55 protein-coding genes and 1 tRNA gene (2 of these 56 cut by a window edge) are annotated in these 57,671 nt (G+C 48.5%); 9 read left to right on the top strand and 47 right to left on the bottom strand.

Annotated elements, in window-relative coordinates; all coding sequences use genetic code 11:
* Together AC4PME_RS02360 and AC4PME_RS02355 are read right to left on the bottom strand one after the other, a co-directional pair.
* Positions 1–111, bottom strand: the start of a protein-coding gene (locus tag AC4PME_RS02360) for a sigma-54 dependent transcriptional regulator (protein WP_491045099.1). 1,374 nt of this gene lie to the left of the window's left edge; the window shows 111 of its 1,485 coding nt (coding positions 1–111); it begins with the start codon at positions 109–111; its stop codon lies off the left edge, out of view.
* Positions 112–265: 154 nt separating this feature from the next.
* Entirely contained in the window at positions 266–1,069 is an 804-nt protein-coding gene (locus AC4PME_RS02355) for a flagellin N-terminal helical domain-containing protein (protein ID WP_119500559.1), read from the bottom strand.
* A 260-nt stretch (positions 1,070–1,329) separates the two neighbouring features.
* Between AC4PME_RS02355 and AC4PME_RS02350 the strand changes: the two genes are divergently transcribed.
* On the top strand, positions 1,330–4,842 hold the full coding sequence (locus AC4PME_RS02350; protein ID WP_491045098.1) for a motility associated factor glycosyltransferase family protein: 3,513 nt from the start codon (positions 1,330–1,332) through the stop codon (positions 4,840–4,842).
* A gap of 118 nt (positions 4,843–4,960) precedes the next feature.
* On the opposite strand, the gene AC4PME_RS02345 is transcribed toward AC4PME_RS02350, so the two are convergent.
* The 28 genes from AC4PME_RS02345 to AC4PME_RS02210 all read right to left on the bottom strand — a co-directional run bounded on the left by AC4PME_RS02345 (position 4,961) and on the right by AC4PME_RS02210 (position 32,190).
* The gene (locus AC4PME_RS02345; protein ID WP_491045097.1) at positions 4,961–5,743 is read right to left on the bottom strand and encodes a class I SAM-dependent methyltransferase; all 783 of its coding nucleotides are present in this window, start codon (positions 5,741–5,743) and stop codon (positions 4,961–4,963) included.
* Positions 5,744–5,842: 99 nt separating this feature from the next.
* Positions 5,843–6,805, bottom strand: coding sequence for a radical SAM/SPASM domain-containing protein (locus tag AC4PME_RS02340; protein WP_491045096.1), 963 nt, complete (start codon positions 6,803–6,805; stop codon positions 5,843–5,845).
* Entirely contained in the window at positions 6,790–7,719 is a 930-nt protein-coding gene (locus AC4PME_RS02335; protein ID WP_491045095.1) for a class I SAM-dependent methyltransferase, read from the bottom strand. Before AC4PME_RS02335 ends, AC4PME_RS02340 begins: the two co-directional genes overlap by 16 nt.
* Positions 7,719–8,798, bottom strand: coding sequence for a hypothetical protein (locus AC4PME_RS02330; RefSeq protein WP_491045094.1), 1,080 nt, complete (start codon positions 8,796–8,798; stop codon positions 7,719–7,721). The genes AC4PME_RS02335 and AC4PME_RS02330 overlap by 1 nt, the downstream gene beginning before the upstream one ends.
* A gap of 48 nt (positions 8,799–8,846) precedes the next feature.
* On the bottom strand, positions 8,847–9,638 hold the full coding sequence (locus tag AC4PME_RS02325) for a glycosyltransferase family 2 protein (protein WP_491045093.1): 792 nt from the start codon (positions 9,636–9,638) through the stop codon (positions 8,847–8,849).
* Positions 9,628–9,987, bottom strand: coding sequence for a RapZ C-terminal domain-containing protein (locus tag AC4PME_RS02320; protein WP_474851034.1), 360 nt, complete (start codon positions 9,985–9,987; stop codon positions 9,628–9,630). The genes AC4PME_RS02325 and AC4PME_RS02320 overlap by 11 nt, the downstream gene beginning before the upstream one ends.
* 162 nt (positions 9,988–10,149) lie before the next feature.
* Positions 10,150–11,475 carry a glycosyltransferase family 2 protein gene (locus tag AC4PME_RS02315; RefSeq protein WP_491045092.1) on the bottom strand — a complete coding sequence of 442 codons (1,326 nt, stop codon included), beginning with the start codon at positions 11,473–11,475 and terminating at the stop codon, positions 10,150–10,152.
* A gap of 18 nt (positions 11,476–11,493) precedes the next feature.
* Positions 11,494–12,798, bottom strand: coding sequence for a glycosyltransferase family 2 protein (locus AC4PME_RS02310; protein WP_491045091.1), 1,305 nt, complete (start codon positions 12,796–12,798; stop codon positions 11,494–11,496).
* A gap of 6 nt (positions 12,799–12,804) precedes the next feature.
* Positions 12,805–15,144 carry an HAD-IA family hydrolase gene (locus tag AC4PME_RS02305; RefSeq protein WP_491045090.1) on the bottom strand — a complete coding sequence of 780 codons (2,340 nt, stop codon included), beginning with the start codon at positions 15,142–15,144 and terminating at the stop codon, positions 12,805–12,807.
* Positions 15,141–16,463 carry a glycosyltransferase family 2 protein gene (locus AC4PME_RS02300; protein WP_491045089.1) on the bottom strand — a complete coding sequence of 441 codons (1,323 nt, stop codon included), beginning with the start codon at positions 16,461–16,463 and terminating at the stop codon, positions 15,141–15,143. The genes AC4PME_RS02305 and AC4PME_RS02300 overlap by 4 nt, the downstream gene beginning before the upstream one ends.
* Positions 16,460–17,413 (bottom strand): glycosyltransferase family 2 protein, encoded by a 954-nt coding sequence (locus tag AC4PME_RS02295; protein WP_491045088.1) that lies wholly within the window; start codon positions 17,411–17,413, stop codon positions 16,460–16,462. The genes AC4PME_RS02300 and AC4PME_RS02295 overlap by 4 nt, the downstream gene beginning before the upstream one ends.
* The gene (locus AC4PME_RS02290; RefSeq protein WP_491045087.1) at positions 17,410–18,603 is read right to left on the bottom strand and encodes an acyl-CoA reductase; all 1,194 of its coding nucleotides are present in this window, start codon (positions 18,601–18,603) and stop codon (positions 17,410–17,412) included. The genes AC4PME_RS02295 and AC4PME_RS02290 overlap by 4 nt, the downstream gene beginning before the upstream one ends.
* Positions 18,600–19,709 carry a LuxE/PaaK family acyltransferase gene (locus AC4PME_RS02285; RefSeq protein ID WP_491045086.1) on the bottom strand — a complete coding sequence of 370 codons (1,110 nt, stop codon included), beginning with the start codon at positions 19,707–19,709 and terminating at the stop codon, positions 18,600–18,602. The genes AC4PME_RS02290 and AC4PME_RS02285 overlap by 4 nt, the downstream gene beginning before the upstream one ends.
* Positions 19,696–21,078, bottom strand: a complete 1,383-nt coding sequence (locus AC4PME_RS02280; protein WP_491529482.1) for an AMP-binding protein — start codon at positions 21,076–21,078, stop codon at positions 19,696–19,698. The genes AC4PME_RS02285 and AC4PME_RS02280 overlap by 14 nt, the downstream gene beginning before the upstream one ends.
* Positions 21,075–21,842: an SDR family NAD(P)-dependent oxidoreductase gene (locus tag AC4PME_RS02275; RefSeq protein WP_119500540.1), complete on the bottom strand. Its 768-nt coding sequence runs from the start codon at positions 21,840–21,842 to the stop codon at positions 21,075–21,077. The genes AC4PME_RS02280 and AC4PME_RS02275 overlap by 4 nt, the downstream gene beginning before the upstream one ends.
* Positions 21,826–22,065, bottom strand: coding sequence for an acyl carrier protein (locus AC4PME_RS02270; RefSeq protein ID WP_119500539.1), 240 nt, complete (start codon positions 22,063–22,065; stop codon positions 21,826–21,828). The genes AC4PME_RS02275 and AC4PME_RS02270 overlap by 17 nt, the downstream gene beginning before the upstream one ends.
* An 18-nt stretch (positions 22,066–22,083) precedes the next feature.
* Positions 22,084–22,659, bottom strand: a complete 576-nt coding sequence (locus tag AC4PME_RS02265) for a GNAT family N-acetyltransferase (protein ID WP_119500538.1) — start codon at positions 22,657–22,659, stop codon at positions 22,084–22,086.
* Entirely contained in the window at positions 22,656–23,684 is a 1,029-nt protein-coding gene (pseG, locus tag AC4PME_RS02260; protein WP_150154253.1) for a UDP-2,4-diacetamido-2,4,6-trideoxy-beta-L-altropyranose hydrolase, read from the bottom strand. The genes AC4PME_RS02265 and pseG overlap by 4 nt, the downstream gene beginning before the upstream one ends.
* Positions 23,685–23,708: 24 nt before the next feature.
* Positions 23,709–24,764: a pseudaminic acid synthase gene (gene pseI / locus AC4PME_RS02255; protein ID WP_491045084.1), complete on the bottom strand. Its 1,056-nt coding sequence runs from the start codon at positions 24,762–24,764 to the stop codon at positions 23,709–23,711.
* Positions 24,757–25,728: a glycosyltransferase family 9 protein gene (locus AC4PME_RS02250; RefSeq protein WP_491045083.1), complete on the bottom strand. Its 972-nt coding sequence runs from the start codon at positions 25,726–25,728 to the stop codon at positions 24,757–24,759. The genes pseI and AC4PME_RS02250 overlap by 8 nt, the downstream gene beginning before the upstream one ends.
* A 4-nt stretch (positions 25,729–25,732) precedes the next feature.
* Positions 25,733–26,425, bottom strand: coding sequence for a pseudaminic acid cytidylyltransferase (pseF, locus tag AC4PME_RS02245; protein WP_119500534.1), 693 nt, complete (start codon positions 26,423–26,425; stop codon positions 25,733–25,735).
* Positions 26,422–27,567 carry a UDP-4-amino-4,6-dideoxy-N-acetyl-beta-L-altrosamine transaminase gene (pseC, locus tag AC4PME_RS02240; RefSeq protein ID WP_119500533.1) on the bottom strand — a complete coding sequence of 382 codons (1,146 nt, stop codon included), beginning with the start codon at positions 27,565–27,567 and terminating at the stop codon, positions 26,422–26,424. Before pseC ends, pseF begins: the two co-directional genes overlap by 4 nt.
* Positions 27,564–28,562, bottom strand: a complete 999-nt coding sequence (gene pseB, locus AC4PME_RS02235; protein WP_303574400.1) for a UDP-N-acetylglucosamine 4,6-dehydratase (inverting) — start codon at positions 28,560–28,562, stop codon at positions 27,564–27,566. The genes pseC and pseB overlap by 4 nt, the downstream gene beginning before the upstream one ends.
* Positions 28,563–28,630: 68 nt before the next feature.
* Positions 28,631–28,942: a hypothetical protein gene (locus AC4PME_RS02230; RefSeq protein ID WP_491045082.1), complete on the bottom strand. Its 312-nt coding sequence runs from the start codon at positions 28,940–28,942 to the stop codon at positions 28,631–28,633.
* On the bottom strand, positions 28,939–29,367 hold the full coding sequence (fliS, locus tag AC4PME_RS02225; RefSeq protein WP_119500530.1) for a flagellar export chaperone FliS: 429 nt from the start codon (positions 29,365–29,367) through the stop codon (positions 28,939–28,941). Before fliS ends, AC4PME_RS02230 begins: the two co-directional genes overlap by 4 nt.
* A 16-nt stretch (positions 29,368–29,383) precedes the next feature.
* Entirely contained in the window at positions 29,384–30,826 is a 1,443-nt protein-coding gene (gene fliD / locus AC4PME_RS02220; protein ID WP_491045081.1) for a flagellar filament capping protein FliD, read from the bottom strand.
* Positions 30,827–30,839: 13 nt separating this feature from the next.
* Positions 30,840–31,283, bottom strand: a complete 444-nt coding sequence (locus tag AC4PME_RS02215) for a flagellar protein FlaG (protein ID WP_474844633.1) — start codon at positions 31,281–31,283, stop codon at positions 30,840–30,842.
* 82 nt (positions 31,284–31,365) lie between these two features.
* Entirely contained in the window at positions 31,366–32,190 is an 825-nt protein-coding gene (locus tag AC4PME_RS02210; protein WP_119500527.1) for a flagellin N-terminal helical domain-containing protein, read from the bottom strand.
* 421 nt (positions 32,191–32,611) lie between these two features.
* On the opposite strand from AC4PME_RS02210, the gene AC4PME_RS02205 reads away from it, so the two are divergent.
* Entirely contained in the window at positions 32,612–32,785 is a 174-nt protein-coding gene (locus AC4PME_RS02205; protein ID WP_491045080.1) for a hypothetical protein, read from the top strand.
* A 200-nt stretch (positions 32,786–32,985) separates the two neighbouring features.
* Here AC4PME_RS02205 and AC4PME_RS02200 read toward each other — a convergent pair whose 3' ends face one another.
* Entirely contained in the window at positions 32,986–33,819 is an 834-nt protein-coding gene (locus tag AC4PME_RS02200; RefSeq protein WP_474844632.1) for a flagellin N-terminal helical domain-containing protein, read from the bottom strand.
* Positions 33,820–34,573: 754 nt separating this feature from the next.
* Positions 34,574–35,413, bottom strand: a complete 840-nt coding sequence (locus tag AC4PME_RS02195) for a flagellin N-terminal helical domain-containing protein (RefSeq protein ID WP_303574407.1) — start codon at positions 35,411–35,413, stop codon at positions 34,574–34,576.
* A 226-nt stretch (positions 35,414–35,639) separates the two neighbouring features.
* Here AC4PME_RS02195 and AC4PME_RS02190 point away from each other — a divergent pair, with 226 nt between their 5' ends.
* A complete protein-coding gene (locus AC4PME_RS02190) occupies positions 35,640–36,623 on the top strand; it encodes a hypothetical protein (RefSeq protein WP_119500524.1) in 984 nt (327 codons plus the stop codon).
* On the opposite strand, the gene flgL is transcribed toward AC4PME_RS02190, so the two are convergent.
* From flgL to AC4PME_RS02125, 13 genes are all read right to left on the bottom strand, one after another.
* Positions 36,591–37,817 carry a flagellar hook-associated protein FlgL gene (gene flgL, locus AC4PME_RS02185; RefSeq protein ID WP_119500523.1) on the bottom strand — a complete coding sequence of 409 codons (1,227 nt, stop codon included), beginning with the start codon at positions 37,815–37,817 and terminating at the stop codon, positions 36,591–36,593. The genes AC4PME_RS02190 and flgL overlap by 33 nt on opposite strands.
* An 8-nt stretch (positions 37,818–37,825) precedes the next feature.
* Positions 37,826–39,943, bottom strand: coding sequence for a flagellar hook-associated protein FlgK (gene flgK, locus AC4PME_RS02180; protein ID WP_119500522.1), 2,118 nt, complete (start codon positions 39,941–39,943; stop codon positions 37,826–37,828).
* A 49-nt stretch (positions 39,944–39,992) separates the two neighbouring features.
* A complete protein-coding gene (gene flgJ / locus AC4PME_RS02175) occupies positions 39,993–40,946 on the bottom strand; it encodes a flagellar assembly peptidoglycan hydrolase FlgJ (RefSeq protein WP_491045079.1) in 954 nt (317 codons plus the stop codon).
* Positions 40,946–42,058 carry a flagellar basal body P-ring protein FlgI gene (locus AC4PME_RS02170; RefSeq protein WP_491045078.1) on the bottom strand — a complete coding sequence of 371 codons (1,113 nt, stop codon included), beginning with the start codon at positions 42,056–42,058 and terminating at the stop codon, positions 40,946–40,948. Before AC4PME_RS02170 ends, flgJ begins: the two co-directional genes overlap by 1 nt.
* A 9-nt stretch (positions 42,059–42,067) precedes the next feature.
* Positions 42,068–42,748: a flagellar basal body L-ring protein FlgH gene (gene flgH / locus AC4PME_RS02165; RefSeq protein WP_119500520.1), complete on the bottom strand. Its 681-nt coding sequence runs from the start codon at positions 42,746–42,748 to the stop codon at positions 42,068–42,070.
* 11 nt (positions 42,749–42,759) lie between these two features.
* Positions 42,760–43,548 (bottom strand): flagellar basal-body rod protein FlgG, encoded by a 789-nt coding sequence (gene flgG / locus AC4PME_RS02160; protein WP_119500519.1) that lies wholly within the window; start codon positions 43,546–43,548, stop codon positions 42,760–42,762.
* A 47-nt stretch (positions 43,549–43,595) separates the two neighbouring features.
* Positions 43,596–44,339, bottom strand: a complete 744-nt coding sequence (gene flgF, locus AC4PME_RS02155) for a flagellar basal-body rod protein FlgF (RefSeq protein WP_119500518.1) — start codon at positions 44,337–44,339, stop codon at positions 43,596–43,598.
* Between the two features lie 228 nt (positions 44,340–44,567).
* Entirely contained in the window at positions 44,568–45,953 is a 1,386-nt protein-coding gene (gene flgE, locus AC4PME_RS02150; RefSeq protein ID WP_474844623.1) for a flagellar hook protein FlgE, read from the bottom strand.
* 14 nt (positions 45,954–45,967) lie between these two features.
* Positions 45,968–46,657 (bottom strand): flagellar hook assembly protein FlgD, encoded by a 690-nt coding sequence (locus AC4PME_RS02145; protein WP_119500516.1) that lies wholly within the window; start codon positions 46,655–46,657, stop codon positions 45,968–45,970.
* Positions 46,658–46,681: 24 nt separating this feature from the next.
* Entirely contained in the window at positions 46,682–47,104 is a 423-nt protein-coding gene (gene flgC, locus AC4PME_RS02140) for a flagellar basal body rod protein FlgC (RefSeq protein WP_119500515.1), read from the bottom strand.
* A complete protein-coding gene (gene flgB, locus AC4PME_RS02135) occupies positions 47,104–47,511 on the bottom strand; it encodes a flagellar basal body rod protein FlgB (RefSeq protein ID WP_491045076.1) in 408 nt (135 codons plus the stop codon). The genes flgC and flgB overlap by 1 nt, the downstream gene beginning before the upstream one ends.
* A gap of 142 nt (positions 47,512–47,653) precedes the next feature.
* On the bottom strand, positions 47,654–48,487 hold the full coding sequence (locus AC4PME_RS02130) for a CheR family methyltransferase (protein ID WP_491045075.1): 834 nt from the start codon (positions 48,485–48,487) through the stop codon (positions 47,654–47,656).
* Between the two features lie 19 nt (positions 48,488–48,506).
* Positions 48,507–49,427, bottom strand: a complete 921-nt coding sequence (locus tag AC4PME_RS02125; protein WP_119500512.1) for a chemotaxis protein CheV — start codon at positions 49,425–49,427, stop codon at positions 48,507–48,509.
* Positions 49,428–49,592: 165 nt separating this feature from the next.
* On the opposite strand from AC4PME_RS02125, the gene flgA reads away from it, so the two are divergent.
* From flgA to flgN, 3 genes are all read left to right on the top strand, one after another.
* Positions 49,593–50,327 carry a flagellar basal body P-ring formation chaperone FlgA gene (gene flgA, locus AC4PME_RS02120; protein WP_491045074.1) on the top strand — a complete coding sequence of 245 codons (735 nt, stop codon included), beginning with the start codon at positions 49,593–49,595 and terminating at the stop codon, positions 50,325–50,327.
* 93 nt (positions 50,328–50,420) lie between these two features.
* Positions 50,421–50,756, top strand: a complete 336-nt coding sequence (gene flgM, locus AC4PME_RS02115; RefSeq protein WP_119500510.1) for a flagellar biosynthesis anti-sigma factor FlgM — start codon at positions 50,421–50,423, stop codon at positions 50,754–50,756.
* 10 nt (positions 50,757–50,766) lie between these two features.
* A complete protein-coding gene (gene flgN, locus AC4PME_RS02110) occupies positions 50,767–51,198 on the top strand; it encodes a flagellar export chaperone FlgN (RefSeq protein ID WP_491045073.1) in 432 nt (143 codons plus the stop codon).
* A 78-nt stretch (positions 51,199–51,276) separates the two neighbouring features.
* Here the strand turns inward: flgN and AC4PME_RS02105 are convergent, their stop codons facing one another.
* On the bottom strand, positions 51,277–51,753 hold the full coding sequence (locus AC4PME_RS02105) for an LPP20 family lipoprotein (RefSeq protein WP_474865840.1): 477 nt from the start codon (positions 51,751–51,753) through the stop codon (positions 51,277–51,279).
* Between the two features lie 234 nt (positions 51,754–51,987).
* Here AC4PME_RS02105 and AC4PME_RS02100 point away from each other — a divergent pair, with 234 nt between their 5' ends.
* From AC4PME_RS02100 to smrA, 3 genes are all read left to right on the top strand, one after another.
* Positions 51,988–53,163 carry a flagellar assembly protein T N-terminal domain-containing protein gene (locus AC4PME_RS02100; RefSeq protein ID WP_491045072.1) on the top strand — a complete coding sequence of 392 codons (1,176 nt, stop codon included), beginning with the start codon at positions 51,988–51,990 and terminating at the stop codon, positions 53,161–53,163.
* Positions 53,164–53,248: 85 nt separating this feature from the next.
* Positions 53,249–53,323, top strand: a tRNA-Arg gene (locus AC4PME_RS02095).
* A gap of 39 nt (positions 53,324–53,362) precedes the next feature.
* On the top strand, positions 53,363–53,950 hold the full coding sequence (gene smrA / locus AC4PME_RS02090) for a DNA endonuclease SmrA (protein WP_491045071.1): 588 nt from the start codon (positions 53,363–53,365) through the stop codon (positions 53,948–53,950).
* 1,242 nt (positions 53,951–55,192) lie between these two features.
* Here smrA and purL read toward each other — a convergent pair.
* Positions 55,193–57,671, bottom strand: the 3' portion of a protein-coding gene (gene purL / locus AC4PME_RS02085) for a phosphoribosylformylglycinamidine synthase (RefSeq protein ID WP_491045070.1). The gene runs 1,418 nt beyond the window's last position; only the last 2,479 of its 3,897 coding nucleotides appear in the window; its start codon lies beyond the right edge, outside the window; its stop codon occupies positions 55,193–55,195.

Below are 57,671 nucleotides of genomic sequence, written 5' to 3'. Positions count from 1 at the left end.
GTAGCTATCCGCAAAAGATTGCCCGTAGCAAGCTTCCCCCATGAACGTGATAACGGTTTCTAATTTTTGAATGAGTTCGCCGTCATCACTAACGAGCAGAATTTCCTTCATCTATTCCCCGAGAACGCATTTTTATTATTTACAGTTTAGCGCATCTGCATGATTGTAGCGGTAAAAGATCAGTTCGCAAACACTGATTCTTGTTCCTGAAGCAAAAAAAGCAGGTTTAACCTGCCTTTTTGATTAAAACGTAATCACACCCGTTCTAGTTTAACAATGCCAGAACCTGTCCTTGCTGTTGGTTCGCCTGTGCCTGCACAGATGTAGCAGCCTGACCCAGTACGCTGTTAGAAATATTTTCTGATACCGCCTGCGCATAGTCCAGATCCTGAATACGGCTGCGGGCTGCAGACACATTCACATCAGCTTCACTGAGGTTTCTTGCCGTACTGGCCAGTGCATTCTGTGTCGCACCGAGATCTGCGCGGAATCCGCCCACAGACTCAACGGCTTCATCAGCCGCCTGCAGCGCAGCATCCAAATCACCGGAGGTGATATCAATATTCAAAATACCGGACAGATTGCCTGCAACATCAGAAGTGCGTACACCCACGGACTGATCAGGATTTGCCCCGACCTGAAAATTAATTTCCCCTTCAGCACTCAGCAGAGGCTTGCCGCCAAAGGTCGTCTGATCGATTGTTTGCGAGATATTATCCTGCAACTGGGTAATTTCAGACTGTATCGCCTGACGATCGGCATCATTCAGTACGCCGCTGCCGGCCTGCAAGGTGAGTTCGCGGATACGGTTAACATCGTCATTAATGCCGGACAAGCCACTTTCCGCAACCTGCGCCAGCGAAATACCGTCATAGGCATTATTGATTGCCTGACGGTTGCCTTCTACCTGAGAAGTAAGACGGTCGATGATTTGCTGCGCAGCGGCACCGTCGGCAGCACTGTTAATGCGTTTGCCCGACGCCAGTTTCTCCATCAGGCTGGTTTGTTTTTCCTGCACCTGCTGAAGTAATGATGTTGTCGATGACGAATTGCTGTTGAAATTGATCATACACGCCTCCTCTCTGACGAAGTATAGCAGATCTGTGATAACACAATGGTTAACTTTAAGGTTATGAGGATGAATTACAAGGTATGGATTTCTATAACCAAGTTCACAGGTGTTGCCGGCTGTTTACTTAACCGGATATTGATAACCGGCAGCCCTCATCCGGCAATGAAGATTCTTATAAATCAATTAACTTCACCGGCTTGCCCTGCCGGGGAGTTCGGCATAACATTTATGTTTTCCGATGATTAAAGTTCCCGTCAATGATCATAAACGATATAAGAATTCACCTGCATGCTGATGAAGAGATCCAGAAATCTATCGAGGCCGAAAATGCAGAAACATTGATCAAGACATACAAAAAAGGCCTGCAAACGCTGAAGATCAACATGCCTCAGCTCGCCTCTCTTGTAGAAAATGAACGTAGCAGCAACATATCCGTTTTTTGTAATAAATTTGGCGAATTTAATATCATTGATTACGGCGCAGGGCAGGCATTCTATGGTTTGCATCCTGAACAGGAAGTGTGCTCCCATGTAGACAGCTGGGCCAGCCATGCAGCCAAAAAGTATTCTCTTACATCACCACCGTCTCCGGATAAATCTTCACGACTGGAAAACGCCCCCCTGGTAAAAGGTGACACCATCGACACACTGGTTAGTCTCGGGCTGGGCGGCGGAATACATATTGAATACTTATTAACTGAATATTCAATTCGCCACCTCATTATATATGAGCCGGAGATTCAGTATTTTAAAGCATCACTGATGATGTGCGACTGGAGCAGAATATTTTCTGTCGCCCGGGACAATAATACCCTGCTCTTTTTCATGCCACAAAATAACGGCAACACCATTGTTGATGACCTGCTTGAACTTAAACAACACGAAAACATTAACGACTTCTACCTCTATAAGCATTACAGCACGCCGGTTTCCGACGCTATTTTCCGTGCTTTCAGCGAAGATGACTGGGCGGTACTTTCTGCACAAAACCTTAATGTAGAAAAGTACATTCGCCGGGATGTACTCAAGCCCGCATGGTCAACCGTTTATCTGGACCCTGACACACACGAAGCGTTAAATGATACCGCCCCCCGGTTTGTTGAAAACCTGAAGGCGTTTAAGAAGTACTTTCCGGATATTTTTGACGAATTTAAGGAATTTACCCCGGCATACTGGTTTCCGGTAAAATGCGAAAACGGTGACATTAACTTACTCGATAAAACAGATAACACGCTGCTTTTATCGAATCCGCGCACAGAAGGTGAGCTTAATCAGCAAAACTTTGCCAGATATCCCCACAAGGATGGTTTAATCATGGGATACACAGGAGGTAAGTTAAACGACTACCTCCATTATCAGTATGTTGAAGAAACAGAAGGCTTGCTGGACAAACTGCATGAGACAAAGAGTCATTTACCTGAAGAGATAAAATCTCTGATTCTTTTTGGCCTTGGCTTTGGTTATCAGCTTGAAGCATTGCTCGCGTCCCACTCTGTGAATAAGCTATTTATTTGTGAACCTGACCGCGACTTCTTCTACGCCTCACTATTTGCCATCGACTGGCAGGCAATTTTCGATCAGACAGAAGCCATTGAAGGCAGGCTGTATGTCAATATAGGTGACGATGGCAGCAATCTGTCCAACGATTTAACTCATCAGTTCTATGCCGTCGGCCCTTATAATCTGGTCGACACATATTTCTATCAAAGTTACTTCAATCCCACCCTGTCTCACGCGATAGCGAACATGCGTGAGCATCTCCAGTTGCTCATCAGCATGGGCGAATATTTTGACCATGCCAGATTCGGAATTTCGCATACCAAAGAAATGATTTTGCGCGGTTCGCCCATCCTCACTAAGAAAGCACTGCGGCCTGTTCCGGTTGACATTGCCGATGTCCCGGTATTCATTGTGGGTAACGGCCCTTCTCTTGATGCCAGTATTGAGGCAATAAAAGAGTGGCGGGATTCTTCCATTGTTATCTCTTGCGGCACTGCGCTCATGCCACTGGAAAAAGCCGGCATCACGCCTGATTATCACGCGGAAATAGAACAAAACCGCTCCACATTCGACTGGTGCTCAAGAGTGGGAGCCTTCGATTACCTAAAGAAAATCACTCTGATCTCCTGTAACGGCATCCATCCTGATACTTCAGATCTTTTTGGTAAAACACTGATTGCGTTTAAAGACGGTGAGTCTTCAACAGTATCCAGCCTTGAAGTACTCGGACGGGAAAATTATACCGAACTTAAATTTGCCTACCCTACCGTAGCCAACTTAGTGAATAACCTGTTCTGTGAACTTGGCTTTACTCAATTATATTTGTTCGGTATTGACCTGGGGTTCGCCGACGACACCTATCATCACAGTAAGGACTCGGGTTACTACGACGAAGACGGTAATGAAATTTACGATTATCGTGAAGCCAACAACACAGCAATTAAAACCAGAGGAAACTTCCGTCCGTTCGTTTTTACCAAATACGAATTCAAGATGTCCAGAACAATACTGGAACAGGTTTACTCAAAATATCCGGGGGCAACCTGTTACAACACCAGCGATGGCGCGTTCATCAATGGTACGTCTCCACTGGCTCCGGATTTAATATTAACTACATCAACTCCTCAAGCCAGGGAAGCTTCCCTGACCTTCATCGATACGGTGGCCTTCCGGCCCGTTAGCAATACTGCACAATTTACAGAAACATATAATGAGCGCTATCAGACTGACAGTTTCAGAAACGAAGCAGAAAAATTACGGTCATTAATAGACAGTACAGAGGCTACCGCCACAGCAGTGGAAAGATTGGTTGATGCGCAAAGAAAGCTGATTTTTGATTCCTATTCGAATGGCAAGTCACTGCTGTTCTATCTGCTTCACGGCACTGTGAACTACACCAATGCCTTTTTGATAAAAGTTATCGCCTCAGACGAAGCTGAAACCCTGCTGCCTGCAGCATTGGAAAGCTGGAAGAAGTGGTCGGAGATTCTGATTGATGACTACCTTGAAGCACCTGATGCTTATGATTTGATATCTTCTTTCCGCCACTTACGGATAGTGAGTTATTGCAATAAATATACGCTTAACCGGTTGTGCGAGTTTTATATCCCGACGTCGGATGGCATGTTTGAAAAGATTTACAACGGTACTTTCGAAAATAAAAATTGCGTTGAAGAAACCGCGCAGAAAGAACTCGTTATGTTCAATAAATCCTGGGACGATGTAAGTTTCGCCAGAGCTATTGCGATTTGTACAGATTCAAACAGTGACTTACTTTTCACAGGTACATGCAACTGGTCTGATATAGACCGCTGGCGATCTGCTTTAAAAGACAAATTCCCGGACGCGAGTTTTTATTATTACCCCTCAGAACATGACGACTCAATAGATGATGAAAACCGGCTATTCAAGGGAGAAATTCCTTTTTTCGCTCCGCTGTTTCACGCCAGACAAATGCCGTTAATGCGCAAAGGAATTGCTCACGCATGTTTGTTTGTAGAAAAGCTCAGATTTGTTGCAGAGCCTGACGAAATAGCAATTAAAAGCATGGAAAAGCAAATTGCTCAACTTTCAGGTTCAGATTTGTTTTTGGATTTCGGCAACTATCTCGCCATACCTTTAAATCCCGGTGACTATCATAAGATTGCTGTCGATATAAAAGGAGACCGTGGAGTAATCAGGAACAGAACAATTCAGTTAGAAGACATTTTTTATATGATTGATGAAACTGTTTATCTGAGACAAAAGAAGTGGCTGGCTGACAACACTTAAAACGTAAATGCAAAACTTCTCTCTATAAAACAAAACCCCGCAACAGCGGGGTTTATATTTTCCTGAGATGCCTACCTTACCATTTCAGCGGACTCGCGGTAATTCTCTGCAGCACTGGCTACCGGTACTCCATACATGGGAGGCCATCGCGCACCTTTTTTGAAATCGTGACAATGTTATCGAAGAAACTTATCGAGTGAATATTCTTGTATGCTATTGAAACATCCAAAGATTGATATTTATCTTCATTATCAACGCGGAATCTTGCAGGAACAAATTCTCCTTTATAAGGTGACTGTAACTCTCTTGCCAGATCGTAGGCCATTTCCATAAAGTTGGGATTAGTATCATTGAACGCTTTCATGTAGTTCACAAACACATCCTCAACGAGATAAACCCCGTTGTCAGAAAGGCCATTCAAAAACAGATACAGGAAGGAAATTTTTTGATGTGAGGCTATATGGCTACCGTCATCAATAACAATATCAAACTGGCCATGTTTGGATACAACATCTTCAAGAAAGCTGACAGCCCCCTGATCACCTATTTCTACATAAATATCATCTTCAGGGACTTCACATGCTTTACACTCAGGTTTGATATCGACACCAACAATATAAGCATCCGGGAAGCTCTGTTTAAGCATGTGAAGCGAGCCACCATGATGCACACCGATTTCGAGGATCCTGACCTTCTCTTTATTTCGGAATTTTGCGAACACTTCTTCGTAAATTTCCAAATAGTGAGGCCACTTGTCTAATTTAACTTTCTCCGCGTCTTCACGATAATAGTACGCTTCAAATGGATTATTCTCATCAGAAGCACCTTTCCTTTGCGGAAAGGTCAGTGTCGTAGTTTGTTTAAATGCTGAAAATAGTTTTTCTATATGGGAATCTGTCATACCCTGACCTTAATTCAGTCTCTGTTAATCGTTTGAAGCCAATGCCGGGGGGTTACCTCACAAACATGCAGCTTTGCATTTTCACTGCTAATACAGCAATCAGTGCTTACTTTTCACTCTGATGATACCGTCCCAGAAATTACTGTCCGTACAGGTTTTGCAGGGCGTAATGTCTTTTCCGCAGCCGGTTTTCTTTTGTAGTTTGCCGGCAAAATCCGAATAGTAGATATCATACAAAGAATTTTCCATGATATTGCCAAGATGCAAATCCATATTTACATCCAGATTGCAAGGTGACACATTACCTTGCCAGTCTAACTGACAAAACTTTATATCCCATACATTACACGTTCCGCTGGTAATGGACGGATCGGCAATTTTACCGCCGTAAGACAAAACGGGCTTCACAATAATTTCGTCCCGTACCCCAAGGTAAGGTTGCCAGTAATCCATAAACCGGGCGGACTGCCCCTTGTTGTACTGACTCTCCACGAAGACTAATCTGGTAGGTGAATGATCAGGCATCGAGAACCACAATTTCATCTTCTCGTGAATTGCTTCCAACCTGTTCTTTTTTATACTATTTCCCTGTAAGTCTTTGACTCTGCCAGGGCGTGCAATGTCAAATACGTCGTCATCAATAGCATCGATACTCAGCCTGACCTGATTCATTCCGGCCTTAATCCATGTACGCATGGTTTTTTCATCCATCAGCGACATATTAGTATTCGTTACCAGTTGATAACTTTTACGTCTGGCCAAAATTTCCAGAAAATCGTGGTACTTTGGATGTAACGTCTGCTCACCAAAGAAGTTGAGTTCAACCACTTTGGCAACCCGCTCACATTCGTCCGCAATTCTGGAAAAGACCGCAGAAGATATGTTGCCAATTGCTCTGTCATACGTGGCTCCTGCTGGCTGAGGTTGCTTTGAGTAACGGTATGATTGCGGGCATATAGGACATCTGAAATTACACGCATTTGTAAACTCCAGTCCAACGATAAGGCGCTGATCCGGCGCCACCACAGGCGACTGTTTCAGAAGCGTTATTTCTTGTGACATAAAAATGATCTGCCGGTCGCGGAATAACTTCTGAACTCTGAAACCTCCCACTCAGGGTGCTTGCACATCCATTCATTCAGGGCGCGCTTTTCTCCTTTAGAGCTGTCACCCCACATAGAGTCATAGTCATCCAGAAGTAAAATGAAATTATCTGCCAGATGGGGGGTCGCAAATTCAAGCGCATGCAGAGCAGCAGGATAAACATCGCAGTCAATGTGAATAACGCCGAATTGATGTTTCACTGCTTCATGTTTGTCCGGCGTTTCAAGAGAGTTATCAAAGTCACATTCAACAAGTGAAAGACGACTCTCCTGTCCGCCTGCCACAGTAAAATTCAGCAAAAAGGTCTCTTTATTAGCGTAGTAATCACCGGTTTGATAAAAATAGTCTTCGCCCGGGGCTTTCCCCAGGATACCTTTGAATGAATCAAATGCGTAAAAATGTTGCAAAGTCTGACTAAAAACTTGCCAGGCTAATGTACAGGTTCTGCCATCAAACACCCCAAACTCACCGTATGCCAGATTGCTCTTGTCCAGTTGCTTAATACCGTTTATATAGTCATCGCACAACTGAAACATGCCGGCATATGAAATGCCCCTGCGGCGTACGTCGGGTTTGGTAAAGAATACATCTCTGGCGTTTCCAAAGACCACAGGAATTCCTTTATCTTTATAGTCTTTGAGTTTTTTACTGGTAGCCAGTGCTGCCTGCAGGTCTGACTCAAAAACAATTATCAGTGCAGGGCAAAACCGCCTTTCCATAAGTTTATCGAAATGTACAAGCTCAACTTCCGGGCGATTTTCTAAGCCATTTTCGACGAGAATTTGCTTTGCCAATCGCAAAGCGTCATCGCAGGAAGCAACGATAACCTTGTCTGAAAAGTCTGTGTTGACATAACGCGTTAAAGCTCCCATTACCCCTCTCCGAAAATGTATACATTGTCTTCGCAGGTCCCTTCGCGGATTAGTGTGTTTTTAATGTCAAGACAGTGGTTCAAGCTGGCCACTATAATAAAGTAGTCGCCGGAATCTCTGGCGGCTACTTTATAATTTCCGATAAGTGTTCCGGGCTCCGCAAAGGAATCGAAAAATTTATCGACACGTACATGATTTTCAGCCAGAAGAGCTGCCAGATATTCACCAAACTCGCATGCCCCGTAGATAACAATTTGCTTACCCTCACCGGCGTGCTTTTTCGCCAGCGCCAGCATTTGCGGATATTTCGGCGATGTTTTACGGGTTAATGCTATTGAACCGAAACCAAGAAAACGCCGGTTGTCGAAAGGAAATGGTCTCAGCTCGTTAATTTCTTCACCGATGACTTTGTGATTATTCTCATAACCGTAGCAAGCGTTATATTCACTGAAATGCTGTGTTATCCATTCAGCTTCACGTCCCGTGATCAACGCCTGTTTAAAAGCCACCTTATCCGATGCCCCCGAATTCAGAGACTCAATGAAGGAGGCGTTCGATTCTGCCACATAAGATATGGAACTTAAGTCCGTATTCGGGTTCAACATAGCTTTATCAAATGTTACAGGCAAGGCCTCCATCACTGCACGAAGTTGCGCTTCAGGCGACTCAATAAATGCCTCAAACTGAATCACCGGATAGCCAGAGTCCATAAACAGCTTCCAGTCTTCAAGAAAGCGCTGCATCCGTAAAAAAAGAGGAGGATCTTCAGCGGTCAGTCCGTTCAGGCCGTACCATTTTTTCTTTAACGACACCCATACATCAAACGGGTTCCTGACGACCATCAGCGGATAAGGCTTATAACCATGCATTTCATATACACTGGCCACCTCCTGCCAGCGAAAGGCAATAGTCGTCATTTTCACCCAGGTTACCGGCGTGGTCACCGCTGACAGGTTAACTTCGATTCGGTCTGACGCCATATCGAGTATGCCATCCAGCTCAGGATGTTTTAAGAAAGCTGCCGAGACCAGCGTTGTACCACCGCTTTGTGTTCCTGTTGCCAGGATCATTGGTTTCATGTTCAGAACTGCCTTTATCTGTTATTTGCCGGCATGCGACTCACGGCTTCAGCCACGCTCCCAGTATTTTCTGTGCGCAGCGTAAGTATTGTGTTCAATGTCATGCTCACGGGATGCGGTTTCCCAGAACTTTTCATCCCAGTCTTCGCCGTAATGCTCAACAAAATACTCCGCAGCGAAACGCTTTGCATTAGCGATATATTCTTCACGTGGGATAGTCTTGGTGGACTTGTTACCGTAGGTCGTCCCCCCAAGATGATGATAGGTTAAGAAATCATAATATGCGGCGAACCAGCCGTCGGAATAAAGCCGGTAAGTGTATTCATGGATAGCTCCCCAGCAATATTTAAAGGTATGATTTAAAAAGCCGTATTTACTCACGACTTCGCCGCGAATGAACAGCATCAGGTAATCCGATGTGGTAACCGGCCGGAGCCCTTTATCCTGAGGGATCGCCCCCGGATACTGCGCACCGTGTTCGGCAGGTGACATCATGGCGAGGCGTGGATTTTCCTGCATAACATCAATCATTTCCTGAATAAAATCCGTCTTGTCTTCGACGAACACGTCATTCATGCAGAAAAGATAGTAATCATAGGTTTTTTGCATGTTCAGGTAGTTCAGCCCCACATTATGGCCGAAACACTTACCTTTGAAGTCGTCATCGGTGTAGCAAATGGTATTAAACTCACTGAGGTTTGATACTTCCGTACCACACTCAACTACCAGAATATCTTTATTGGCAAAACTGTCGTTTCTGAAGTGCTCTACACTGCGGGTAACAAGATCCTTCCTGTTCCGTGAAACAATGATAATCGCAACGCTTGGACTACTGCTCATTTTTCCACTCCCGGTGAATCACTTCCACGTCTTTCCCTGCGGCCCGCAGGCGTGCAGCTACGTGCTCTACAATGATAGCGGAACGGTGACGTCCGGCATTACAGCCAAGCGCTACACGGGCATCATCATCGAGGGTTACGATAACGTTTAACATAGGAAGAAGTGCCGAGATAAAGTCATTTACTGCCGGCTGACTCAGTACATAGTCCACCATTTCATCATCTGGCTTATCGAATAAATTCCAGCGACTTTCACGGGCAGGATTTTTGGCGAAACTGACGTCAAAATAATAATTCGAGTTTGGGATACCATATTTAAACCCAAAACTAATAAGTGTAATTTTTTGCATATGGCCCCTCGAACCTATGTTCACTCAGCGATTTAATCTTCAGGCAATTATACCTGTCTGTCATTTCAGATCAGGCTGTGTATTAATGTTATCGGCCGGAACCTGCTATATCTTTACTTTTGATACTTCACATCGCCTGATCAATGACTTACCGGGCGATTTTTAAACAATTTCAATGTCCGGGCAGATCTCCGAAAGAACCGGCAGTATGGAAGCTCTGTCTGAATCCGGTGAAATTACCACCAACTCCACGGTGCTTGCTGCGAGACTTGCAGGTGCTTCAACTTTCAGGTCTTCCACAGAGGTAAAACACTGCCATCCGAAATCTGTTACAAGTGCAGGAAATATCCCGGCAGCCTTTAGTATTTCAAGTAAGCTGCGGCCTGAATCTGTGATACCGAAAAGCGCAAAACGATGATTATATTTCTTTGCCTGCACCAACACCCGGATGAGATAGTTATCCGGAAACGTAATTTCCCTGTCTTTAAGGTAAAAACGGGGGTCCGTCAGATGCATTTTTGAAGCTTCTGTCTCCTCTCCCGCATCAGAAATTGTTTTAATTTGAGAGCTAAAAACGCGGGTTTCAGGCTCACTGTCAAGAAGATGCTTTAAAGCATTCATTTCTTTATTGCTGATTTTAAATCTTGTTTTTGCGAGCTTTTCATTAAAATAGTGCAGTACCGGCGCAAAATCTTTTCTGATATCACCTTCGGTGTTTTGCAGAACGAGCACCATACCTACAAGAAAACTGAGCAATTGCTCTTCAGTTAAAATCCGGTTCGCGCGAATAGCCGTTGAAGCGTTATAAAGCCAGACAAGTGCCCGCGTGCGATTCATATTATGTTGTTTTGATGACATACTTCCGGGACGTTTATAGTACACAGCACCAGTATCATGCACTGTGCAGATGTCTTTTCCCCCAACGATAAGTCTGAAAACTAAATCGTAATCTTCGTGTCCTCCCCGTACACGTTCGGAAACAGCGAAGCCGCCGGTTTCCCTGACATGTTCTGTCTTGTAAAGATAGATATGAGGCGGGCCAAAATTAATCAAAGAGATGGCTGACAGCGGATCGCGAAAGGCAGGGTAAATTTGATTAGACATCCCTGACACTTCATTTACCTCCTCAAATGCAATACAGCTGATCGTATCCGCTTTGTTTCGCAATGAGGCTACCTGTAATTCAATACATCTGGGCGTTAAAGCATCATCGGCATCAAGAAACTTAATGAAATCGCCGCTGGCTACCTCAAGGCCAGTATTTCTGGCAGCAGATAATCCTGCATTTTCCTGTCTGATCAATGTCACATTATTGAAATCAGTAGGGATGTGAATGGCAGGCTCACTCCCATCATCGATTACAATCACTTCGAGATGACTGAATGTTTGTTCTTTTAAAGATTGCAACGCCCTTCTCAGGAAAGCTTGTTGCTGGTAACAGGGAATGACTACTGTAACCAAAGGTGAATAATTGTAGTTATCCGGCATTATGCAGTCCGTTGATGTTCAGAAAGAAATAACAAATGGAAAATGCACACGCAGGAAATCACTGATTTCCCGGCGATAGGCGACAGAAGCGATGATCACGATCTGGACATCACACATTGAGATATCTTCAGGGTTCTGCACAGGGATTTCCCCTATCAGCTTAATTTTATCCCAATTTCTGTCAAAGATGGTCGCGACATTGAATCCGGCACTTTCTATGATTGAAATGAGTCGTTGCCCAAGTTCTCCTGCTCCGTAAACAGCTATTTTCTTACCCTGGTTTTCATTCAGTAATACGAACAGAGCTGTCAGATAATCGTCCCTGAAATCTGCGCTGGCGCTCAGAAGGCTGGACCGGTAATCAATAATCTCCTGGGGTTCCCAGAAACCGGAATAAGCAAGCAATTCCCTGTTACATTCTGACAGGGCATTGATCAATGTATCATTTCCTTCAGAACCTGCGAGTTCACGAATCACGGGGGTAAATCGAAAACCGGCAAAATGGTGAGGATTCGAGTTTACATAATCAGCCAACATTAACCCGCATTCAGAAAACTGATCCGCGGTTGTATCTTGTGAAATCCTTTTCAACTGGCAAAACCCGCTGAATATCGCGTGCAGCGTTTCCTGACTCATTTCAGCACGATCAAGCAGCATTTGTACGTTTTGCGTCCAGACGGACAACCTGACCGCCTCCGTTTGTGCGTCAGCAAGCTTTCCGGGACGCAGAATAACACCAGCTTTATGACACGCAGCTAAACAAGTTCCTTTTATTAACAGCCGCAATAATAAGTCATAGGTACTCATAGCGAAGTCATCACTAAAAGATTCATCAAAGCCGTCTACAGAAAGCAAATCTCTGGCGGAAAAAAGAAAGCACTGAAGCGGGCCGGGGGACACCATCAACGCATCATGCAAAGGATTCCCGAAAGCGCTGATAATGTCTGCCGTTCTCTTATTATTTTCATCTGCCTCACGATACCCGATATAGCTGAACACACCGGAATCCATATCGTATATTTGATCAATCAAACAATCGGGAAGTAACTCATCTTCCGCGTTAATAAACTTAATCAGGGAGCCCCCCGCAGCTTTCAGACCGGCATTCAGGGCTTCACCCGCATTCTGATATGTTTGATGAATAAATGTAACCGGCAAAGCAGAACTGTCCATATCAACTGATTGCGGCTGGTGAAAATTACCGGCCACTATGACTTCAACGTGACGATAAGTTTGCTCCATTACGGATTTAAGTGCCCGGTTCAGGCAAGCATCATTTTGATTACAATAAATTATGACAGAAACTAAATGTTCAATTTTCACTGTGACTTACCTGTCGGGATTAATTTTCAACTGTTCATCATCCGGCGCGATAATATCTATACCGCAGCATTCTTGCTTTTGTGCTTCCAGCATAATGGTGTCTTTTATTTCCTGCTGAAATGCCTGAGAGGCAATTACGATTCGCCGGCAACCCTGCTCAAGGGCGGCTCCCACGCTGACAACTGTATAACCCGCCACCTGATAGTGTTTTCCCAGCCCGGCTTTGCGATCAATCAGATGGCTTACAGCGATACCGGCAGCTCTTAACGAGGGAGCCAGAGCAACAAAGAATTCACCGGCACCGTACACGCCAATATTCCGCCATCCCAGAGACGCCATTCTGTTGATCAGAAAATTAATTGCCTGCTGCTTATCATTTTTTAACAGCCCCATAAACCGGGGAACAATATTCTTATCCTCTGTTGCCAGTACACCGGCTGGCCAGTGAAGTTCACCCTTCTGCCATGCCCCGCCGCTGGTTACCTGAGCGACAGCCTGTTGTCTGGCAGAGTCAGCTTTCAGCTTTGTTTTCTGCTCTTCATCAATCACATAGAATTCGTTTTCACTGCCAAAGTTATCCTGATGCTTCAGTTGTGCAAACAACGTTGCTTCGTCTTCACAGGGCATCATGAGATAACGCTTCACTAGCAGTGCAGCCTGCGAGGCCGGGAGCCCAGGAAGCTCCATCTTATGAGCCATATCCATATAAGTCAGGCAACCTTCAAGAAATGCATCGCAAAAAGCACTGTTCTCTGGCAACGCCCTGCCCGTGACCGGTCTGACTTCTCCGTCATCATCGACATAACTCAGTGTCGAGCCTTCACTCCCGAGTAACAAAGCTTCAATACATTCCGGCGACCGTGCCAGACGTTCAGCAATACGATCATATAGTCCGCCGGGAGGCAGAAAAACACTGTATGTGGTTTGGTTGAGGAAACGGTAAATTCTGTTCGTGGCAAAAAACAAAAAATTGGCTTTGGCAGGGCTGCCAAAAATGGATTCAAGAGAATGCTGAATAGTCCCGCCATCTCCAAAATCCACTACGGCACAGTCGCCGAAATCCGCCCTTAACACATCACGCGTATAACGCAAAAACAGAGATTTTTGGGTAGCCACTTTTTGCTGTATTCTTGCACTGTTTTTGTGTGCTTTTTCCAGCAAGACCTGTCGTAATGCCCGCCCGTCTACCATCATGTTTCCGGCGCTGCGCAAGCAGACAGTAGGACTGAGACTGCCAAAACCCTCAGAACTGAGATAAAAATCATCAACAAAGTTCTGCAGCGTGTATCCATTGTAATGAATAAGCGTGTCTACGGCCTGTTCCAGCCAGTCTGCTTTTTCAGTATTAATTCCAGCCCAGAATGCTGACAGGCGGGACACATACAGTGATTCCACCGTAATCCAGTCTTCACCCTGAAGTGCAAAATACTTTCGCAGCAGTGGGGTAAAAAACGCTCCCTCCCGCATGACACAGAGAATATGCCTGATGTTTGCAGCTTCACATTGTGCTCGTAGCCAGCCGGCAAAAGCCTGCATTACCGGGCCCCACACGAAGCTGCCTAAGTCACGTGCAATATACTCTGCTCCCCCTTTTTCGCTGTGTGCCGGTTGTTCAAGACAACTCAACGTACGTGCAGCGCCGGAGACGCCGGGCTCCGGAGACAGGGCCATTTCCATCCGGGTAATAAAATGCACATCGATAGCCGGTGAAAAATGCAGAGCGTCGAGTCCGGCCGCCAGGGCTGCTTCCACATCTGAGGCTTTATTATCACCTGCATGCAACCAGCTTTCCGGGCTGGCTTTCAGTACTTCTTTTACGTGTAAAAACAATTTACCGCTTTGCTTGGTAACGCCGGTTTCAGAGGATACGAAAAGCGGTAACTGACAAAGATCTTCATTCCCCCTGAAAAAAATCTCACGGATTTGTGCGGCAGAAAAGTACATATCGGAAATGAGTGCAACCTGAACCCCCTGCTCTTTAAGTTGCCGGATCACATCAACAAGCGCTGTGTTAACCACACTTATCTGCGTTTCCGCCTCACACTCAGCCAACGCCAGTGCACTGCGTAATGCAGGAGAAAAGGGCATAGCTGAAAAAATTTGCTCAAACTGTATGTCTTCACGTCCATTGTGTCGCTGTCTGGCCAGTGCTTCAGCGTGGACACGTAACGAGGGATAATCCGGAGCAGGCACCCCGTGTCCGGCAAAAATGCTGCTATCTATGAGACTGAAAACCTGAAGGGGATCTGAGACGTGCCTGAAAATCAGGGTATCGAATATATCGAATGTAACGGTTTTTATTTGCCTGCCGGTGACACGCTGAAGAATGTGCCGGTAAATATTCATATCGACGTATCCGCGACTGAAGTGCCGGCACGATGGAACGCCACATAGCCATCTTCTAATTGCCTGCGGATGACAGGCCCGTGTACCTGTGCAAACAGCTGCTGGTAAGTATGATAAGCATGCTGAATTGCAGTTACTTCCTGCACCTGACAAACATTAAAAAAACGATCAACGACATATCCGCCTGCAGGCACTTCTGTCACGTCCAGAATATGACTGACGACATGGATCGCATCCTGTCCGGCTTCTGAACCGGCATATTGGGCACAGCTGATAATTCTGGCCTGAGGCCAGACCTGAAGGATTTGTCCTGTCACTGCAGTATAATTGTCAGGTTCATCACACACCACCAGTCTGATCCAGTCCTCACCAATGGCATCCCGCCAGCAATACTCAGACTTAGCCAGAATATTCTGTGGCTGAGCGTACCACTGCCCCATGGCAAAATCATAGACAGACAGATTACTGCTGAGCGATTGTGAAGACTGTCCCTTGCGACTGGCCCAGAATGCTTGTCTGGGGAGCTCACTTAGCCTTACAGCGATAAATGAATCAAAAGACTCTTTGGTCAGATACTTCGCAAAATACCTCAGCCGGTTACGCTCAAAGTAATAATTACTGAATGTATTGGTGGCGTGAACTGCTCCCATCTTATGCTGAACACGGGCACTGGCAATAGCGTGGATTTCATAACCGGCCAGCTTCACCCGGGTACACCAGTCCATATCGTCCCAGTAGATAAAATGAGCCTCATCGAACACGCCCGCTTCGCGGATTATCTCTGTACGTGTGACCAGGCAGCATGCGGGCACATAATCGCAGACCACAACGTCCGGTAGCGAAGTATCATCTTTGTGACCTTTCAATGGCGTTTTCACACCATAGTTTTCCCGCTCAATAAATGCACCGAGTTCCTGCAGAATAGCCGGATTATCCATGGTGCAGATTTTGGCACCGGCAACGCCTACCTCAGAATGTGTCTGTAAGTACGCAACCAGTTTGGGTAAGGTGTCGGTGTCGAGAAGAATATCATTGTCCAGCAAGGCCACATAATCGCACCCGGTTTCCACTGCTGCACGCATGCCGGTGGCAAAGCCCCCTGCTCCGCCGGTATTTTCTGCTTTTGCAATCAGCGTCACCTGTTTGCCGTACTCGTTTTCAATCATCTGCTGACTGCCGTCGGTGGAGGCATTGTCCACCACGATCACATTGATACTCAGTGAATCAGATTGTGTGGCCAACAGAGAATCGAGGCAGCCTTTCAGGAAGTCTTTTTTATTGAAGTTGCATATCACTGCGGTCAGGGAAACAGTCATCATGCACTACCCTGACGAATAAAAGCTTTCACTTTTGACGGGTTTGCCCGGTTGCCAAACGCAAACCGGTGACGTTCATCAAAGAAATGCCCGGAGGCAGCAGATTTTTCTATCCACTCAACAAATTTCTCGTCGTTATCACGGAACAGAAAGTACAGTGCAGCGGCAAACTGATGATGGGCAATACCCTGCTGAATAATGTCCGGCTCTACACCAAATTGTGCAGCCTGTTCACAGGCAAGACAGATATCCCGCAGGCTTTGCTCACGGCGCTCTGCGCTACGCTGCGTTTGCGCGCCGAAGCTGTCAGGATGAATACGGTAACGCCCCAGTACGTCCGGCATGTAGTCGATGCGGGCATTCAGGAAACCGGCGTTTAAGATATAAAACGGATAATCCAGAATAATGCGGCAGTCTGTCGCAATGGTGCAGGCAAGATGGTTATGCCGGCGGAACATCACGCTGCTGGCCTGCATGTAGGTGCCGTAGCGGATAAGGTGAGTGATGTCTGACTGTGGTGGTATGTGCTGCCAGTTGTAGAAAGTCTGGCTGTACAGGCGAATGGTTTCATTAGTTTGCGAATCGAACATATCAGACTCATGAAACACCATCTGGCATTCAGGGTGATTGTCGAGATAGTCCACCTGCTTTTGCAATTTACCCGGTAGGGCAACATCATCGCCGTCCAGATAAGCAATGTACTTACCTCCTGCTTCACCAAGCAGGGTTTTCATATTTTCAGCCAGTCCCGCATTCTGCGTTTTAAAGATGGCTTTTAAGTGACTGAACTCCTGACACAGCGCTTCAATTTCTTCGCGGGTGTTATCAGAGGATGCATCGTCACACACCAGCACTTCATAATCAAAATCGACATGCTGATCCAGCACTGAACGCAGACACTCCCCGATATAACGCTCAAGATTATAGGCCGGTACAATGACTGACAGTTTCATTCAAACACCACTTTTCTGCCTAACTGGCTAAATAAATCATATCCGTCCCAGTCCGGAGAAAAAGCAAGTGCATTCCCCAGAGGTACTACCCTGTCTATTCCCTGTATCGGCAACGCGCGGATAATCTTAAAAAGTGCTTCTTTTTCAAAGCCGGCATATGACAAAGTCTGCCAACCTGCGTGGTCGTAACCGGCAATGGCCTGTACATCATCAATATGAATACAGAACAGCGTACTATGCCCCTGATGACGTTCCAGCAAGGCATGGTGCCAGTGATTAATATGTACAAGAGACAGTTCACCGCATTGCTCTGCTGTACTTGCCGCACCATCAGCAATACACCACTGGGCAAGCACCAGTTGCTCGTTGCGCTGCACCATTGAAGGGGCATGCTGAACCGCGATGCCCGACAGGGCGCGGGTCAATGTGTTCCAGTTTTGCTTTTCTCCCGTCCAGAACAGAATACGGGGAGAAGAACAGGCCTGTTGCTGAAACATATCGCATTCACGCCACAATGCTGATGCCATGGCTTCTGCCTTTTCATCAGCACTTTGCGCACCGTCACTGTTTAATGCATCCACGTTTATCAGTGCTGCTGAAAATCGATCGGCAAAACTGATATCCCGGCATCTTGGCTTACAGGATAACCCGCGTATTTGCCTCACGCTGTCGTCTCCGCCCCATAACACTCTGGCATCCGCCAGCATGCTCACTGACGGACCGGCAGGGTCATCCCGCTCAAAATGGATAAACTGATTGCCGGCATGGATGGCAGCATGCTCCGGTAGCAACAGCAAGTATCGTAACTTTTCCAGCAGAACCGTTTGCACATCGCTGTCTCTGCCTGATACCCGTACCAGATTTCTGTTGCCCATCAGCAAGGCGCAAATCCAGCTGTAGATGAACATGGTGTCCACATTCGCCGGTGTGTAATGCACTACCAGTCCCAGCGGACGGTAACTTTGCTTTGCTATATTGGCTGTCAGCGCATTCAGATTACCTTGTCTGAGCCAGTGACCCAGCGCTATGAGTTCAGGATACTGGCGGCAATCTGATGATGTCATGAGCTGGCGCGACAACGCAGTAGTAAATACCAGCACGTCAGCGGCACTGACAGCAAAATTTTGCGCACTGATTGCAGGTAAAGCATCAGCGGATACCGGTTCCTGCCGGATTAAATCTTTAATCACACAGCACCTCCGGCTGTATCACTGCAACCCCGCAATTCTGCTTTCGGCAACCGTCCGGTGACTTCGAAATATCGTCCTTTACGTCCGCAGGCACAATCATCTTCACCCAGAATTTTGCCACGATCTTCAGTCAGTAAACTGTAACCGGGATAACTGTGAGGCAACGCCGATATAACCTGAATAATACCGGGTTCGTCAGGGCCGCAGGTTGCCAGCGTACGGGGATCGCGGATCACCACATCCGCCAGCGAAGGTGCATGTAAGTGACCTTCTTCACATTCCACAAATACACTACCCACCTGCTCTGCCATGCCGTAAAAGTTATGCACTTTTGTGATGGCGGTAACGGTACGCACGGTGTCTTTAAACTGACGGTTACTGACCTGTTTGTCCTGCAACTTCTTCCATCCGCCACTGTGAATAAGGATCCCTTTAGATAAATTAAGCGCAATACCGTCTGCTTTAAGCGCTTCCACGAAGTGTAACCACACCATAAAGGTAAAGCCGAACACCAGCACCGGTTGTCCGGCATACTTATCTGCAAATTCCTTGACCGCCTTATGATTCAGCGTCATATCAGTGTTCAGTGCATAGGTATGTCCGCGGCCAAAAAAAGCCATGCCGCCGACGCCGGCTCCCCGGGCTGAGAGATGAGGACTTTTGAGTACATCCGGCGAATCAATGATCAGCATAGGTAAACGCTGTTTACCAATAAATTGCTGCATGATGGTAACCAGCGCTTTCGATTGTCTGCCGCTGGTTTCTTTATCCAGAGTCACCTTCGCCGTCACCTGACCGGTCGTTCCGGATGACTGCAAGGTTTTAAACACATTTTGGGGTGCCACACTGCTAAGATGCATCAGTTTGAAAAGCCGCACAGCCAGATTAGGTAAGTCGCTGTAATCATGGAAGGTCTCCGTGGACGAAGCGAAAAGCTGATGATATGCATCACAATGTGTAAGATGATGCTGATGCAGCAATGACGTGACATGACACAGTAAGCGACTTTTCTCTGCCTGAGGCAGGCCATACACGGGTTCGCTGAGCAGCAGGTTATAAGCGTCTTCATAAGACTTTGGAAAAGGCGCAGTATCAGCCGTTATCATGCTTATCCCTTCCTGCTTTCAAAATAGCCTGATAATCTGTTTTTCCGTTACCCAGCAATGGCCAGTCTGAAAATGCCCGTACCGTTAAGTAGGCAGGCGGCGCGGATACCAGAGATTTAAGACGACTTTCAGCTTCTGACATCTCACTTTCACGACATACTGTGACAAGAAAGTTGTCCTCACCGGCCACTTTAACTTCCAGACCCTGCTCTGCAAATAACGCTTCCAGTCCGTCCAGATTCACCCGTTCACCGGCCAGTTTAATAATGCGTTTCAGGCGGCCTGTTATGGTGTAGTCGCCGTCTTCATCGAAAAAGGCTAAATCACCGGTATGTAACACAGCGGAAGGAGAAAACACTGCCAGATCGGTATGATCAGACACATACCCCAGCATGACATTTTTTCCTTCATACAGCAGTTCACCCGTTACGCCGGGCTCACTGATAAGCAGGCCATATTCATCACAAAGTGACAATTTGCCGCCCGGTATCGCTTTACCTGCTGCTGAAGGTTTGCGTAACACGGTATGTGGGTCGAGATATGCCATTCTCGCGGTCGCCTCTGTTTGTCCATACATGATGAAACATTGCTTGTTGTGTTTATCGGCATATTCAGCGAGGGTTTTAACCCCGGCTTCTTTGAGCTTGCCACCCGCCTGTGTGAAATAGGCAAGTTCCGGCAACAATTGGCGGTTAAACCGCAAGCGCAGCAGCATTTCATAAAAAGACGGTACGCCGGACAGTGACGTCACCCCTTCATCTTTGAGCAACGTCCAGAATGCACGGTCCATAGGCGTGAGTGAAGTCAATCTGACTGTCGCCCCTTTTGCCAGATGGGTGTTTAACACTGACAACCCGTAAGAATAAGAGAGGGGCATGGTAAGCAGGGTTTTATCTTCTGACGTAACTGGCAGATAACCACAGATAGAGGCCGTATTCGCAGCAAGGTTTTCACGGGATAAAGCAACAAATTTTCCACCACCGGTTGAACCCGATGTGGTAAGCAAAAGTGCCAGTTCCCCGGCCACAGGTATGCACCGCTGGTTTTTTACGGTCAGGCTGTTATCTGCCACCAGCAAATTGGGGGTGAGCCTGGTGATTAATGCCTGTTGTCCCGCTGCGGACAAACCGGGGTGAAACAGCACCACAGGAAAGCCCGATTTCAGACAGGCCAGGTAGCAACTTACAGAATCAACATTACCGCACATGGCCAGTGCCACTAACGGTCGCTCCACGGTGCTACTGAGTTTTTCCTGCCACTCTGCAATATGCCTTTGCAGCTCAGCGTAAGAGCAGCTCCCTTCGTCTGTGATCAGTGCCGCCTTTTCACTGTTGCAGGCAAACACATCCTCAGGGAACACAACGCTCACGGATAAAATAACCCGTCCACGGGCAAGGTATGACCCGTCGTATAAGCCGACTGACGGGACAGTAAAAATACAACAGCCCGCGCCACATCACCGGCACGGCCAGCCCTTTTCATGGTAATTCTGGCTTCAACTTCAGCCCTGGCATCCTCTTCATAATGCGCGGTAAGTCCTGTATCGATGAAGCCCGGAGATACCGCATTCACACGGATCCCCACTGCCGCCAGTTCTTTCGCCAGCGATTTGGTTGCTCCGCTCAGCGCAGCTTTACTGGCACCGTAGGCACTCATGCCTGTAGCGCCCATTTCGCCAATCTGAGACACAATGTTCACAATACTGCCATGTCGGTGGCGCGCCATTAAGCGGCTGGCCAGTTGCATATGCTGATAAGGGGCAAGGAAGTTCACATTCAGCTGTGACTTTAACGCGTCCATACCGCTTACGGTAAAAGCGGCTTCTTCCATAATGCCGGCATTATTAACCAGGCCGGTTAACGGACCGATATCACTTTGATTCTGTTGTTTCTGAATTTGACGAAAGGCGTCTTTAACCGCTTTTTCGTCAGTCACGTCATAGTTCAGCGGGATCACCCGTGATTCATACTGATTTACCAGCGCAGCCAGTTTGGCTTCATTGCGCCCGGCAGCAAATACTGCGGCACCGGCCTGCACACACTCGTTTACAATGGCACGGCCGATATCACCGGTAGCCCCTGTTACCAGTACCGAGCCACCTTTAAGCAGGATAGATTCAGAATTGGACGTCATACTTTGTCAGGATCTCTTTCGCTTTGCCCACGGAACTCATATCAATAATGTCGTCGGTATCGAGCATGACATCAAAGGTGTTTTCCAGCTCGGAGATCAGGATCATGTGTGCAGTAGAATCCCACTCTTTAATAGTATTGTAGGTCAGTTCATCCGTGACCCGCTCTGCACCGATCCCCAGAGCCTGAACAAATGACTGTACGAGCTTTTGCTGATTATCCACAAAAAACCTCTTTATTGACTAAGACTTGCGCGGACGCGACAAGAAAGATTTCAGTGTAACAGTTTGCCGCTCATAGACCTCTTTTTGCAAGCGCAAGCGAACAAAATCGTCCTGACCGCTGATTTCATAGCCCAACTGACGGTTATATTTCAGTGCGGCGTCGTTATCCGGTTTTACCGCCGCCGAAAATTCGGTCACGCTGAAGTGGGAAAAACAATAATCATACATCGCCAGAGTGGGAGCGAAAGCCAGAATGTTACCCTGATAATCGGGTTCACCAATATATAAACCGGGCTCTAATACCCGGGCGGAGACTACCGTTTCTCCGATGACCGGCACTTTCACATTGGTTGAGCCAACAGGCCGCCCTTTGTATTCAATAATCCAGTGCATCTGAGACGGGTCGTGGCTGATTTTTTGAAACCATGCAGCTTGTTGTTCCGCAGTGATGAGTGATGTAGACACCATCTTCTCACGCACGTAGTCGCTATTCCGCCACTGCCTTAATTTATCCAGATCTCCCTCTTCCAGCGGCCTTAAGGTAACCTGCCAGGCTTCAATACGTGGTGCTGTAACCAGAGATTCCTGCCTCATGGCTGAATAACCTCTGCGATAGCATTAAGGACATTAAACGCCCCCTCAGCGTGATACTTACCTTTTACTGCCTGCTGCATGGCTTCCAGCTTACCGGGTTGCTGCCAGAGTGCATGCACTGTGCCGGCAATTTCATCAAAAGGCACATCACCGGTACAGTCAAAGGTGGTACACCAGCCTTCCTGCTGAGCCTGCTCAGTCGCCGTTCTCTGGTTTTCTGCCACCATCAGCAGTACTGAAGGTGTTTCGCATACGCCCAGTTCAAACTGACTGCCTCCGGCGGCACTGACAGCAAGCTTACTGTGCCGCCACACATCGGCCATATCCTGACAATTGTGTATATGCTGAATCGCCAGCGGACTCGCTTTTATTGCCTCATTCAGCGCACTGATATCATTAAACGCCGCACCGGTAATTACCCGCACCGGCACATCATTAAGTACATCAGACAACGCATTAATTAACGGGACGGTCAGCCCTTTCGGATCGCTGCCGCCGATACAAACGGCGATGCCAAAGCGCTTGTCCTGAGGCGGGTTATCGCCCCGTTGAAATTCAAGTCTCATCAAACGGTAATCGGGTCCGGAACAAATTTTTACTGCCGGGTTAATTTCCTGATAGTGTGCATCCAGTGACGAAGTGGTGCTGTTTACCACCAGCGAGGCCTGCGCGACCTGGCTAAGCTGTCCGTCATCCATGACCATCACAGGGATCCCTGCCCCGCGCAGTCCGCTCAATGAGGCAGCCGGAATATCGTAGCCGTCAACCACAACAACTGAGGCATTCATGCGCTTTGCCTGTTCTGTCAGCCAGCGACTTTCGTCATCATCACTACCACAGGGCACTTCCGTCACCGGATAAATCCAGTCGTTTCTTGCTACAGCCAGCGCCCTGCCGCCCTTATCTGTAAAAAAATGGCAGGGAATATCGTAGCTTCCGGCCGCCTGAGCCAGTGCCAGCGAACGCATCAGATGTCCCATTCCAATCGCGGGCGACACACTGACTCTGAATACTATAGGTCTCACTTAAAGATTCTCACTTCAGGGCGCTCATTTCTCCAGATGTTCCCACTTGAGCGCGGTGCCTTTTTTCAACGCGGTACGGGCTTTACTGCCAAGGACTTCCTGCCAGTGCTTTGGCGCAAGGCCAAAAGCCGGCCGGACAATTTTCAGGTTAGACTCATCCAGCGTGTCACCAATATTCACATCTGCGCTTATATAAATTGAGCGGCGGTATTGTTTTGCCGCTTCCTCAGCCTGACTGCCTCCGTAACGAACCTGCCCCATGCCTTGCCAGGCACGTTCAGATTCAGTGACCAGCAGTTTTAGTTCTGCAGGCTCCAGTGAAAAAGCCGCATCCACACCACCGGCGCTGCGATCCAGCACGAAATGTTTTTCAATAACAGTGGTGCCCAGCGCGACGGAAGCCACTGCCACCCCGATACCGCCGGTGTGATCACTCAATCCCACCTGACAGTGAAAAGCGCTGAGCATATTGGGAATAGTGTTCAGATTAGTATTGCCGGGGTCTGCCGGATAGGTACTGGTACACTTCAGCAGTACGATATTGTCACACCCGTTGCGGCGGGCACAGTGAACGGCCTGCTCAATTTCAGCAAGGCTTGCCATGCCCGTAGACATGATCAGGGGCTTCCCTTTACTCGCGGCCCTGGCGATAAGGGGTAAATCAGTCAGCTCGAACGACGCAATTTTAAAACACGGCACGTCCAGACTGTCGAGGAAATCCACAGCTTCACCATCGAAGGGAGAGCTGAAAGCGAGCATACCCAGCGCCTTTGCCCGGTCAAACAGTGGTTTGTGCCACTCATAAGGCGTTGCCGCTTTTTGATATAACGCGTGCAAAGATTCGCCATGCCACAGACTGTCTTTTTCTGAAATCACAAAATCGTCGGTAGCAACGTCCAGCGTCATGGAGTCGGCGGTGTAGGTTTGCAATTTAATAGCATGAGCACCGGCTTCAGCTGCAGCATCCACCATCGCACAGGCAAGGTCAAAGTCCTGACTGTGGTTGCCGCTCAGTTCTGCGATAATGAACGGAGGTTCATCCGGGCCGATTAAACGGTCACCAATTTTTACATCATGCACCGGCATTCCCCTCTAAGATATTCATCACGCCCAGTGCGATCTGCTCAGGTTCAACAGCCACATCTGACATGTCAGTGGCATACTCGGGCATCAGCGTTCTTGGATCGACATTGCCGCTGATAACCAGAGACGGCGTGCCGGTGGCCGTTGCCAGCCACTGCGGCGCAGAAGGCACGGTTATCAGTAATTGACTTGCTTTGAGTTGTGATAACGTCTGACGCATAGAGCAACGCCCGTCAAAACCGGTCCAGACATGAACGCCCTGTGCTTCAAGAAGCGCTTTGAGCGCCTCTCCGTGAGGGTAATTCCGCTCCGCAGTTCTTGCGCCGGTCGCCATGGCAACCACAGGCTGGTTGAGACCGGCAAGATGACTGTCGGCTTCCACATCAATGGTCATGTCCATGTCGATAGTACTGAATCCGCAACAACGTCTGAGATAAAATTCAGGATACCCCCGCTCAGGTACCTGCCCGTACTCCCACCAGGTTGTATGCCATTGTGCCATGCTCATCCAGCTGCTTTGCATATACTGAGCAGGTAAATTAACGTAATCCGGTGACAGAGTTTGCTTCTGAAATTTATCAACGAGTTCAGCCACACTGATACTCATGGTATTACCAATTACTGGTTCACCGGCGTCTTTTAAGAAACGGGCGAGGAAACACGGCATAAACCAGGTGTCGAGATTGATGATCTGAGTATATTCTTCAGCCAGAATCTGTTCAGCCAGCCCGAGAAACGTTTGCATGGCATCTACGATGTTTTCCGGCCACTCTCCCTGTTTCAGCGCGTGAACGGTAATGTCCGGTTCTGCCAGCTTCAGTAACTCCTCACCGGCGGCATAAGTCAGTGCGTGAATACTGGCTCCGGGGAATTTTGTTTTTACGTAGCGGATAGCCGGGATCCCCACACAAGTGACATCGCCAAGTCCCAGCATTCTGATTATGAGTATTTTTTCCTGCATAAATTTATTCTGTCTTAATATACGCGCGGTACATGAGTTCAGCCCTTTCCCAGTCTTCCGGGGTATCAATATCCTGTACCAGATGGCGGGGCAGGATCACGGGAATACTGGTAGGCGCAAACATAGGCTTATCTGTCAGCCAGGCAGAAGCTTTCCCCCAGTAAAACTGGCCGGCATCGTGAAAACTCTCGGTCAAATCCTGAGAACGGGTAGCCATTTTGCTGGCATCGAAAGGAAGCACCCCTTTGCCATGTAACCGGATTGCCCGTTGGATCGGGAAGGGAAACGTTGTGACTGAAAAAGCAAAGTGCATGTCAGAATTGTCGTTCAGCCGTGACAACCCTTCTTTCAGGTATGTGGCACTTAAAAAAGGCGCTGTGGCATAGATACAACATACGTTGTCGACCTGCCCCTTATCGTCCTGATAAGTATCAATAGCATGACACACTACCGGCGCAGTGCCGGTGAAATCATCAGCCAGCGACGCCGGGCGACGGATAACATAACTGGCACCGTACTTTTCTGCGATAGCGGCAATTTCTTCGCTGTCGGTAGATACGACAATATCATCGAAAACAGTGGCTTTCAGCGCCGCTTCTATAGAATAAGCAATGAGCGGTTTGCCAGCAAAATTCCGGATATTTTTACCTTTTATCCGTTTGCTGCCGCCCCGTGCCGGAATAATGGCAATGTTCACAGTAATACCTCTTTCAGACAGTCAATCACCTTTTGCTGCTCGCTGTCTGTGAGTAAAGGATATAAGGGCAACGTCAGTGCCCCGCGGTAATATTGTTCACTGACAGGAAAGTCACCTGCGCCAAACCCCAAAGCCTGATAATAAGGATGAAGATGTATAGGGATGTAATGAACATTTACGCCGATACCAGCGGCTCTCAGGGTATTAAAAATGGCTGTGCGCTGCGCCGGGTCCACTTCAATCATATAGAGATGCCACGCACTGTTGTTATCGAACAACGGACGTTTTACCGGCAATGACGCCAGTGCCTCATGATATCTGGCTGCTCTGGCGCGTCTTTCTGCGACAAAACTGTCCAGTCTGCCCATTTGTGCCACACCTAACGCCGCGTGCAGGTCACTCAGCCGGTAGTTAAAGCCTAAATGTATTTGCGCGTAGAACCAGGGTTCATCGTCATGCCCGGCCGGTATGGTTGCCGGCTCTTTAGTAATACCGTGACTGGCATACAAACGAAGTTTATCCGCCAGTAGCTGGGAACCCGTCAACACCGCCCCGCCTTCTGCTGTGGTCACTGATTTCACCGGATGAAAACTGGTCACGACCATGTCGGAGTAAACACAAGAGCCGACACGGTTTCCCCCGGCATCTTTACCTCCCAGCGCGTGGGCAGCGTCTTCAATGATCGTAATATTCAGCGGGCGACATAAATCAGCAATCGCTTTCATGTCACAGCTACTACCAGAAAAATGCACAGCAATAAGCACGTCAGGCACGTTACCGGCAGCAGACGCTTTTTCCAGTTTAGCGGTAAGGGCATCCACACTTAAATTACGGGTGACAGGGTCAATGTCGACAAAATCCACAGTAGCCCCGCAATACAACGCTGCATTGGCAGAAGCCGCAAAGGAGTTCGGGACTGTCCATACTAAATTTCCGGCCCCCACGCCGGCGGCCAGACAAGCAATATGAAGTCCTGACGTGCCGCTGTTACAGGCGACCACGTATTTTGCCCCGGTATAGTCACACAAGGCCTGCTCAAAGGCCGGTACCTGCTTGCCCTGGGTCAGGAACTCATTTTCCAGCACCTGTACCACGGCATCCACATCTTCTTTAGCAATAGTGTGTTTACCGTAAGGGATCATGAGGTGAGCTTATCCAGTTCACGAAGCTCTTTCACTGACAAAAAATGTGGATTTTTACCGGAATGATATTCAAACTTTTCTTCTGCGGCTTTACCACGCTCACCGGTGCGATTTTTGAAGTAATCCACATTCTTATCAAAAAAAGTAATTGCCGGTGCGATAACAAAGTGGTCATCGAACTCAATAGAATGATGTGCCATTTCTTCAGGCACCATGACCTCGTGAAGTTTTTCACCCGGGCGTATTCCGATGGTTTCGTATTCCCGTTTACCGCTCATGGCTTCCACCAGATCGACGATACGGATTGAGGGTATTTTAGGAACGAAGATTTCTCCTCCCTGCATGCGGGAGAAGTTTTTAATCACGAATTCCACCCCTTCATCCAGAGTGATCCAGAAACGGGTCATTTCCGGATGAGTCACCGGCAACTTGTCCCGCCCTTCACTGAGCAACTGACGATAAAAAGGAACTACCGAACCGCGGGAGCCGACTACATTGCCGTAGCGTACTACCGAGAATCTTGCACCGTTGGCTCCGGAAATATTGTTGGCTGCCACAAAGAGTTTATCCGAAGCCAGCTTCGTTGCGCCGTACAGATTAACCGGATTGGCAGCTTTATCGGTGGATAACGCAATGACCCAGGATACTTTATTTGCGATGCAGGCATCGATGACATTTTGCGCGCCGTTGATATTGGTCTTTATACACTCATTAGGATTGTATTCTGCCGCCGGTACCTGCTTCAGTGCTGCCGCATGGACCACGTAATCCACATCTTTCATGGCAGTGATCAGACGTTCTTTATCTCTGACATCACCAATGAAGTAACGCATGCAGCTGTCATTAAAGCGCTGCTGCATTTCAAACTGTTTCAATTCATCGCGGGAATAAATGATGATTTTTCGGGGTGAGTAATTTTTGAGTAAGTGACTGACAAACTTTTTCCCAAAAGAGCCTGTACCACCGGTAATCAAAATATTTTTATCATTGAACATATTCGTGTTCCCACAAAGCGTGAGCCCTAAGGCTGCAAGTCAAGATTCAGCGCATCGTACAGCCAGACTTAACGGTATTTTTTTACCGCCTTCTGGCTTCTCAGAAATTGGCTGACATCGTCTTTGGCTGATTTTAGCAAAGTCTGCGCCATTTCTTTTAACATATTATTGACGGTAACTTCCTGTTCTGCAAAAGATCTTGCCGTTTCTGGGTCTGAATTTCTAAGGTGGGATTGAATAACCGTATCACGCCGGGTCATCAAAGACAGCAAAGTACTGTAGCGGGCTTCTTCGTCATCATCCGTCAGGCACTGCAGGATTTCAGCATTAATGTCTGCCAGCGCCTGAGGAGTAAACTCATGATTTAATTGTATATTCACACGGCCTGTCGTTTTTGACGCTGTGCTTCGTACGCTTCCTCTTTAGCGGCTTGAGGAATCTGTACCCAGGCATCACGAATGGGAGTTAACAGGCTAATCACTTCATCTAGGATCTGCAAGTCATTCCGTACGTGAGCTTCCCCTGTTCTCTCAATCATATACTCATAAAGTGAGTACATGTTTTCTGCGACTTCCCCGCCCACATCCAAATCCAGTGTGTCACGAAGATTCATCAGAATTGCCGTCACGCGGGAAAGAAACTCAGATTTAGCGGCAAATTCTTTACGCTCCATTGCGCCTTTTGCAAACGCTAAACGGTCCAGTGCGCCTTGCATCAACATAAGCGTCAACTTATGGGGGTCAGCATTTGCGATATCTTGTTTCAGGTTACCCTTGCGGTATGCGTTTATGCCTGTCAGTGCCATTATAATTCCTCACTTATCACAGAGATGCCAGCAGTGCAGAGCCTGTCGAATTCAATTGCGAAACGGTCTGGTCGAGGGCCAGATATTTATCCCGCAAAATTTGTTCGTAGTTTGCCATTCTTAATTCCAGACGCTCACGGTCATCATAAAGCTGATCCCGGTCATCCTTCGCTGCACGCTCTCTTAAACTGATTAATCCACTGTATGACGTGTACTGATCAGTGAACTCATAGAGTTTAACGGCAATACCTTCGTTTTCATCAGTAAATAATTTGGCTATTTCGTCAAAATTATCTTCAAGTGCATCTTCAAGGCGCTCATTACCGGAGCCCAGACCGAAATCTGTGTCACCGATTTCCAGCTCACCATCGGAATTAAGCTCTACACCCAACTGGAATAAACCGCCAAGCGCAGAGGATGAAACACTGCCGCCGACAATCGAACCCAGTCCGGTCATGATGCCCCGCATCAGCGAGTCGCCGGCGAGATCACCGTCATCTTCCAGTTCAGATTCACCGTAACGGGTAAGGTTCTGCAACTCTTTGATAACGCTGTTATAGGTGTCGACAAAATCACGGATCTTTTTATCCAGGCCGTCACGGTCGTAACCAATTTCTAATGTTGATGTCTGAAAGCTCAGGCCATCAGCCGATTTTGGTGACACGCGCTCCGCTTCAAAAGAAACGTTCTGGATAGTGTTTTCAAATTCGTTGGTACTGCTCTCTACCACGATACCGTCGATGGTAGCCCGGGCATTGGTCGCAGACGTGATATTAGACGAAGAGATTAAACCGGCAGAGGTTGAGCTGCTTGTTGCTACACGGTTGAGTTCTGCCGCACCGGTGTCATTGACAATTTCCAGATCATTACCGTCTCCGGTTATGTCAGATGTGAAAACCAGCTTGGGGCCGGCCGATGTACCCGTGTCGATAATATTGGCATTCACACCAAAGTTATCTTCACTGTTGTTAATGGCTTCCCGCAACTGCGCCAGGGTCATACCGGCAGACACATTAATGGTAAAGGAATCGCCGGATGCCCCCACATTAAACGTCAGGGAACCTGATCCGGAACTTAATATTGTATCCGAAGAGGAAGTAAAGTTACCGTCATCAGTGACAATACGGCTTCCCGTTGCCAGTTGCTCCACGGCCACTTCATAACTGCCCCGTAAGGCAGAGTTTGATGCTTCTGCAGAAAAGATATCTACGTCTTCATCAGGATTGGTAATAGTAGGCTCACGACCATTGATGTCGTTATCGCTGCGCAGTTTATCGACTGCGTCTTTAAAATCGGACAATAAGGATTTAACCTGCCCGAGACCAGAAATTTCAGCTTCAATACGATCTTCACGCTCATTCAGGCGCTCTTCTTTCGGCGTCCTTTCGGCCTCAAGCAGTTGCGTGACCAGATCGTCAAGCGCAAGTCCGGAACCAACACCTAACGATTGAATAGTCATTTGCTTACCTCATTTAAACTTTGTTGTTTACCAGCACTCCTACACTGCTGCCAACATCTTCCTGCAAGGTTTTAATCCGTTCCGCGAGCTTTAACACTTCATCGGAAGGGATTTGCCGGATGACATCACCAGACTCAGAATCTTTAACAGTAACCACTGAACGATTAGTATTTTCGTCAACGGAAAATGCCAGGTTTCGATTCTGAACCTGTAGGAATGCTTCTACCTCACGCGCAGCAACTTCGATGTCTTGCTGAGCCTGACCCTCTCTGCTTACTATATCGGCAGCATCGGTCACACCTTGAGCATTTCGGGAAGAATTACGCTCTTCCTGTTGCTTCTCAGTTGCTGATGCATCCTGGTTTGCAGGGGCAGGTGTTTGCACACGTTGAGACTGCACTTCTGTAAGGTTTGAAGCAGCAAAATTTTGGCCAACTTGTAAATTTGCAATTTCCACGTTTACCTCCATTCTCAAACGGCTCAGACGGGAAACAGAACTCCCTGTTTCCCCTTAGCCTTTCAAGTACGGCTCTCTACTATTATCCTAGCAGAGACAGAGCTGTTTGTGGACGCTGATTAGCCTGACTCAGCACAGAAACAGACGCCTGCTGGATGATCTGATTACGGGTCAGTTCTGCAGTTTCAGACGCAAAGTCAGTATCACGGATACGTGAACGTGCAGTTGACAGGTTTTCAGAAATACTGCTCAGGTTACGAATAGTAGACTGGAAGCGGTTTTGCAATGCACCCAGGTCTGCCCGTGCAGCACCGATAGTAGAAATAGCGTTATCAATGGCCGTTAAAGCGGACGTTGCACCGTCTACAGTAGCAATTGACAATGTACCAACGCCCAGACCTGAAGCACCGTAACCACCGGTGCGTGACAGGTTCACACTGATAGTCTGACCGGCATTTGCACCTACCAGGAACGCGGCAGAATAACCGCCTTTCAGCAGGTCAACACCACCAAACTGAGTGTCGGTAGAAATACGGGAAATTTCAGTTTGCAGTGCTGCTACTTCTTTTTGCAGCGCCGCGCGGTCAGCTGAGCTGTTAATACCGTTTTGTGACTGAACAGCAAGCTGACGGATACGCTGTAAACTGGTTGTTACCTCAGCTAACGCACCTTCAGTAGTCTGCGTTAATGAAATAGCATCGTTTGCGTTACGCACAGCCTGGTTTAAGCCCTGAACCTGCGTAGTCAGACGATCGGAAATTTGCAGACCGGCTGCGTCATCAGCAGCACTGTTAATGCGGAAACCTGACGACAGTCTTTCAAAAGATGTGCTTAGCTTATTGCCTACATCGAACAACTGACGCTGTGCGTTGAGAGCAGAAGCATTTGTATTTACGTATAAAGACATTTGAATACCTCCTGGGGATCCGTTGCATACAATGCTACAATCAAATCCTTCCTGTTCAGATTCTCCGGGTCACTACTCCCATTGAATCCCCTCTTAGCGAACACATTCGGTGAATCGCATTAAAGTAATTAAATTACCCCTCAGCTATAGGTATCGGCGACTTCTTGAGGATCTTTAGCTTTTTTTCGAAAAAAATTTAAAATAATTTCAAGCCATTGATTTATAAAGTTTTTATATGATTAAAAACAGCTAAAAAGTAGTTTTAGAGGAGTATTGATAAAGATATTTAGTTTGCGAACGGGCAAAAATGTGCAAAATAGAAAAGTATAACTGGCACAACTTGTGTATCTGAGAAAATACATAACTGATGCAAACGCCAACAATTTGACAATTAGTTGGCACAGGAAATGCTAAGATTAAAATGAAGACTTCAGGTATGAAAATAATGCCGCGGGATTCATCATCGCCGTTTGATGAAAAAGTTTCGCTCTTAAAAAGAGAAGCAAATTACGGTGTTCCGGTACATCCTATAAAAAAGGCCGGAACAGATGTTCCGGCCAATTTGCTCACGTTAGGAGATAGAGCAAACTTTTAAAATGTTTCCAGTCGGCTGGCAGGAAAATTAGTAGAATTAACTGGCCTCTCAACCAACACTTCTACCTCTCAGTCCTGTTAGCCGGCGTTTTCTTGCTACGGCCCCCACCCGGGGGCCGTTTTTCATGGGCTGGCCTCTCATTTCCTACCCCCCATTTTTTACCCTTTATAATTACGCAGGGTATAGCGCTCTATTCCTTATTAACCTCCGAGCAGAGACAAAGCTGCCTGCGGACGCTGGTTTGCCTGTGACAGTATAGTTGTACTTGCCTGTTGCAGGATCTGATTGCGGGTAAGCTCTGCCGTTTCGGTGGCAAAATCTGTATCACGTATGCGGGATCTTGCCGCTGATACGTTTTCCGAGATGTTGCTCAGGTTGCGGATAGTTGACTGAAAACGGTTCTGTATCGCACCGAGATCTGCCCGTTTAGCATCAATATTGGAGATAGCCGCATCCACCGCTGTCAACGTCACCGAAGCGTTAGACTCCGTAAGCACGTTAAGCTGGCTATTACCATTGGTCAGTCCCGAGAAGCCATAACCACCGGCACGTGAAATATTCACACCAATTGTTTGCCCGGCGTTCGCCCCGACCAGGAAAGCTGAAGAAAAGCCGCCCGTCAAAATATCCACACCGGCAAACTGGGTAGTTTGTGCGATACGGGAAATTTCAAACTTAAGCGCAGATACTTCTTTTTGCAGTGCCAGCCGGTCCGCAGAACTGTTGATACCGTTCTGGGATTGAATAGCCAGTACACGAATACGCTGTAATGCGTTGGTAATTTCCTGCATCGCACCTTCAGCGGTTTGAGCAAGTGAAATACCGTCATTTGCGTTACGAACTGCCTGATCAAGACCCATGATTTGTGACGTCATACGGTCAGAGATTTGCAGACCTGCAGCATCGTCGCGGGCACTGTTGATACGGAAACCGGAAGACAAGCGTTCGAACGCAGTTGTCAGTGAATTTCCAGTGTTAAACAATTGTCGTTGTGCATTCAAAGATGACACGTTGGTGTTTACATACAGACTCATGGGTCTCTCCTAACAATTTAAGTAAGTGTTGTATTTATCTTTTTTATCAACACCGGTTTTTTAAAATCTGGCACAGCGTATGCTAGATAAGCTATGTCAGTGATAATTCTCTGACACTTCCGGGTCACTCCCGGGAGTTGAGCGTCACGCTCTGCTGACAGGCAGGTATGTTGTTCCAGACCTCATACCTCTCACTACCTCCTGGCTTCATTCCTGCCGGTCGGCCCCATCAACTAGTAAGCACTTACTATCATTTTCAATCCAAATCTTCCCTAACCTTTATTCTTCTAATTTTATAAGGAAAATTGTTTGCTCTGATGATAGCCGGCAATGTTCGGTTGTTTTGCCGGAGTAAGCGGGCTTGTCAAAATATTGCCACTTACCTGTCATCTCCTAACGATTTTTGTTGCCGGATATGTTGCTCTTATTCTTTTCCGGCGGTGACAAATATTGTTTTTATTCTTGTCACTTTATTGTTCTTCTGAAGGTAGCCGGATGATTATTATTTTTGTACCGTGCCCCTTTGCTTTATGTATCGTACGGGGACGAAATTTCCTTTAGCCTTTTTTTAAAAAAAGCAGAGAAAAGAGATGGGATTTTTGGAGGATGATTGATTTTAAAGGAAAAAATGGCCGGACAAATTGTCCGGCCAACCGCTCTTCGTTAGGAGAGAATGAGCGTATTCTCACGCAAAGGGCCTTACGAGTCACTACCTCCCGGCTTCATTCCCATGCGTTTTCAGCTATACGGGTGATTAACCCAGTAACTGTAAGGCTGCCTGAGGACGCTGATTAGCCTGTGACAATACTGTAGTACTTGCCTGCTGGATAATCTGGTTACGGGTCAGGTCAGCGGTTTCTGAAGCGAAGTCAGTATCACGGATACGTGAACGTGCTGCAGATACGTTTTCTGAAATGCTGCTCAGGTTACGGATAGTAGACTGGAAACGGTTTTGCAGCGCACCTAAGTCAGCACGTACACCACCAATCGCAGAGATTGCGCTGTCAACGGCGTCCAGCACGCTTGACGCGCCGGCAACGGTAGCAACAGTCGCATCGCTCATGCCCAGGCCGCCGGCACTGAAGCCATTTATGCCCGCCAGATTGGCAGCAGAAAGGTTTACAGAGATAGTCTGACCGGCATTCGCACCAACCAGGAACTGCGCTGAGAAACCACCGGTTAAGATATCGACACCGTTGAACTGAGAGTCCGTAGAAATACGGGTGATCTCTGTTTTCAGTGCAGACACTTCTTTTTGCAGCGCCAGACGGTCAGCAGAACTGTTGATACCGTTCTGAGACTGAACCGCAAGCTGGCGGATACGCTGAAGCGCAGTTGTAGTCTCATCTAACGCACCTTCTGCTGTCTGTGACAGAGAAATCGCGTCATTGGCATTACGGACGGCCTGATTCAGGCCCTGAATTTGGGTAGTCATACGGTCTGTGATTTGCAGACCAGCGGCATCGTCTTTTGCACTGTTAATCCGGAAACCAGATGACAGACGCTCAAAAGAGGTGCTCAGGGAATTACCAACATCAAATAATTGACGCTGTGCGTTTAATGCAGACGCATTTGTATTAACGTACAAAGACATAAGTCTCTCCTACACTCTCAGTCCAGCAGGGCTGGCTGCCGGAACTACCGGCGATTACAAATTAGTAGTCACCAAAACCTGAGGGGTAATTGATGAACTGGCTCTCTCAGTAGTGTTATCGACATGGGGGGATTTCCCTTTAATAAAAAAATACAAAAATTGCCGTAGAGCGGCAGACATTTGCCGCCTATACTTAGTTAACACGTTGGTTTTATAACTATTTTCTATGTCCGAAAAAATTTTAAAAATTGATCGTCTTTGCCGCATATCCAGCCCGTATGCCCACTCTGCCTTTACCGGACTGATAGAAAATGGTGAAACATTTCTTTGCTGTTACCGCCAGGCACTGACCCATGTCAGTGATGATGGCAGGATTGAGGTGACGTCGGTGACCGGTGACGGACGGGTGACAGACAGACAGCGATTGTCGTTACCGGGTTACGATTTGCGGGATCCTAAACTTTCCCGCGATGATAACGGGCGATTATGGTTAATTGCATTTGCCCGTCCGGTGACTCAGGCGACACGGGGAAACCGTTTTCAGATGGTGAGCTGGTTTTCCGGCTCCGGAAAAAGCTGGTCCTCTCCCCGTTTCTTCGGAGAGCAACACTGGTGGATATGGCGGATTATATGGCAAAACAACAAAGCGCTGGGCCTTGCTTACCATGGCGGTCCTCAGCAACTGACGTTATTTACCGGTCATCCCGGCAAAAATATGCAGCGTCACCCCATACCGGCGATGTCTCTGGCAAGAGATAAGTTGGGGTACCCTAATGAAAGTGACATGCACATTAGCAGTGACGGTGTGATTACCGCACTGGTCAGACGCGATGCAGACAGTTTTACCGCGCAGTTAGGCACAAGCAAGCCACCGTATAACCGCTGGTACTGGCGGGATTTAAAAACCTATATTGGCGGACCTGCCATGGTAATGTTGACGGAGGGATATGCACTGGTAGCCGGAAGACAATGGACGGGCAAAAAACTGGTGACACAAATCTGGTTGCTGGATTTGGCGAAGGCTTCACTGGTGCCCTGCCTCACTTTACCGTCCGGTGGAGATAACAGCTATCCCGGCCTTGTGATTCAGGACGACACACTGTTTATCAGCTATTATTCAGGCCACGCCGACGATGAAACCCGCGTGTATTTCGCACGGGTTTCAGGCGTTAATAAGTTAAGAGATATAATTAAACAGGGAAAGGTTTGAGACTTTCGGGAATGTTGCCAGGGCTGCGCTCAGCGCAGCTTCCTGTTTAGCAAACTCTGCTGACGCTTCTGCATAATCAGTTTCTTCAATCTGTGCACGGGCATCTTTTGCGGTGATTTCTAAGTCCAGATTAGTTTCATATATCGACTCCGCCACGTTCATCCGGCCCCCCAGCGATGAACGCTCAAGATTAATACGTTCCATGCCATTGTCCAGCCCCACCAGCGCATCGCCGAGGGCATCCGTTAACGCATCGCCGCTTAACGAATCATTAATCAGCTGATTAGCGATATCATTCAGCGTTTCGGCCACGTTTTTCTTCACCGGCGTATCCAGAGAGAAATTCACCGTGTCTCCGGTGGTTCCGTCAAGGGTAAATGCCATCCCTTTAATGGTGAACGGCTCTCCGGACGTGAAATCTACTGTACCTTCCACGGCACCGGTACCGGTATTCGTTAACTGTACCTGTCCGGTACCCAGTACTGTCAGTTGGTAATTATTATTTGCCGCTGTCACCGGGTCATAGTTATTTTCGTAAAACTGATCAAACGTGCCCTGCTCTCCCACCTTCGCCGTTTGCACGGTGGCGCCGGCAGAACCGGTTACAGTGAAATCAAAACGACTGAGCACATTTTCAAACACTTCCTGTCCGGACGTGCTGCGCTGCACCGTCACACTGTCTGAAAGCTTCACTGATGTCGCCCCTGAATCGCCGGTATAGAAAATAGCATTACCGGTGGCTGCGGGATTGAAGGTGAAAGCCTGCTGCTGCGACTGATAGCCGGCGAAAATATAGTTGCCGGCAGCATCCTGCGTGTTCATCAAATCGAACACCTCATTACGGATTTGTTCCAGTTCCACGCCGATTGCCCGTTTATCTTCGTCGGTCATGATGCCGGAGCCCGCCTGCACGACCAGAGTCCGTGCACGGTTCAGCGAATCATTAATATTGGTCAGCACTGCTTCCTGTTGTTCCAGGGCATTGGTCAGCAAGTCATTGTTGCGCTGATACTGAGTAAGCTTATCCAGTTGTTCGGTGATACGGATAACCTTTGCAGCTCCCACAGGGTCGTCACTGGGACGATTCAGTTTTTTCCCGGTCGCCAGTGCTTCCTGAGTATCTGCCAGGCCTTTTTGGTTATCCATGATGGCGCGGATATTTTGATCGTAAATCTGATTAGTTGAAATACGCATAAGTTACATTACCTCGCTGCCGATAAAATCGTATCGAACAACTCCTGAGCCGTGGTGAGAATGCGGGCTGCTGCAGCGTAGGATTGCTGATAGCGAACCAGGTTCGCCGCTTCTTCGTCCAGACTTACGCCGGATGTGGAATCAAACCAGTTTTCCGACTGAACTTTCATCGCCTCAGCGGCATCCAGAGAAATTTGTGCCGTAGCAGATTTCTCACCGACCCGTCCAACCAGCGACGAATAAGCATCATGAAAAGTACGCTGTTTATTCGAACTGTCACTGCTTAATTGTACAAGGCTTTCGCGCTGTAACGCCGCCATTTCTTCGGCGTTAGTATTGTCAGCAATCCCGTCAGTATTATAGGTCAGATTAAAAGAATCTCCCGCAACAGGAATACCGCTCAGGCTGACATCGTAACCGGGATAATCATCCAGCGCACTGAACGCGGCCGGCCAGGCGGGCCCTGTGCCATTCGCTTCCGCCTGTGCCAGCAAATTGTCGAAACTGGTCACACCGGATACGTTGGTTATGACGTTACCTGCATCGTCCAGCACCTGAAAATCACTGGCAGAGGTAAATACGATTTGCGCCGGTGCACCGACAGTACCACCCGGTGCAGCTGCCGCACTGTGTATACCGCCGGCGCCGTCAAAGGCAGACGCCTCAGCGCCTAAGGCAGCATCAACGGTAGTATTACTTATGGACACTTTACTGACCGTGGCATCACCAAGGTTAGATAAGCTGGCTTCTGCCCGCAGTGGAGCAGCAAAGGCGAGATCTTCCGGCCGGTCCGTTGCCAGCGTCAGATCGGATGCCGCATATTTAGACGGCTGGATCAAAAATTCATTGTCGACGCTGTAGCCCGTAGCAGCCTGAAACTCGACCTCAATGCCACCCGGCAATTCGTTGAAACCGGCTCCGACTGAGATCCCGGTAAATACCACATCAGCGCCGGAAGCGTCTTTCTTCGGCGTACCATCACCATTTAACAGCTCAACCGTCACTGAAGTGGGAAAGCCTGCGCCGTTTACCGCATCCACGGTAATTTTATAATCTGCGTCGGTAAGCTGATTACCCTGCCCTGCCGTTACCTGTGCCCGTACGGGTAAGTTATCCGGTGTTCCGCTGAACGGTAAACCGGTAAACTCCGGCATGGAAAAAATATCACCGCCAAGCTGCAGGTCTAAATCCATACCAAGACGGTTTTGCTGGTTCACTGCATCAGCCATCGCCAGCGCCATCTGACCAATATCCCGTTGTGCCGGTCCGAGAATTTCGTCGCGAAAACGGAATAAGCCCCCTAGCGAACCGCCAAGATCTTTTTCATTCACGTTGATAGCAGTATTCTGCTTATTAGCGAAATTGGTAGTGAGTTGCAGCTCTTTGAAAGTCAGATCAGCATCATTGCCCAGCTCGAACAGATTAAAACTGCCATCTTCCAGTACCAGTGACTCCCCGGATGATAAATTCACCACCACTGAGCCATACTGGTTTTCACGCACTTCCACTGACATCAGTTCAGCCAGTTCGTTGATCGCCTTGTCACGTTCGTTGAGCAATGCTCCGGGTTCTTCGCCGCTACCGCCTCTGGCTGTCAGTACGGCGGTATTTAATTCACCGATACTGGCAATCAAACTGTTCGCCCGTTCAATCTGGCTGGTGAATTCCAGGTTCAGCTCTTCTTCTTTCGCTTCCATGAAGTCAGATAACGTGCTCATGCGGGACAACAATCCGGAAGCCTTACCCAGCACCGCTTCCCGTGAAGCAAGGTTAGTCGGGTCATCAGACGCTGTTTGTATGGCAGCAAAAAACTGACTCAGACCGTCAGCAATGGAGTTGGCTTCACTGGCCAGCAGGTTATCCAGCGAGTTGGTTTTCTCCACGAAGGTTTCCAGCTCACCAACAGAGGTAATATCACGGCGTAACTGGTTTTGCGCAAAAATGCTGATAACCCGTTCCGTTGTGCCTTTTCCCACACCACCTAAAATTGTACTTTCAAATACCGTGCGCTCGCGGACGTAGCCTTCCGTGTTCACGTTGGCTATGTTATTCGACGTTGTATTCAGCAGTTTGCTGCTGGCGGTAACCCCACTGTTAGCAATATTAAAAAGGTCAGTGCGGATCATGGTGTGACACTCCGTAACAGAACATCAAAAGGTTGAGCAGGTCCGGTATTCATGGCTGATATCCCTGTACTGCGTCACTGCGGTAAACAGCCATCACTTTACTGGCGTATTGCGGATCGGTGGCGTAACCGGCCTGTTGTAATTCATTAAAGTATTGCGATGCATCTGCACCGTTTGCCACAGCCTGCTGATAACGGGGTTGAGTACGGATAAAATCAACATAATCAGCCAGTCCGGACTCCAGAGAGTCATACTGACGAAAAGCTGCTTTGCGCCGCTCGGGTACACCATTACTGAATTCCAGCGTATCAACTACGGCCTGGTCACCCTGCCACTGGTTGTTGGCTTTGATACCAAACAAATTGTGCGTGCTGTTGCCGTGCTTGTCGTGAATAACATACTGGCCCCAGCCGGTTTCAACGGCAGCCTGTGCAATAATAGCTCTGGCATCCGTACCCAGCGCTTCTGCGGCTTTTTCTGCGTACGGATAGAGGGTTTTCACAAAATCCTGCTGGTCACTGAACATTGCGGCCTTGTAGGCGGATTGTGAACCGGCAGACGCGGAGTCCAGCATTGTTGCCTGAGCACGGCTTACTGCTTCTGCCCTTTCACGATTGATTGACGACAGGTTGCCGTCGGAGCGCAGGGTACTTGCCGGACGGTAGTCCGGGTCCTGCTGACCAAGTTGCTTCACAATTAAATCAGCCAGACCAAGCCCGCCATTACTGGATAAGTCCACGGCAAGCTGTTGATCGTGCATATCGCGGTAGAACTTAACCTGCTCAGAGTTAAACGGACTGTCCTCATCAGCAAGAGCATCCTGGGCTTTGCGCATAGACTTCAGCATCATTTGCACAAAAATCGCTTCAAACTGCTGTGCCGCTTCCTGCAACACTTCACCGTTACCACTTGCCATGGCTTCACGCAGGTTATTAAGCCCGCTGATATCACTGGCATTACGGGCCATTTCTAACTGGCTTTGGGAAGTGTTTTGCAGATTCATCAGATAATCACCAGTTCACCACGAAGCGCACCGGCCTGACGCAAAGCTTCAAGGATTGCCATCAAATCGCCCGGAGCGGCACCCACTTCGTTCACGGCACGTACGAGCTGGTCAAGTGTTACGCCGGGCTCAAACTTGAACATACGGCTGTCTGCCAGATCCACATCCACAATAGACTGGGTCGTCACTACGGTGTTTCCGTCTGCAAGGGCATTCGGCTGAGACACCTGCTGGTTTTCAGCAATCGTCACCGTTAATCCGCCGTGCGTAATTGCTGCAGGCAGCAGTACCACATCCTGACCGATAACAATGGTGCCGGTACGGCTGTTAATAACCACCCGCGCCGGAGCATCAGCAGGTTCGAAATCAAAATTCTCCACCGTCGCCAGAAAACCGACCCGCTGACCAACATCACGGGGGGCGGTAACACGGACAGATGCAGCATCAATAGGTGTGGCAATGGTATAGCCCTGATCCGGTTGCGCACCAAGACGTTCATTAATAGTATCGGCAAGCCGCTTTGCAGTAGAAAAATCCGGATAGTGCAGATTCAGTGTTAAGGTGTCGCCGTTAGCAAAACCGGAAGGAACAGTTTGCTCAACAAACGCGCCGTTCGGGATGCGGCCAACAGTAGGTGTATTCACCACAATGCGTGATCCATCTCCGCCCTGGGCACCGAAACCACTCACTACCAGACTGCCCTGAGCAACGGCATAGACTTTTCCGTCAACCCCTTTTAAGAAGGTTTGTAACAACGTGCCGCCTTGCAGGCTGCTGGCTTCACCCACAGATGATACAGTCACATCGATAGACTGACCGGGCTTGATGAACGGCGGCAGTTCAGCATGTACGGCAACTGCTGCCACGTTTTTAATTTTTGGCTTGGTATTCGGATTCAGGCTGATACCGAAGTTGCTGAGCATGGTGCGGAAGCTCTGTTCGGTAAACGGACTTTGTTCACCGGTGCCCGGCAGACCCACAACGAGTCCGTACCCCACCAGCTGGTTGCTCCGCACGCCCTGGATACTGGCCACATCTTTAATGCGTTGTGCGTCAGCAAGAGGTGCTGTAAATATCACAGCAGCGACAAGGAGAAATCTTAAAATTGGCATAAGTCGCTCCTAGAAAGGCCACACGTCGGAAGAGAAAAAGCGGGTAAGCCAGCCCTTTTCCTGTGCCCGTGCAAAGCTGCCTGTACCGCTGTACTGAATGCGGGCATTGGCTATCTTTGTGGACACAATCTCGTTCTCAGGGCTGATGTCCGCTGGACGGATAATGCCGGTCAGACGGATATATTCATCGCCCTGATTCAGCGTCAGCCATTTTTCTCCCCGGATCACCAGATTCTGGTTTGGCATCACATCAACCACGGTAACCGAGATAGCCCCGGAAAGGCTGTTGCTCTGGTTCGCCTGGGCGTTGCCGGTAAAATCATTCGACGAATTCAGGCCGAACTGAATAGACTGGCTTCCAAGATTAATGGTATCGCCACCCAGGCCGGTTATTGGTTGCACATCCACGCCGGTACTTTTCGCTGTTGTGGTATCAGCCGTTTTCGACGCCGCGGTATTTTCACTCAGCGTAACGGTAATGATGTCGCCTACCCGACGCGCGGTCACATCAGAATACAAACTGTTTGCCATGTACGGGCGGAACAGTGCCCCGTCCTCTGTGATCTGCTCCCGGGGAATATCGGGGATCACCGGAGCAAACGCAGGATCATTCGCCTGGGCCGGTGGCTGCGGGGTGCTGTTACATCCCGCCAGCATTACACTGATTGCGATAAAGCCAAAAATTCGCATGACATCACCTGTTAAAGCTGCTGAATCACCTGACCAAGCATCTGGTCAACGGAAGAAATTACTTTTGAGTTCATCTCATATAAACGCTGACTTTCAATCAGGTTTACCAGTTCTTCCGTGACGTTCACATTGGAGGTTTCCAGCGTGCCCTGAGAAATCGTACCCAGGCCCTGTAAACCCGGCACGCCCTGAATCGGCGCCCCGCTGGATGCGGTTTCCACAAACAGGTTTTGTCCGGTAGGTTGTAAGCCGGTGGGGTTAACAAAATCAGACACGTTCAACTGGCCCAGCACCTGAGGTTCAGCCTGACCACGTACTGAGGCAGAAATCTCGCCATCCTGAGAAATAGTAATTTGCTGGGCATCTTCAGGAACAGCAATTTCCGGCTGTAACAGGAAACCGGCACCAGAGGTAACAATCTGGCCCTGATCGTTTAACGTAAACTGACCATTACGGGTATAAGCAATGGTGCCGTCAGGCTGCAGAATTTCAAAATATCCGCGGCCCTGAATAGACATATCCAGTGCATTTTCGGTAGTCAGCATATTGCCCTGTGTATGAGCTTTTTGCGTGGCGACCACTTTTGAACCGGAACCCAGCATCAGGCCTGAAGGCAACTCAGTGTCGGCCGACGAACGTCCGCCAGGCTGATTGATATTCTGGTACAGCAGATCTTCAAAGATCGCACGATCTTTCTTGAAGCCTACTGTTGAGGCGTTTGCCAGGTTATTGGATACCACGGCAACGTCGGTTTGTGCGGCGTCTAGCCCAGTTTTACTAATCCATAACGCAGGATGCATATCGACCTCCTGACCACCGGCAACAGCATGTGGTCGTTAGTTAAAAATTAAATTATGCGAAGTAGCTGATTGCCCTGAGTCGACAGCTGGTCAGCTTCTTTCATCAGCTTGACCTGCATCTCATAATGGCGTTGCAGACTGATCATATTGACCATCTCATCAACTGCGTTCACATTGGAACTTTCCAGCATGCCGGTTCTGACCATGACATTTGCGTCGGCATCGACTGCCGCGCCGTCTTTGGTTCTGAACAGACCGTCATAGCCTTTTTCAAGGTTATTCAAATCGGGGTTAACCAGCTTTAACCGGCCCACCTCTTCCGACACATTCTCCGGTGCGCCAACAGGGCGGGTGGAAATGGTGCCGTCCATTGCAATATTCAGATTATCCAGTGGCACAGGCAGATAAATTGGCCCGTTGTCACCCATCACAATATTGCCGTGCATGTCTGTGAGCATGCCGTCAGCACCAAGCTGAAAGCTGCCGTCACGGCTGTAAGCTTCCTGCCCGTCGGCGCCCTGAACGGAAAACCAGCCGTCTCCCTGGATAGCAACATCCAGATCGCGGTTGGTCTGCACCATCGCACCGGACTCATAGTTATTAGACGGACTTTCTGTCATGGAAAATACGCGGGTCGGCAAACCTTCGCCGTATGCCGGCATAGCTCTGGCCTGTTCAAGCTGTGCACGGAAGCCTGTGGTTTGCGCATTAGCCAGATTATTGGCGCGCACTCCGGTGGCCAGCAGGTCTTGCTTGGCGCCGCTTGCAGCAATATAGAGTAATTTATCCATGACTGACTTTTGACGTTTTTATGAACCTTACAGTGACAACTGCAATTCAAATGCCAAAAGTAAATTGACGTAAAGAAGGGAAAGTTTGACGGTTTGCTGACAAAGTTTCCTCGCCTGACAACACGGGCGGAGGATAAATTTCAGCGTGCAGAATGTGAGTGAACGCCCCGCTGCGGAAATAAAACAGGCCGGAAAACCGGCCTGCCTGAATGTTATACCACTGACGTATTAACGGATATTCAGAATTGTCTGGTTCAGCTGGTTGTTGACCTCCAGCGCCCGTGAGTTCGCCTGGAAATTACGCTGAGCGATAATCAGGTCAATCAGTTCGGTAGTCAGGTTAACGTTCGCCTGCTCCAGAGCTGATGAATTGATTTCACCGTAAGTACCGGTTGTGGCTTCGCCAGCCAGTGCCTCACCGGAAGCAATTGATTCTTTCCACTGGGTGCTGCTTTGCTGGGTCAGGCCCTGCTCGTTTGAAAAGCGTACCAGCGCAACCCTTACAATAGGCTCAGAAGTACCGTTCGAGAAGGTCGCCCGTACCAGACCGTCAGCACCGATATCGATACCCGTCAAACGGCCCACCGGTAAACCATCCTGCTCCAGTGAAGTAACCTCAAACGCTGACGCAAACTGCGTCGGTTCGTTGGTGGTTGCTCCCGTCGGATCAAGGTTAAAGTCTATTGCAATTTGTTGTGACGGATCAGAACCGTTTGACAAAATAGTTCCACCTAAGGCTTCTGTTTGAATCTTCAGGTTAGTCTGAGCCACACCATCCGGCGATTCAATGCCCACAAAATCACCGCCCTGACTGAAAGACATTTTCGCCACGGTGACTGCTGAACCACTTGCAGTACCAACCACGTTCGTCGCCGTTGCCGGGTCTGAGTTAGTCCCGTCAGAGTTCACCAGATCGACGAGATTGTCATCGATGGCAGTAGCAACATACCAGTCATTAGTGGTTGTAGCGGCCGGGTCTTTGATGAAATAGTAAGTCATTACATGGCTGTCACCCAGTGAATCGTAAACGGTGACTGATGTGGCCGCGTTATAAGTCAGCGGATCGTCCGGATTAAATAATGTGGGGTCTAGTGCCTGATCCCCTGCCGGCAGGTTCATCCGGATATCCACTTCGCTTGTTTGTTGCGGCGAACCGGATGAATCAGGAATGCGTACGGGGATAGTAGTACTTAATGCTACAGATGAACTTGTGCCATCTGTATTTACCGGAAACCCTAATAAGTTGTCACCGTTACTGTTCACAACGAAGTTATCTTCATCCAGCTTGAACTGTCCGGCACGGGTAAATGAGAAGTCCCGTGATGTGATTTCAGGCACAGTAGCAAAGAAGCCGTTACCTGTGATCGCAAGATCCAGAGAAGTATTAGTAAACTGTAAACTACCCTGAGAAAACTGCTGTGCCACATCTTGTGTCAAAACACCGTCACCGACTTTTGTTTTCCCGCCTGCCAGCAATGACGATGCATAGACATCACCAAATTCTGCGCGGGACTCTTTAAAGCCCACCGTGTTGACGTTCGCGATGTTATTGGCGGTTACGTCGAGATCTTTCTGCGCGGCTGCAACGCCACTAAGTGCAATATTAAAAGACATAACTCTTTCTCCTGTTAACTGCCTATCTGGATGACGTCGCTGAGGTTGATACTCACATCACCCGCCAAATTCAAAATAATGCCCTGACTGCTGCCAGTCATGCTGACACTGCCTACCTGCCGGTTAATAGCAGTAGGAACGGTTGTCCCTTCATTGTCGACGGTGCCGTTAGCATTAACCACATATTCTCCGGCCGGCATAGGATTGCCGTTTGTGTCTGTTCCGTCCCAGTTAAACTGGATATTTCCTGCCGCCTGCGTACCTGCATCAATGGTCTTAACAATTTCACCATATTGATTTTCGATGGTGATCTTCAGATCCTGCACGGTCTGATCGTTAACCAGTACGCCACTGAAGCCGGCACCTTCTTCTGCCATGTAGCCCACATTACCTTCCACCAGCACCTGCTGACCAATCAGACTGGAAGCCTGCAATGCCTGGTTGGAGGTCATAGACGCGGCAAAGGATTCGAACTTTTCATTCAACTGGGAGATCCCGTCTGCCATCGTGAAAGATGTCATCTGGGCAACCATCTGATCATTGTCCACCGGTTTAGTTGGATCCTGATTCGCCAACTGCTCTGTAAGCAATGAGAAAAAGTCTTCCTGAGTCAGGCGCTGTTCGCTGCCATCGGCAACGGCTACACCTTCTTCCTGCCAGTAGAGCTCTGAATTTAAGCCGGTCGTATTTGAAATAGTACTCACGAAAATACCCTCTGCTCAGCGCGGTTACTGACCGCGACCAAGCTGCAGTACCTGACGGAAAATACGTTTGGTTGTATCAGCAACCTGAACGTTTGTTTCGTAGCCTTTCGAAGCGGACATCATATTTGCCATCTCTTCGACAATGTTGACGTTGGGCTTATAGATATAACCGTTTTCATCAGCCATGGGATTGTTCGGTGCATACTCAATTTGCAGAGGTGCATCGCTTTCCACTACGCCTTTAACCTCAACACCCACGCCTTTACTCTGTTCATCTGATGCTCTGGCAAGTTCTGCGGCGAAAACCGGATAGCGTGCCTTATAGGTTTCTTCGTAACTGCTGCTGACGCTGTTAGCGTTAGCTATGTTACTGGCGGTGGTGTTCAGACGGACACTTTCTGCTTCCATACCGGTACCGGAAATGGACATGACATTAAACAGGCTCATTAACTTTGCCCTCCACTTAAGGCTTTCTTCATACCTTTCAGTTTTCCTTCGAGAAATTGCAGGGTTGCCTGGTATCTCATTCCGTTATCCAGAAAGGCATTTCTTTCAGCCTGCACTTCAACGGTGTTGCCGTCCCCGGTGTCGGGCTGATTTGGGATTCGATAATCGATGTCGAAGCTGTTGATATTAAGACCGCCACCAATGTGATTTTCATGAGTGCGCAGCAAAGAGCCCTGGCGCTGTTCACTGCGGGCGCTTTCCATGGCTTGCTTAAAGTCTATATCGCGGGCTTTGTAGCCGGGTGTGTTTGCGTTTGCCAGATTACCGGCAATCACTTCCATCTTCTGCTCTCTGATATCCAGCGCTTTTTTATGGAAACCGGTCAGATTGTCTAAGTTGATGGCCATGTAAAACACTCCACAGGCAAAGATTTCAACAACATCGAATTAAAATGAGACTCAGAGTTTGAATCGTCGTTTTCTTATTGTTGAAAACTTTGCAAATGAAGTGCCAAGTATTTTTTGACGCCCCGGGCGGGGCGTCAGGGGATTATTTATTTCTTTGATAGTAAAGGCCGGGATGGCACTTCACCATGGTAAAGTGAGATCCGGCTTCACCGATAGATTCCGAAGCGCCGAGGAACAAAATCCCCCCGGGCTGCATCTGGGCGGCAATTTGTTGCAGTATCTTTTGTTTCACCTCTGCCGGAAAATAAATCAGTACATTACGGCAAAATACGATGTCGAAGCGACCCAGGGCTGTATAACTGTGCAGCAGATTCAGGCTTTTGAAAGTAACCATTCTGCGTACTTCCTCATTAACCTGGACCATACCCTCACTGTTGGGAGAGAAATAGCGTTGTCGGCGTTCTGCCGATAACCCCCGGGCCAGAGAAAGTTCGTCATACACACCTTTGTTGCACTTCTCCAGCATGGCCGACGACAAATCTGTGCCGGTAATTTCCACACCTGCTCTTAAAGCGCCGGGTTTTTGCCGCTGAAATTCCAGTACTGACATAGCGATGGAGTACGGTTCCTGTCCTGAGGAACAGGCAGCACTCCAGATCCGCAACCGGCGATTTTCACTGGCGTACTGCGGCAAGATATTATTGATAAGTAATTCGTAGGGATAATTATCACGAAACCAGAGGGTTTCATTGGTGGTCATGGCATCCAGAACGGATTGCAACAGATTACGGTTCCCACCGCGTACCACTGCTGCAATCAATCCGTCCAGGCTGTCGTAGTCGTATTCGTACATCAAAGACGACAAGCGGCTACGGACAAGATATTGCTTGTTGTCGCCTAACGAAATGCCACACTGTTGCTGCAGAAAAGTTCCGAACTGACGGTAACTGTCGGCAGACACTTCTTTATTTTTCAAGCTTCCCTGGCCCCGTCAATCAGTTAGACAACCATTTACCTACAGCAGTAGCAAGTTCATCAGGATGGAATTTTGCAATGAAATCATCGGCACCGACTTTTTGCACCATCGCCTGATTGAATACCCCGCTTAACGACGTGTGCAGAACCACTTTTAATTTCTGCAATTCAGGGGTATTTTTAATTTCAGCCGTCAGAGTGTATCCGTCCATTTCCGGCATTTCTATATCGGAAACCAGTACGCCCACTTTATCTGTAACGTCGCCGGTTTCAGCAGCAATCTCTTTGAGACGGTTCAATGCTTCCAGGCCATTCTTAGCCAGCTCCATTTTCAGTCCCAGTGCCGTCAGCGCTTTTTTCACCTGACTGCGGGCAACAGAAGAGTCATCGGCAATGAATATAATCTTATCTTCCTGAGCAGTGGTATCCAGCCCGGCGATAACATCTTCACTAACCTCGGCTTTGAGCGGAGAAATTTCGTTAAGAATTTTTTCTACGTCCAGAATTTCCACAAGCTCTTTATCCACTTCCGTAACGGCAGTGAGATAACTGGCGCGGCCCGTACCCTGCGGCGGGGGCATAATGGCATCCCAGTTCGTATTGATAATGCGTTCAACCGCGCCAACCAGAAAGCCCTGTACTGAGCGGTTGTACTCGGCAATAACGATAAATGCTGTTTCGAGGTTTTCAATCCGTCTGCCGCCTGTTGCCATGCTAAGGTCGATAACAGAAATGGTTTGCCCGCGGATATGCGCGATTCCCCGTACCAGTGAATTCAATTTAGGCATTGCTGTCAATGGCGGGCACTGCAGTACCTCCCGCACTTTGAACACGTTAATACCAAAGCGCTGACGGCCGTTAAGTCTGAACAACAGTAGCTCCAGCCTATTCTGCCCCACTAACTGCGTGCGCTGGTTAACGGAATCAAGAATGCCTGACATACATCACCTCTAATTTAAATTGGGCACGAACATTGCGTTTCACCATATCACTTAATGTTTAAAAACAGAATCGCCAAAAAAGTGACACTTTAACCGTTACGAATCTAAGGGTTCTGCTTTTAATCATAGTCAAAATACAATGAACTGAACACGAAAAAAGTCATCATGCAGAAAAAGTTATCGAAATTATTGCAGAAATCTTTAAGCAGGCCGCTGATGGTTATGTTGCTGATGATGCTAAACATAGCCAGTATTCCGGCATTTGCCCAATCTTCAGCGCAGATGCGGGAAAAAATTCAGCAGGAAGCTCAGGCTTATCTGTTAAGCGAAATTGGTGACGCTCACGGCGACGATAATATTCAGGTAAGTATTGTACCTGTTGATGATCGCATTCAGATCCCCGTCTGCCATACTCCTTTTCAGTATCACGCAGACAGCAGCGCCCTCACCCAGTCCTATATTTCAGTGAGAGTGAGTTGCGGCAACAACGACTGGTACCTGTTTACCAACGCACGGGTTGCGCGGACCCGCACGGTGGTGGTGACCTCCGGACTTATCAGCCCGGGCACAGTGCTGACATCAGCAAACCTGAAGCTGGCTGAAGTAGACATTAACCAGCTGCGGCACACCAGTTACATGTCGCAAAAAGAACTTATCGGTGCGAGGATGAAAAGACGGGTCCGTGACGGTCAGCCTGTACAGGCAAATATGCTATGCTTTGTGTGTAAAGGTGATCGCATCACTATCCGTGCTCAGGCCGCGGGAATGCAGGTGAAAACGGCCGGCATCGCTAGACAGGACGGGGTAATAGGCGATAGTATTCAGGTAGTTAACGCATCGTCGAAAAAGACGCTTATCGCTGAAGTTGCCAGCACGCAAACAGTGGTTGTGAATTTGTAGCCTGAAACAGTAAAAAATACTGAAAAAAGGTTAAAGATGCGCCAGTTCAGGCCGATAACGTGTATGAGGTGTTATTGGTAGTGGAAAAAATTTATGGCAATCAACAATGTTAACAATGGAACCCCTAAGGCGCCCATTGACAATGCAAAGCTGAATAATCAGCAGGCACAGACACAAACGGCGCAGCAACAGGAAGCTGCGGCGAAAAATACACAGACGACGGCTCCGCGCCAGGATTCTGTCTCACTGACTCAGTCTGCTCAGCAGTTAAGTCAGGTGCAGAAGAAAGGCACTGAGGCGCCGGTCAATCAGGAAAAGGTCGACAAACTGAAGAAAGCCATTCAAAGTGGTGAGTATAAAATCGACCCGGATTCCCTGGCGCAGAAAATCGCACGGTTAGAAGCGCAGGTTTTTGGCATTAAATCGTAGAGAGTAATTTATGTCGCAGTCACTGGTACAGGCACTGGAGCAACAGATCGCAAACTTAACGCATCTGGCAACTTTGCTTGAACAGGAATTGCACCTGATCAGCTCCCGGGATGCTGAGGCATTGATGAATCTGCTCAAGGATAAAGAGCAAACCCTCGATACCATTCAGCAAAGTGATATTGCTATCAGTAAGCAGTACACTGCACTTACAGCGGAAAAAACAGCGCCAGACGATGTTTCCGCCTTGATTGCCCAGGCCAAAAAGCTTCTCGAAGAGTGTCAGTACCGTACATCAGTTAATCAAAAAGCCGTTGAACAGGGTCAGCTCAGGTTGACCCACCTGCGTAATTTAATGCTGGAAGTCCGCGCCAAAGAATCTCTGACCTACGATAAAAGCGGAAAGCCGAAAGGCTCCGGATTAGGCAGAGGCGTGAGCGCCTGATAATAGTGAAAAGTACCAAAAAGCCCGTGAAAACGGGCTTTTTTGCTTTTTGCAGAAGACCGGAGTCAGTAAACCGGCTCAGTAATAAGTAACGTCTCTAATCCTTTTAGGCTTAGCGGTTGTCAGGTAAATATCGTACACCTTACGCATGTCCAGCTCTAACTCAGTAGCGTAAGTATCCTCGCCCACCGGATAACTTTTTATCACCCTCGCGCCGCGGATCACGCCTTCAACGGATGCTTTTAATTGCGAATCCTGCATTACCATGTTTGCCACCGACTGGGAACCATTCAGTCGCTGACCGTATACCTGCTCAGCCAGTTCGCGGTAGGCATCCAGCTTTGATGCTTTCATTGCCATCAGAGAGCGGTCATTTTCCGTCTGACCCATTTGCTGCGCAACCGGTGCATATCCTATCGCTGTCAGCACGGGGTAACTTTCCGGCTCCACCACTTCCCACTCAACATGCTTATCAATAAGCCCTGAGCAACCACCCAGCAGTAATACCAGGCTGACGCCCGTAGCTCTTGCTGATTGCAGGATAATAGATTGCATAACCCACCTGTAGTTCTTAATCAGTTTGCTGAATGTCGCTGAACACCATTGTTCTGCATCCACAGCAGATTGTTTCTGTTACCCGTTTCCAGCAATAACCGTGCCCTGATGTTCCGCGCCATTTTTCAGACGCAATTTCAGGAACGTTTTTTGCTCTTGTCTTTGCACATAAAGCCGGAAACGCTGCTTTGCCAGCGGTTCCGCTTCATTTTAAATATGATTGCGGTGATAAAGATGACTCGAATTGACAATTTGCTCCGGCCAGCGGGGATTAAACTGTTTCTTACAGGGCTATTTTTATTACTGTCGTGGCAAACTTCTGCCGCCTGGTATGAAGCCAGAGGACAGGCACTCATCCAGGGCGGAGATAAAATTGCCGCCAAAGCAAAGGCCACCGAAGAGGCGATCAGACAGGCAATGATTTTTGCCGGCGCTTCGGTGCAAAGTGTTCAGATGCTGACAAACGGACTGTTGCAGGAAGACAGGCTTCAAATCAGTGCCAGCGGAGAAGTGAACAACCTTGAGCTTATTGATGAGAAATGGCACAGCGATTATGTGACAGTAACCATACGGGCTGACATTTTCCCGCAAACCGCCTCATGCAGTGCTGCTGACTTTCAAAAAACCCTGGTCACCACCTGGTTTCCTATCGAACACAGGGCGCAGGCACAGGACGGACAAATCCACGATTTATCCGAACAGGCACCCAGACACCTCCAGCAATTATTTAAAGCCCGCTCTGAATTAACTTCACTGGCTCAGATAGTGCCCTACACTGTCAGATGGAACCGCGCGAATGTGCTGGCTCAGGCACCTGACCTGGCCCGTCAGAGCCGCTCACAATACATTCTGGCGGCAACCATCACAGATTTGAGTATGCTGCGTCCCGCTCACTCTTCACTGGCATTCTGGAAGGATGATGATGCATTGCGTCAGTTTTCTCTCGATGTATCTCTGGTAGACGGTATGAACGGTGCCGTACTCATGCAGAAAAATTATGCTACCGAAGCCGTGTGGGAATTCGATCAGTTCTCACAGATTGATGTCAGCAGCTACCGGTTCTGGCAAAGTGAATACGGCAAAGCCGTCAACCGGTTGTTTACCGGTGTGGTGGAAGACATTGATGATATGCTCACCTGTCAGCCGGCTACCGGCCGGGTACTGGCCGTCAGAGGCGATGTCTTGCAGGTATCCATTGGCCGCAGCCATGGTATTCAACCCGGTGACGAACTCACCGTCTATAAAACCAGCCAGGTGCGCGATCCGCAGGGCATGACATTTTTGCAATATAACCTTTATCCGGTGAAAGTGCGGGTAACCAGCGCATCCGTTGACAGCGCTACGGTTGAAGCGGTTGACGGAGGAATTCTTGCCAATATCCAGCCCAATGATTTTGTAGCCAGACGATAGAAAACACGGTAAATCAGAGAATTGCGGGTTCAACTTCCATTCAGGATAGCTATAATAGCGTTTCTCCGGCAGTTCCGGACCGGATGTCCCTATAGTTTAATGGATAAAACAAGGCCCTCCTAAGGCTTAGATGTTGGTTCGATTCCAGCTAGGGACGCCATAGCGTTAAGCGACATATTCTTTGTGTTCGAGGTCAGCCATGCACCACCAGTTCGACGATGATGATTTACGTTCTTTCATGGAAGAGATGGGCGATGTACAACGGATAACTACAGACGACAAAGTATTCAATCACGACGCACAGGACAGCCTTGCGAAAAAGGCCAAAAGAGCCGCACTGGCCAAAGATAATCCGGACATATTTAATCCCCTCAGCATGGAAAACGTGAAGCCCGTCAAACCCGACGATTTCATTGCTTTTCAACAACCCGGCATTCAGGACGGTGTGTTTAAGAACTTACGGCTGGGTAAGTATGAACTTGAACAGCGTATATCCCTTAAAAACCTGACCCTCGCTGAGTCCAGAGACTTACTTTACAAGCAACTCAAAAACGCCCATGAACGGGGCACACGCGCTCTGCTTGTTCAGCATGGCAAAGGCGAAAACAGTAAGCCGGTTCCGGCAATGAAAAAAAGCTACGTAAATCACTGGCTCGCCGAACTGGAATTCGTCATCGCGTGGCATACCGCACAACCCGGTCATGGCGGTTTCGGCGCAACCTATGTATTGCTGAAAAAACATCCGCAACAAAAGTTAATAAACCGCGAAAAAAATAGAAAAAGATAAAAAGATAATGTGGAAAAATTGCGATAGTGATCTATGTTTAAAGACCGGCCGTTGAAATGCTATGTGAGGCGGTTTTGAAATGTGTTTCAGGTATTGCGTCTACACCGGTAATCATTCTGGTGTTTACGAAATTGACTAAACCGGAAGTTTTTGAAGACAGTACTAACCCACTCCGCAATGCGAAGAGTGCACTGTTAACTGACCCTGCGACTAAACAGCAATCAGATTGATTGCGAGCGCTTTTCGCTCACTTTTAATTCTGCGGAACTTGCGGAAGAACTGAATACAGCGGTCAGAATCATAAACAAGACTGCGACAGCGACACCGGTTAAACCGAACCCCTTACCAGAACGATACATATTCGTCTCTTATTATCTAACGTTAACTGCGGATCCCTAACGATCCTAACCAAACAACCCGCTTCCATTGCTACCTTTTATAAGTCTTCCTGACACGCCTAATGTAAAACAGTGATTTACAGATCACAAGAGATCGGTTCAAAAATTTGACACTGAAACAACTTATTTTTGGCGCTCAGTATATGCAGACCACGTCCGGTTAAAATTGTTCCGGAAAATGTAAAAATTAATTAATTTCCGTAAACCTTTGTAACTGAGCAGGAATGGTTAAGGAGATTCGGCTTCCGCAAACAGCGAGTGCGGCCGGGTTTGAAAACTGAAAAGGCTGAAGATCTAAGATTTCGCAGAACGGATTCCGTTGCAAAAGTTAAAAACCGTCAGCCGCAGGGAAGCGGCTGCCGGGCCCCAGGGATGGGTTCACGGCGTGTTTTTAACTTGCAACGGTCTCCGTTCTTCAGCGAAATCGGAACAGGTTGACTAACCAGCGCTCGCACAAAAAAAGAGGGGCTGCGTTTTAAAAACCGTTTGCGGCAAGGGCGCCGCAAACGAGCTTAAATTGAGAGCCAGAGAAGGCTGAAGATGTGAGCTTCCGCAAACAACGAGTGCGCCCGGGGTTCAGAAACCGTCTGCGGCAGGGATGCCGCAGCCGAGCCCCATGGATGGGTTTATGCGTGTTTCTGAACCCCGGTCGCGCCGCGCAATGCGGAAGCGACTATAGTGCTGAACAGGTTGACTAACCAGCGCTCGCACAAAAAAAAGAGGGGCTGCGTTTTAAAAACCGTTTGCGGCAGGGACGCCGCAACCGAGCCACCAGGGATGGTTTCTCGGCGTGTTTTTAAAACGCAGCCCCTCTTCGTGCGAGAAGCGGTTTTACAACCTCAACCTAGCCGACAAATACGCGGGCGTTGCGGAAGATGCGCATCCACGCGCCGTCTTCCTGCCAGTCGTCCGGGCGCCAAGAGTTCGCTACTGTGCGGAATACACGCTCCGGGTGAGGCATCATGATGGTCGCACGACCGTCAGCTGATGTCAGACCCGTGATACCTGCTGGAGAACCGTTCGGGTTCGCAGGATAGGTATCAGCTACCTGACCGTAGTTGTTCACATAACGCAGTGCTACCTGATTTGCGCTCTGTACCGCACTCAGTGCGTCAGCAGAGGCAAACTCCGCCTGACCTTCACCATGTGATACCGCGATAGGCATCATCGAGCCTTTCATGCCCTGCAGCAGCACAGAGTTTGACTCCATTACTTCTACCATGGCAACGCGGGCTTCAAAGCGCTCAGACACGTTAGTCACAAAGTGTGGCCAGTATTCTGTGCCAGGGATTAACGATTTGAGGTTAGACAGCATCTGACAACCGTTACACACGCCTAAGCTGAACGTATCGTCGCGGTTAAAGAAAGCGGCAAACTGGTCACGGGCCTGAGCATTGAACAGAATCGACTTCGCCCAACCTTCACCGGCACCCAGTACGTCACCGTAAGAGAAACCACCACAAGCCGCCAGACCTTTAAAGTTGTCCAGAGACACACGGCCGCTGAGTACGTCACTCATGTGCACGTCGATAGCAGTAAAGCCAGCGCGGGTAAATGCCGCTGCCATTTCCAGATGAGAGTTAACGCCCTGCTCACGCAGAATTGCTACCTCCGGCTTCACACCTTTCGCGATGTAAGGCGCTCCAACGTCTTCGTTTACATCGTAGCTCAGCTTCGCGCTCAGACCCGGATCTGCCGCATCCTGCTTGGCAGCATGTTCTTCGTCAGCACATTTCGGGTTATCACGCAGGCTTTGCATATTGTGCGTGGTTTCGGCCCACATGGTACGCAGGTTCACGCGGGTATCGGTAAGCACGGCTACGTCACCACGAACAAATTCAACCATGTCAGTAGAATTCAGTGTACCAATATCGTGTAGCAGTTCACCCAGACCGTTCGCTTCAGCAATGGCTTTCACAGCTTCAATGTCGCTCTCTGCAACCTGAATAACCGCGCCCAGTTCTTCGTTGAACAGTACCGCCAGATCATCTTCTGCCAGACCATCAAGAGAAACCGTTACACCAGTTTTACCGGCAAACGCCATTTCCGCTATGGTTGTAAACAGACCACCGTCTGACCGGTCGTGGTACGCAATAACCAGTTCTTTTTCAATCATTGCCTGTACGGCATTGAAGAAGCCCAGCAGGGTTTCTGCGTTGTCCACATCAGCCGGTTTGTCAGCCAGTTGCTGATAAACCTGTGCCAGACAGCTTGCGCCCAGACGATTCTGCCCCGCGCCTAAGTCAATCAGCATCAGGCGGGTTGCGCCTTTATCGGTACGCAGTTGTGGCGTCAGCGTTTTACGGATGTCTTTTACTGCACCAAATGCGGTGATCACCAGCGACAACGGAGACGTTACTGCCTTGTCAGCGCCGTTTTCGTCCTGCCATGCTGTTTTCATCGACATAGAGTCTTTACCTACCGGAATCGTCAGACCCAGCGCCGGACACAGTTCTTCACCTACCGCTTTTACGGCTTCGTAAAGACCCGCATCTTCGCCCGGGTGACCGGCAGCAGCCATCCAGTTCGCAGACAGTTTGATACGCTTGATATCACCAATATTTGATGCAGCAATGTTAGTCAGTGCTTCACCCACTGCCAGACGGGCAGATGCGCCGTGAGACAACAATGCTACAGGCGTACGTTCACCCATAGACATGGCTTCACCGTGATAGGTATCAAACGCACTGGCGGTAACCGCCACGTCAGCCACCGGCACCTGCCACGGACCCACCATCTGGTCACGTGAGACCAGACCGGTTACCGAGCGGTCACCAATGGTAATAAGGAAGGTTTTCTCCGCGACTGTTGGCAGGCGCAGCATGCGTTGAGCCGCATCAGCCAGCGTGATGTCTTCACGCTTCAGCGCTTCCGGCGCAACGCTTTCTGATTTCACATCACGATGCATTTTAGGTGGCTTACCTAGCAATACATCCAGTGGCATATCAATCGGCTGGTTATCGAAGTCAGCATCGTGCAATGACAAGTGTTGTTCTTCAGTGGCTTCACCCACTACCGCAAACGGGGCACGCTCACGGGCACAAATCGCCGCAAATTTTTCCAGGTTCTCAGGTGCAACAGACAGAACATAACGTTCCTGTGATTCGTTACACCAAAGTTCCAGTGGCGTCATACCCGCTTCGTCGGCGAGCACGTCACGCAGTTCGAATTTACCGCCACGACCACCGTCGTTAACCAGTTCAGGCAATGCGTTAGACAGACCGCCCGCGCCCACATCATGGATAAACTGGATCGGGTTGTTGTCACCTAACTGCCAGCAGGCATCGATAACTTCCTGACAGCGACGCTCCATTTCAGGATTG

The organism is Alteromonas sp. (genome assembly GCF_984505615.1).
Note: the sequence above shows the minus strand (reverse complement) of the source record. Positions and strands in the feature narration are given on the sequence as shown.

What these genes read in the sequence shown, in the direction of transcription:
- AC4PME_RS02355 (WP_119500559.1), bottom strand. Translation starts at nt 1,069, where the DNA reads ATGATCAATTTCAACAGCAATTCGTCATCGACAACATCATTACTTCAG.
- fliD (WP_491045081.1), bottom strand. Translation starts at nt 30,826, where the DNA reads ATGACTATTCAATCGTTAGGTGTTGGTTCCGGACTTGCGCTTGACGAT.
- AC4PME_RS02300 (WP_491045089.1), bottom strand. Translation starts at nt 16,463, where the DNA reads ATGATGACTGTTTCCCTGACCGCAGTGATATGCAACTTCAATAAAAAA.
- AC4PME_RS02315 (WP_491045092.1), bottom strand. Translation starts at nt 11,475, where the DNA reads ATGCCGGATAACTACAATTATTCACCTTTGGTTACAGTAGTCATTCCC.
- AC4PME_RS02200 (WP_474844632.1), bottom strand. Translation starts at nt 33,819, where the DNA reads ATGAGTCTGTATGTAAACACCAACGTGTCATCTTTGAATGCACAACGA.
- flgG (WP_119500519.1), bottom strand. Translation starts at nt 43,548, where the DNA reads ATGCATCCTGCGTTATGGATTAGTAAAACTGGGCTAGACGCCGCACAA.
- AC4PME_RS02345 (WP_491045097.1), bottom strand. Translation starts at nt 5,743, where the DNA reads ATGACAGATTCCCATATAGAAAAACTATTTTCAGCATTTAAACAAACT.
- AC4PME_RS02250 (WP_491045083.1), bottom strand. Translation starts at nt 25,728, where the DNA reads ATGCAGGAAAAAATACTCATAATCAGAATGCTGGGACTTGGCGATGTC.
- flgN (WP_491045073.1), top strand. Translation starts at nt 50,767, where the DNA reads ATGTCGCAGTCACTGGTACAGGCACTGGAGCAACAGATCGCAAACTTA.
- AC4PME_RS02305 (WP_491045090.1), bottom strand. Translation starts at nt 15,144, where the DNA reads ATGAATATTTACCGGCACATTCTTCAGCGTGTCACCGGCAGGCAAATA.
- AC4PME_RS02335 (WP_491045095.1), bottom strand. Translation starts at nt 7,719, where the DNA reads ATGGGAGCTTTAACGCGTTATGTCAACACAGACTTTTCAGACAAGGTT.
- flgH (WP_119500520.1), bottom strand. Translation starts at nt 42,748, where the DNA reads ATGCGAATTTTTGGCTTTATCGCAATCAGTGTAATGCTGGCGGGATGT.
- AC4PME_RS02350 (WP_491045098.1), top strand. Translation starts at nt 1,330, where the DNA reads ATGATCATAAACGATATAAGAATTCACCTGCATGCTGATGAAGAGATC.
- flgB (WP_491045076.1), bottom strand. Translation starts at nt 47,511, where the DNA reads ATGGCCATCAACTTAGACAATCTGACCGGTTTCCATAAAAAAGCGCTG.
- fliS (WP_119500530.1), bottom strand. Translation starts at nt 29,367, where the DNA reads ATGGCACTGACAGGCATAAACGCATACCGCAAGGGTAACCTGAAACAA.
- flgF (WP_119500518.1), bottom strand. Translation starts at nt 44,339, where the DNA reads ATGGATAAATTACTCTATATTGCTGCAAGCGGCGCCAAGCAAGACCTG.
- smrA (WP_491045071.1), top strand. Translation starts at nt 53,363, where the DNA reads ATGCACCACCAGTTCGACGATGATGATTTACGTTCTTTCATGGAAGAG.
- AC4PME_RS02285 (WP_491045086.1), bottom strand. Translation starts at nt 19,709, where the DNA reads ATGATAACGGCTGATACTGCGCCTTTTCCAAAGTCTTATGAAGACGCT.
- flgA (WP_491045074.1), top strand. Translation starts at nt 49,593, where the DNA reads ATGCAGAAAAAGTTATCGAAATTATTGCAGAAATCTTTAAGCAGGCCG.
- flgJ (WP_491045079.1), bottom strand. Translation starts at nt 40,946, where the DNA reads ATGAATCTGCAAAACACTTCCCAAAGCCAGTTAGAAATGGCCCGTAAT.
- flgL (WP_119500523.1), bottom strand. Translation starts at nt 37,817, where the DNA reads ATGCGTATTTCAACTAATCAGATTTACGATCAAAATATCCGCGCCATC.
- AC4PME_RS02265 (WP_119500538.1), bottom strand. Translation starts at nt 22,659, where the DNA reads ATGAGGCAGGAATCTCTGGTTACAGCACCACGTATTGAAGCCTGGCAG.
- pseC (WP_119500533.1), bottom strand. Translation starts at nt 27,567, where the DNA reads ATGATCCCTTACGGTAAACACACTATTGCTAAAGAAGATGTGGATGCC.
- AC4PME_RS02330 (WP_491045094.1), bottom strand. Translation starts at nt 8,798, where the DNA reads ATGAAACCAATGATCCTGGCAACAGGAACACAAAGCGGTGGTACAACG.
- flgK (WP_119500522.1), bottom strand. Translation starts at nt 39,943, where the DNA reads ATGATCCGCACTGACCTTTTTAATATTGCTAACAGTGGGGTTACCGCC.
- flgC (WP_119500515.1), bottom strand. Translation starts at nt 47,104, where the DNA reads ATGAGCCTGTTTAATGTCATGTCCATTTCCGGTACCGGTATGGAAGCA.
- AC4PME_RS02195 (WP_303574407.1), bottom strand. Translation starts at nt 35,413, where the DNA reads ATGTCTTTGTACGTTAATACAAATGCGTCTGCATTAAACGCACAGCGT.
- flgM (WP_119500510.1), top strand. Translation starts at nt 50,421, where the DNA reads ATGGCAATCAACAATGTTAACAATGGAACCCCTAAGGCGCCCATTGAC.
- AC4PME_RS02340 (WP_491045096.1), bottom strand. Translation starts at nt 6,805, where the DNA reads ATGTCACAAGAAATAACGCTTCTGAAACAGTCGCCTGTGGTGGCGCCG.
- AC4PME_RS02105 (WP_474865840.1), bottom strand. Translation starts at nt 51,753, where the DNA reads ATGCAATCTATTATCCTGCAATCAGCAAGAGCTACGGGCGTCAGCCTG.
- pseB (WP_303574400.1), bottom strand. Translation starts at nt 28,562, where the DNA reads ATGTTCAATGATAAAAATATTTTGATTACCGGTGGTACAGGCTCTTTT.
- flgE (WP_474844623.1), bottom strand. Translation starts at nt 45,953, where the DNA reads ATGTCTTTTAATATTGCACTTAGTGGCGTTGCAGCCGCGCAGAAAGAT.
- AC4PME_RS02205 (WP_491045080.1), top strand. Translation starts at nt 32,612, where the DNA reads ATGAAGACTTCAGGTATGAAAATAATGCCGCGGGATTCATCATCGCCG.
- AC4PME_RS02170 (WP_491045078.1), bottom strand. Translation starts at nt 42,058, where the DNA reads ATGCCAATTTTAAGATTTCTCCTTGTCGCTGCTGTGATATTTACAGCA.
- AC4PME_RS02295 (WP_491045088.1), bottom strand. Translation starts at nt 17,413, where the DNA reads ATGAAACTGTCAGTCATTGTACCGGCCTATAATCTTGAGCGTTATATC.
- AC4PME_RS02275 (WP_119500540.1), bottom strand. Translation starts at nt 21,842, where the DNA reads ATGACGTCCAATTCTGAATCTATCCTGCTTAAAGGTGGCTCGGTACTG.
- AC4PME_RS02320 (WP_474851034.1), bottom strand. Translation starts at nt 9,987, where the DNA reads ATGCAAAAAATTACACTTATTAGTTTTGGGTTTAAATATGGTATCCCA.
- AC4PME_RS02210 (WP_119500527.1), bottom strand. Translation starts at nt 32,190, where the DNA reads ATGTCTTTATACGTAAATACAAATGCTTCTGCTCTCAACGCACAGCGT.
- AC4PME_RS02325 (WP_491045093.1), bottom strand. Translation starts at nt 9,638, where the DNA reads ATGAGCAGTAGTCCAAGCGTTGCGATTATCATTGTTTCACGGAACAGG.
- AC4PME_RS02190 (WP_119500524.1), top strand. Translation starts at nt 35,640, where the DNA reads ATGTCCGAAAAAATTTTAAAAATTGATCGTCTTTGCCGCATATCCAGC.
- AC4PME_RS02125 (WP_119500512.1), bottom strand. Translation starts at nt 49,427, where the DNA reads ATGTCAGGCATTCTTGATTCCGTTAACCAGCGCACGCAGTTAGTGGGG.
- AC4PME_RS02100 (WP_491045072.1), top strand. Translation starts at nt 51,988, where the DNA reads ATGACTCGAATTGACAATTTGCTCCGGCCAGCGGGGATTAAACTGTTT.